Below are 57,671 nucleotides of genomic sequence, written 5' to 3' on the forward strand. Positions count from 1 at the left end.
CTCATGAAATACGGTATTCTGATGTGACAAAACCTGAATCCTGGTCGTTAAAGTGTTTGTTTGCACTCATATTTTAACTGTTAGGACTCAGGTTTTTTTATTTAAAGCAAACTATGGGACAGCAGTGGCCATTGGCTTCCCTTTTGTTGGTTTGGCTTGTATGAGTGCAGAACAATTAAGCCGGAATAGATTCTGCAATGGCTTCACGTGCCCAGACCCGGTTGTGACGAATCGCTTCTTTAAATCCTTCCGCCACATTCTGGAAACTGGCATCGCTAAATACGCCTTCATCTGGTGGTAGACGCAGATGCTCCAGCAACTCGGCTTTATCCCCTAACAGTACCACCGGTTTCAGATGCTTATAGGCTTCAATCACATAATGGCAGGCCACACCATCGCGCTTAAAGGCATCCAGATTGTTGCCATCCAGCACAATCACTGCATCATACAGCACTGAGGGTTCGGCCTGCTGCATCCCATCAGATGGAATCATGTCATCTTCAATGGTGGTGGTTGGGGCAGGGGTGGGCGTCAGAAAATCCAGCATCACATTTTCTTTTAAGGCCCATTGATGAATCGGCTCAATATTGTCGGTGGCGGCATGGGGATGTACCAGTACCGCGATTTTACGGCCTTCAATATTCGGCGGTAAAAATGCCGTCATGGATAACTTGGCTGAGGTTTTTTCCTCGGGTAGATCAGGCGGCAGCTGGCTTTCATCTAGTGCAATGCCGAGTTTATCGGCGACCATTTTGGCCAGATTGGCATCAATATTGGCCAGCATATTGTGCACCACACGCTCACGGATAGGTTTGCGCTGCACTTTACTCAGCTCAAAGACATAGGCATCGACCACGTGTTTCTGTTCAGGCAGGCTCAGGCTTTTGAAATACAGACGCACCTGCGAAAAGTGATCGCTAAAGGATGGACTGCGCTGACGGATTTTATGCCCGTCAATGCGTTCCTGATAGCTTTCAAAACCGCCACCTTTGGCCGCGGGTGGGGTTTCTCGTGGCCAGTCATTGTCAATCGAGTTGGGTTGATACGCCGCCTGACCGCGATGAACCCGGCTTTGATGGATGCCATCGCGCTGGTTATTGTGAAACGGACACACGGCCTGGTTAATCGGCAGCTGATGGAAGTTCGGACCCCCTAAACGGCTGAGCTGGGTATCGGTATAGGAGAAAATCCGCGCCTGCAGCAGTGGGTCATTGGTGAAGTCGATTCCCGGCACAATATGCGCCGGACAGAAGGCGACCTGTTCGGTTTCATCAAAGAAATTGTCAATATTGCGGTTGAGCACCATCCGGCCAATCGGAATGACCGGCACCAGTTCTTCCGGAATCAGCTTGGTCGGATCAAGCAGGTCGAAGTCAAAGCTCATTTCATCTTCCTGCTCCACAATCTGCACGCCCAGTTCCCATTCCGGATAGAAACCGTTCTCGATGGCCTGATACAAATCGCGGCGATGATAATCCGGGTCTTTCCCGGCAATTTTCTGTGCTTCATCCCAGACCAAGGCGGCCATACCCTGTTTCGGGGTCCAGTGGAATTTCACAAACACCGATTTGTTTTCGGCATTAATAAAGCGGTAGGTATGTACGCCAAAGCCCTGCATACTACGGAAGTTTTTTGGAATACCACGGTCGGAAATGGCCCAGATCACCGCATGTGAGCTTTCTGGCACCAGCGAAACAAAGTCCCAGAAGGTGTCATGTGCACTGGCACCGGTTGGAATTTCGGTATCCGGTTCCGGTTTTAAGGCATGCACAAAATCCGGGAATTTCATGCCATCCTGAATAAAGAACACCGGGGCATTGTTGCAGACCATGTCATAAATGCCTTCCTGGGTATAGAACTTGATGGCAAAGCCGCGAATATCGCGTACCGTATCTGCCGAGCCGCGCGGCCCTTGTACGGTCGAGAAGCGTACAAAGACTGGCGTTTTATGTTCTGGGGTAGTTAGAAAATGGGCTTTGGTATATTTTTCATTGCCCGGATAGGCTTCAAAATAACCATGCGCACCGGTGCCACGCGCATGCACAATACGCTCCGGAATCCGTTCATGGTCAAAGTGGGTCATTTTTTCATGAAAAATAAAATCTTCGAGCAGGGTGGCCCCGCGAATGCCAGCTCTGAGGCTGTTCTGGTTATCGGCAATTTTAACGCCCTGATTGGTGGTGAGCGCCTGTTGTGTCGCATCACTGCGATACGGGTCTAATTGAACGGATTTATCATTACTGTTCTGTCGGTTTGCCGCATCTGCGCCGGCCATTTCACTCGGTTGTTGATCTTTTTTCATTGTTGCTGTTCTCCGTAATTAACTTTTATGATGCATTGAGTCGAGCGCCTGCGACAGCGCCGGGAAAAGGGCCTGGCTGTATTGCTGGGTACACCAGCGTCCGGCATCGCTGGCAGATTTATGCGGGGCCAAATAAGGCAATAGCTGCCGGATTTTGTCGTCAAAAGATGAGGCCTGGGCGTATTTGAGCTGAATTTCTTCCAGCTCCAGCTCGGCCATATAATTAAAGTGGTCGCTGGTTTTAAAATGGTCCGACGTGCTTTGCAGCGCAGATGGGGCAGGATGCTGTACTGCGGCATCTCCCAGAATCCAGTCATAAATAAACTGCTGTTCGGTACGGTTAAACAGCCCGAACATCTGGCTTTCCTGCTGATGAATCAGACGCCAGAATTTACTCTGCTCCGGGTCCTGACCTAAACGGATCCAGTCGGTTTCCAGCAGCTGCTGGATAAACCCATCCACGCCTTCGACGGTTTCCAGCCATTGGTTGATGCTGCGGTTGGTAAAAATACATTTATTGTCATGAATGAATTTGCCCATCAGGGCTTTATGCTGGAAAATTTTCTGGATAATGTCGTGCAGATGCAGCCGCTGCAGGATTTTTTCTTCGTTCATGCCTTGCTGGCTTAAGGCATAGCCCAGCTGAATCAGGCGCAGATATTGAGCCTGCTGTTTTTCGTCCGGGGCCAGACTGGCAATGGCATGTAGCACAGGCGTATGCCGTGATGTTGAACGCTGCTGTGGCTGAAAACAGCGGGTGTGAATACCGAGTTCTTTTAGTTCATGCGCAATGATCAGCTGATGCAGCGAGCACAGGTGTTTGCCAATATGAAACCCTAAGGTCAAAGGCATGAAATCGGTAGGGCAGTACGCCAGTGCCAGCTGAATTGCAGCCTGATGAAAATAGCCATCTTCCAGACCGAGTACAAAGTTATCTAGCTGCAGGGTTTCAAGCAGTGCATTGAACTGATACAGCTGATGCTGCTGCGTGTGACCATAGGCCAGAGCTTGCAGATACAGCTGAATCAGCTCGGTATAGCGCCGGTCATCCCAGTGCTGGCTAAAACTGTAGAGCCAGGCTGCCTGCGCACGCTGGGTCGGGGCAATCTTGATCAGAAACTCATAAGCATCGGACAGGCAGTGAAAATATTCGCGTGGCTGTCCCCAGGCACGGCGCTTTAAATAATACTCAAATTCGAGCTGGGCTTGCTGTTCATGCTGGATCATCCAGTGCTCCAGCTGATCCAGCTGGCGAGGGAAATCGGGTAGGGCCAACGGCAGGGTTTCAATTTCATGTTTTAAACTGAACAGGGCTTTTTGTTGTTTGGCGGTGGGAGCAATATCGGCATCTAAATAAAAGGACACCAGATCAAAATAGGTTTCAGGCACATCATTGAGTATGTCTAATAATCTTTGTTTGACGACCGTTGGCATTATTCTGCTCCATGATTTAACCCTAGAAAACAGTAATCTAGTTGGCTGGAAACTTAAGCCTGAGTTGTGTGACTTCATGTAAAGTATGTATATGGGCAATTAACCTATAGGTATAAAAATCAAAGGGTTATATTTTTAGTTTTAAAAAATAAATGAAATGTTACTTTTCAGAAAAAAGCACTGAAAAAGAGCTATGTTTAAATCGGAAGGAATAATTATATTCAGGATGGATATAAATGAATAAATGCTGCCAGTTACTTGCCAAAAAGAAATTAAAAGTCACCTTTATTGAAAGTGCTTCGGCAGGGTATCTGGCCTATCGTTTTTCATTAAATAAAAATTCAGGCGATATTTTAAATGGCAGCTTGGTTTGTTATGACGCCAATTTAAAAGTCAGTATTTTAAAAATTTCAAAGAAATTCCTGGAAAAATACTCTCCTGAATCTGCCGAAGTGACAGAACAGCTGGTTTTAAATGCCAAACAGATCATTGATTCTGATATTTTTGTTGGCTGTACCGGTTTATTAAAACGTGGTGGCTCTGAAACTAAGGAAAAACCGGTCGGAACATTTTTTTACTGTATTTCGTATCAGAATAAACTGCATCATTATCGCTGTGTATTTAATGGCACCAAAAAGAAAAAACTGGAACAGCTGTCGCGGGCAATTAGTCAGAGTATTATTGAAGTAGTCAAGCAAAAATAATAGGAATATATAAATCAAATAGATAACCCAAAATAGAAAATCTGCAGAGATAAAACCCTTAGATATAAAAAAGTTATAGGTCATAATGACCTATAACTCTGAACCGTATTAGAACCAGACTGAGGGCAATCTAGTTTCTATCCCAGGCATCTTTAATCGCGTGCTTGGCCTGTTCCCATTTTAAGCGAGAATCTGCTTTAAACTCTTCCCAGCGCTGTTTCAGGTCGCCTTCAGAACTTTCAAAGTCGCGATCTGTGCCATATTCACTGCGGGCACGTGTACCGAGGTCATAAGCAGAAGATAAGTCCCGATCATAATCAATATCTGGGATATCTCTTTTAAAATCATTGTAGTAAGGACGATCTGCATGGTTGTCACGCCAGTACCCATGTGGATCATTTGCATTGTTGACCATGATCATCTCCTTCGATTATTTATAATAAAAATAAGTGAAAAACAAAAAATGGTTTTACATATCTTCATCATCTAAGAGATTGTTTTGCTGCTGCGCATTCTGGTTATGGCGTTGTTGACCATATTGCTGCGGTTGTTGCTGTTGCTGCTGGCGGTTTTGTTGCTGGCCAGGCTGTTGCTGTTGTTGGCGCAGCTGATCCTGTTGCTGATCATTTTGCTGGCGCTGTTGCTGGTTTTGTTGTTGCTGCTGGTTGCCCTGATGTTGAGGCTGTTGCTGCTGTTGATCTTGCTGGCGTTGCTGATTGCCTTGTTGCTGGTTATTTTGCTGTTGTTGAGGTTGCTGTTGCTGCAGACGGTCTTGTTGCTGCTGCTGATTGCCTTGCTGTTGAGGCTGCTGTTGCTGTTGGTTTGAACCATTGTTTTGATTTTGCATTTGAACACCTCTTTTATAGATATCGACGCTATCGCTAGCGCGCTGAAATCATCTGAGAAAAACAGATAGCTTCTTTTTAACATGAAACATCTCATGAAAAACCCTGGCTCTGTTACATCTTATTTAGTTGTAAGCGGTGATTTTAAGCCGGCATTTTTAATTGGCTGTCCCACATAGGATTTTTAAGAATGTAATCTTTTGTGTAATTACATTTTTCGTGATTTTATATATAACTTTACATTTCTTTATTTTAAGTAGCTGCTAGATAAAATGTGTTTTAAATATATTTTAAGCTTTCAGATTTTTTATTTATTTTATTTAAATAAAAGGAAAATACTCGGATTTATTTGTGCTGGAAAATAGACGGGTAATAAATAAATTGAAGGATCAAAAGGTTGAGACAAAATAAAAAAACCATTACATTGATGCAGTAAGACAAGAAAAAGGATAACAAAGATGCTGGTGGTTGAGGAAATTTACCGCAGTAAAAAGAATGAAAATTCGGTGCATTTTAATCTGAAAATACAGCGCAGCCTGAGCTGGTTTAAAAAAGCCCTGAGTCTGGATCAGGAGCTGGATTTTAAATTTATGAGTTTATGGATTGCCTTTCAGGCCATTTACCGTGAAGATGCGGCCAGTCCATCCGCTGCGCAGTTACAGCAGTTTTTTCAGCTTCTGCACCAGCAGGATGAAACCCGAAAAATTGATTATGTGTTATGGGAAAAATACCAGCAGCAGATTCAGGCCCTGTTGGCACATCCCTATACCCATCCGGAATTCTGGGCCTATCAGCATTTACAGCTCACGCGCGATGAATGGCAGCAGCGCGCTGCCCAAGAGCAGATTGATCTGCAACAGACCTTGCAAAATAAACAGTCAGTCGCTTTGCTGATGGCGGTATTTAAACGCTTTGACAGTCTGCGTCACCAGTTTGCCAGTGGCGGTGCCAACTATAACAGCCTGCTAAACCGTGACATTCTGGCTGGGGCAACCAGTATTTTTGCTGCCTTAATTCCATCCTTTATTCAGATTCTGCTGGAATATCCGGCCAGTATTGATTCGGCCCAGCCACATTATCCGATGGTGCAGGTGTCTTAAACCTGCCTGCACGATTTATACAGTTTTAAGCCAGTTGCTGGCGGCGCAGATGTTGCTGATCTAACCAGGCAAAACAGGCCGAGCAGAGCACCAGGGTTAAACCAACCAGACAGCTCATGCTCCAGCCGCCATGATGCCAGGCGTAAATGCCCAGTGCAGAACCGCAGGCGCCGCCAATAAAATAGCTGGTCATATAGACTGCATTCAGGCGTGATTTGGCATCGGGGCGTAAATGGAAAATCACGTTCTGGTTACTGGTATGCACACTGGCCAGTCCCAGGTTAATTAGGCCAAAACCAATAATATAGCTCCATAAATACTGCGCGCCGAAATACAGGAAACTCCAGCTGACCGCCAATAAAGAGAGGCCGGCCCAGGTGATCAGTTTGCCATGACCCCGGTCGGCAATTTTGCCAATTTTTTTGGTAGAGAGTGCGCCAAATACCCCAATTAAGGTGACTAAACCGACTGCGACATCTGGCAGGCCAAAAGAGGAGCCAAGTAACACCGCAATGGTGGAAAACAGCACGCTCATGGCGGCAAAGGCACTGGCACCAATCAGGGCGCGATAGACCAGCCGTTTTTCCTGGCGGATCAGTTGCAGCATCGAATGCAGGATTTTGCCATAGGCCATGCGCACCGTCGGAATATGTGGCAAGCGTTTTTTCAGAATAATCGCCAGTCCCATCATCAACACGCCACTGATGATATAAATCAGCTGCCAGCCATATAAATTGGACAACAGTCCGGCCAGACTGGTCGACAGTAAAATCCCGACCAGTAAACCACTCATCAGTAGTCCGACCACTTCGCCCATTTTATCCGGCTTGACCGACATGGTGGCAAACGGAATCAGAATCTGCGCGGCCACGGAAAATAGTCCGGTCATGATGGTGCCAATCCAGAGCATTGGCAGATTCACTGAAAAAGCACATAGAAACAGGCCAAACGCGGCCAGAAACATCAGCAGTGGAATGAATTTGGTTTTATTGACGGTATCGCCAACCGGCACAATAAATAACAGCCCCAGCGCATAGGACACCTGGGCAAACGTCACCGTGAGCGCGACTTGGGATTCCGGCACCTGAAAATAAGTATGAATCGAGTTAATCAGCGGCTGGCAATAATAGTTGGCCCCTGCACATAGACCACAAGCCAGCGCCATAAGCCAGAGCAGGGTTTTATCCTGACTAATATCGGGAGAGGTATTCATACAAGGTCCAGTTCAGGTTAATTCATTCAATCGCATCTTCGGCAATACTGAGCATGACGGCCAAAGACCACCATTTGCAACATTCTTTTTGCACGTGCGAGATACATGCGTAGCAGTCCGGAACAGGCTGAGCTGACTGATCATGGATCAGGCCATCAGCTTTTTCTTGGACAGGCTAATCATCATTACCCCAATGATATTGAGGGCGCAACCCAGCCATTGCCAGGCATTTAAATATTCATCTAAAAACAGGGTGGCCAGCACAATGGTCAGAATCGGGCCGATAGAGGCGATCATGGCCGAATGAGCGGCTCCCAGGCGTTCGATACTTTGCATTAATAAAATGGTTGGCAACACCGTGACCAGAATACCCAGTCCAATGCCATAGGCATAGACGCTGCCCGGTAATTGACTCAGCCGTTGTAGTGGCTCCGGTACGGCCAGCAGATAATGCAGTAAGGTGCCGAAACAGGCCACACTTAGCGCCAGGCCGGTAAAATTCCAGCTGCCAAATTTCTGGATCAGCCGCGGCGTCACCAGTAAATAGGCGGCAAAAGCCACCGCACTGGCAAATACCAGACTGGCACCGAGCCAGAAGGAATGGCCATCTGGCATGTTTTGCTGTTCTTGTAACATCACCAGTACCGTTCCACCATAACTGAGCAGCAAGGCTAGTATCGTTTTCAGGCTTAAGCGCTGCTTGTAGATCAGGCTGCTGGCTAGAACGGTTAAGGTGGGATACAGAAACAGGATAATCCGTTCCAGTGAGGCGCTAATAAACATGAGCCCCAGAAAGTCGAGCCAGCTGGCAAAATAATAGCCGAGCAGCCCGGCAGCCACGAGCAGTATCCATTCGCGCAGCTGAATCTGGGTATTGCGATGCCGGTTAAACCAGCAGATCAGCAGGAAAAACGGCAGTGCGCTGGCCATCCGCAGGGTCATTAAGGTGGTGGCATCCACCAGAGGTGAAAGTGCGTAGGCTTGCTTGATAAAAATAGCTTTGGTGCTAAATAAAAAGGCCGCGCATAGTGCAAACAGTGAACCTAACTGCGTTCTGGTCAAGGAAATGGACATATTCAGAGCAATTTAATCAAGAGGGCAGGTGTCACCAGATTTTCATGCGTTGAGTATAAGCTGTCTGCTCGAAGAAATGAATGTGTAAAGATAGGCTTTATTCTCATTTTATGAAAATTTTAAGATGGTTTATTTCAGGCAAAGATCTATTGATGTCTTGCGGGCAATTGTTGCACAAAAATAGTGCAAAATACGCAAATTTAAGCAGTTGCACTGCTTTATTCATCATCAGGCAAAATGATCAATAAAAAAACTTTTAATTTTTTATCGCGCTTTTACCGCCAGATGTATAGGTTAAGGCCAGATCAGCGGGCAGGAAATCATTTAGCCAATCGGTGCATTTGCCGCAGGATTTACTTTTCTGCCCGAACATTGGGCAGTTTTGACCAATTTATCGCGGATTCTTCTGTGATTAAGATGTCATTTCAGCCAATCATGAACTGGATGTTCATTTTTTGCTGCGAAAAAGCCGTTCATTATTGGTATTTATCAGCCTGTTGTAAGCCGGCTCTACACGATAAGATTTGTCAAAACAATCAATTTTAAGGAAAGAAAAAACAGAACAGGACGCAATTCGCTGTAAAAAGTCAGGAGCTGTGCTGAAAATTTATACATATTATTTCCAGATCAGGGCCATGAAGAATATAAAGCCAAACTGATCAATTGTATCTGCCACCCTTCTTTTTATGAATCATCAGTTCAAAATATGGGTATTTATTAAATAAATATTGGGTGGTAATTTAAAAAAGTTCAATTAGAATCCAAAAATTCAACAAGAACATAACCTGAGGGGAAGCATCGTTTTGGCGATGTTTACTTAAGAAAAATTAGCTTGAGGAACGCTCATGCAGATCGGAATCCCAACCGAAACTGTCGTCGGTGAAAATCGTGTCGCTGCAACGCCAGAGACAGTAAAGAAGTTGATCAACGCGGGTCATAGCGTGGTTATTGAACGTGGTGCAGGCTTAAAAGCTGCCTATATCGATAGCGCCTATGAGCACGTGGGTGCCAAAATTACGGATGATGCCTATACCGGCAGTCAAATAATTTTGAAAGTTCGCGCACCGAAAGGTGAGGAAATTCAAAAACTTGCTCCTAACTCTACCGTGGTGGCAATGTTTGACCCATACCGCAATACTGAACTTGACCAATTTGCTGCACAGCAGGTGTCTGCATTTGCCCTGGAATTATTGCCACGAACTTTGTCCCGTGCGCAAAACATGGATGTGCTGTCCTCACAAGCCAACCTGGCCGGTTATAAATCGGTATTGCTGGCTGCAGCTGAATACCAGCGTATGTTCCCGATGCTGATGACCGCAGCAGGGACAGTCAAACCTGCCCGTGTCGTGATCATGGGGGTGGGTGTTGCCGGCTTGCAAGCGATTGCGACCGCAAAACGTCTGGGTGCGGTGGTGGAAGCCACTGACCTGCGTCCAACTGCCAAAGATCAGGTTGAATCTCTGGGCGGGAAATGGCTAGACGTGCCGATGTCTGAAGAAGAACAGCAAAAAGCTGCTGATGCCGCCAAAAACGGCTATGGCTGGATGCCGGGCGAACAGTACATCAAAGATCAGGCCATTATTGTCGATAAAGCCGTTTCCAATGCTGACATCGTGATTACCACAGCGCTGTTACCAGGTCGTGATGCACCGCGTTTAATCAAGGCGGAAACTGTGGCCAAGATGAAACCGGGTTCAGTCATTCTGGATATGGCGGTAGAAACGGGTGGTAACGTTGAAGGTTCTCAATGCGGTGAAACCGTTGTCACTGAAAATGGCGTGAAAATTCTCGGTATTCCAAATATTCCGTCGACGGTCTCTACTGAAGCATCGGCGCTGTATGCACGTAATGTGCTGAATTTTGTGGAAACCCTTTTTGATAGCGAAAAGAACTTTGCCATCAGTCAGGAAGATGAGATTCAAAAAGCCCTACTGGTTACGCACGGCGGCCAAGTGCTGTTGAAACGAGGTTAAGGAGAACAGTCATGGTTGAAACAATTACAATTTTTGTCCTGGCCATTTTCGTAGGTTACTACGTGGTTTGGGGGGTTACACCTGCATTGCATACGCCACTGATGGCAGTAACCAATGCGTTGTCTTCGATCATTATCGTGGGGGCGATGATTCAAACGGTCGGCTTGCCTGTGTTAGGTGTGGATGCCAATGTGCAGTTCCAGAGCATTAACGTGGTGAGCGTACTTGGTGCGATTGCAGTATTCCTGGCCAGTATTAATATTTTCGGTGGCTTCGCAGTGACTGCGCGTATGCTGGAAATGTTTAAACCAAAACAAAAGAAAAAAGAGGGCTAATTGATGGAATTTATTCGAGACTATGCGGATTGGTTCTACCTGATTGGGGCTGTCCTCTTTATTTTAACTTTACGAGGCCTGTCTGGGCCAAAAACGGCGATTGCTGGTAACCGTTACGGCATGATCGCCATGGCGATTGCCGTATTGACTACCTTCTTTGTGGCGGATCATCCGGTTATCTGGATGATTGTGGGGGCGATGATTCTGGGTGCCATTGTCGGGATTGCCCGTGCGCGTACCGTACCGATGACGCAAATGCCAGAAACCGTAGCACTGATGCACTCACTGGTCGGTCTGGCAGCGGTGTTAATTGCAATTGCAGCAATTATTCATAACAACAAGCTGGTTGAACTGGGTCCAGAGCTGTTGGCAGCCAATGGCGTCAGCTTCCATGAAATGAGCAAAGTGCATTTGTTTGAATTGTTCGTGGGCTGTTTTGTTGGTGCGATTACCTTTACTGCATCGGTATTTGCTTACGGTAAACTGGCAGCGAAAAAATGGGCCAAGACCATTTCGGGTGGCTGGGTTAAACCGGTTCAGGCACTGATTTTCATTGCCATGCTGGGCTTTGGGATTCACTTCTTCTTAAGCGGTAGCATGACCTCGTTCTGGGCCATGACCGCACTGGCTTTAGCCTTTGGCTGGGTCTGGATTGCCCCAGTCGGTGGTGGCGACATGCCGGTGGTGGTATCACTGCTCAACTCCTTCTCGGGCTGGGCGGCAGCAGGGATTGGTTTTACCTTGGAAAACAACATGCTGATTGTGGCGGGTTCACTGGTTGGTTCATCAGGTGCAATTCTGTCGTACATCATGTGTAAAGCCATGAACCGTTCAATCATCAACGTTTTGTTTGGTGGTGCGATGGGTGGGGCGGCAGCGCCTACCGCAGGTGCGGGTGAGCAGGTACAGCGTAACTACCGTTCAGGTTCTGCAGATGATGCTGGCTTCTTAATGTCCAATGCGGACAGCGTGGTGATTGTGCCGGGTTATGGTATGGCACAAGGCCGTGCGCAAAATGCGGTGAAAGAACTGGCCAACTTGCTGAAAGAGCAGGGTGTAACGGTGCGTTTTGCGATTCACCCGGTGGCGGGTCGTATGCCAGGTCACATGAACGTCTTGCTTGCTGAAGCCGACGTGCCGTATGAAGACATTCTGGAAATGGACGAGATTAACTCGGACTTCCCGGCAACGGATGTGGTATTGGTGATAGGTGCCAACGACGTAGTCAACCCGGCAGCCAAAGACGATCCAAACTCGCCAATTTACGGTATGCCAATTCTGGAAGCACATAAAGCACGTACCATTATGGTGATCAAGCGCTCAATGGCGACTGGTTATGCAGGTCTGGACAATGACCTGTTCTATAACGACAAGACTATGATGGTCTTCGGTGATGCCAAGAAAGTGGTTGAAGACATGACCAAAGCGATTAACGGTACGGGTCACTAAGACGTCCGATACCCGCGTTCAAAATCCCCCTCGATTGAGGGGGATTTTTTAATATCTGTGACTAAATAGAATCTTTTATTACATACGATTCAATCTTTGGGTTGGGGGGAGATCGAGAAGCACTGCCGAGAGGTTTAAGTTCAGCTATTGGGAAGTGGAAAAATCAGTCGGTGTCTGGATTCAGCTGTGACCAGCTCTTATTTTGACCCAATAAAAAAGCGACCTTCAGGTCGCTTTTTGGGAAATCTTAGTTTACAGATTCAGGTGCTGTACGCCATAAGCTTTCTAGGTCGTAGAACTTACGGGCAGTTGGAAGCATGACATGTACCACCACGATACCCAGATCAATCAAGATCCATTCAGCATCGCGTTCACCTTCCATACCAATCGGGCGGAAGCCTGCTTTACGTGCTTCTTCAGCAACGTTGTCAGCAAGAGATTTAACATGACGGGTTGAGGTGCCGCTAGCAATCACAATAGCATCTGCAACATTGCTGATGCTGCTAACATCAAGCTCAACAATTTCTTTGGCTTTTACATCTTCAAGGGCATCGCGCACAACTTGCAGGCAAGCGTGTACGTCATTGTTTGGGGAAGTCATTGCGAGATCGTGAGAATTAGAAGCGCCGGGCGATGGTTCTAAATTCATAAAGGGTATAATTTCCTGACAATTATTCATTGTCTAATATAGCGGCTTTGAGCCTAAATTTCAAATCTATGACAGTGCCGAATTATTGATATTCGGCAAAGTATTTGTTTTTCCACGCAAAGGAATTTGCTGAATCTTTGCTCGGTCGATATTCCGCCGCCACATAGCCTGCATAGTCACTGTGTTTGAGCCAGTCAAACACTTCCGCAAAGGCAATATCGCCGGTATCCGGTTCATGACGACCCGGGCAGTCGGCAAACTGGATATGGCCAATCTGTTGGATATTCTCGATCAGTCCTTCCAGTACGTTTTCACCCATCATGGCCATGTGATAGCAGTCATACTGCATTTTTAGCGCCGGATGTTGCACCGCTTCAAGCATCTCTTGGGCCTGGGCAATGTTCTGTACTAAAAAGCGCGGCATGTCGGTGCCATTAATCATTTCCATTACCGGCTGGATCTGCTGGCTGCTAAGCATATGGCTGGCCATTTTCAGGTTCTCGGCCAGTGTTCTGAGGCAAGGCAGCAGATCGGCATCCTGGGGCTGTTTACCAGCCAGAATATTGACACTTGGCACTTTGAGTGCAACCGCGTATTCAATGGCCTGTTCAACGGCATGACGAAACTCGATTTCCTTGCCCGGCACACCGGCCAGCCCGTTGCCGCCTTGCATTAAATCTCCGGCCGGAACATTAATCAGGCACAGCGTCAGTTCATGCAAGGTTAGCTGGCTTTGAATCTGCGCAATGCTCAGTTCATACGGAAACTGGATTTCAACATGCTGGAAGCCGTGTTGTCTGGCCAGTGCAAAGCGCTCAAGTAGCGGCACTTCAGTAAAAATCATAGAAAGATTTACGGCAAGTTTCGTCATAAACAATGTCCTGCATTCCCTGTGCAAAGGGTGAAATTAAGTGGTCTGTTCCACCTGTTGAATGACCGTGGATAAATCTGCTTCCGCAAAGCCTTTGGCCTGATGCGCTTGCAGTTGTTGCAAAGCCTGCTGTGCCACCGGAATATGCAGCTGATAATGCGCAGCCAGGGTCAGGGCATTGTTCAGGTCTTTGGACAGGGTCTGGACTTTCCACTGCACCGGTTCAAAGCTATGACTGGCCATGCGCGGGGTTAGAATCTGAAACGGTTTGGAGTCAGCAAATCCACCGGCCAGTGCGGGTGCCAGTAAAGTGGTGTCTACCCCAGCTTGAGCTGCAAGCGCGACAGCTTCGGCAATCAGGGTACTGTTGGCCGCGACAATCAGCTGATTACAGATTTTGGTGGCCTGTCCGGTGCCACTGGCGCCCATACGGGTCACGCGCTGTGAGAGCACATTATAAATCAGGGTTAATTTTTCAATGGTGGCGGCATCACCGCCGGCAAAGATAACCAGGGTGCCTTGTTCTGCGCCCGCTGTGCCGCCCGACACTGGTGAATCAATCCACTTCACCTGCTGACGGGCTGCCTGTTCAGCCAGTGTCAGGGTTTTATCCACAGACAGGCTGGAGAAATCCACAATCACTTGCTTGGCCTGTAAATGCGGCTGAATCTGCTCAAAAACGGCTTGGACTGCATTGTCATCGGCCAGGCAGCTTAAAATTACCGGATATTGACCAATCTTTTCTAGGGCCAGTGCTTCAGCACCCATGTCCAGCAGTTCCTCACAGGCAGCAGCAGTGCGGTTCCAGACCGCGACCCGAAAACCGGCATGAATCAGACGTGCTGCCATGCGTGTGCCCATTAAGCCCATACCCAGAAAGGCGATGGGCGTATTGCGATCAAAACTCATGCTTCTCTTCCCGATCTTGATGCTCTGTGCTTAGTTAAATTGACGCGGTAAAAAACTGGTGTCAGGTTGCTTGTCTTTTTTACGCGCCAGTTGACTGTTTTTGCCAAGCAGTAATTTCAGCTGCCAGATTTTTTCCAGACGTAAGGATTTTTGTGGATTATGTTCCATGGCATCTAGCACCTGTTTGGCCGCAGCCAGCGCATCCGGAGAACGCTGCGCCAGTTCCTGCGCCAGAATCTGGGCATGATCCAGTGGTGTGTCACTTAAGTGGGTGACTAAGCCAATTTCTTTGGCATATTGCGCTTCAAAAATACGGGCGGTGAGGGTCAGTTCTTTGGCCAGGTCCAGGCCAATCAGGCCTTTTAAAGAGCGGCTCAGACCCATATCCGGTACCAGCCCCCAGCGGCTTTCCATAATTGACATCTGGGTTTTAGGATGGGCAATACGAATATCTGCTGCCAGTGCCAGTTGCATCCCGGCTCCAAAACAGTAACCTTCAATCGCAGCAATCACAGGGACGGGCAATTCCTGCCAGATCAGAAAGGCTTTTTGAAACAGGCTCTGGCCGGGTTTGAGTAATTCCCAGGCGGCAAAGGCACGATTTTGCGGATTGTTTAAATCGGCCAGATCAATACCGGCACTAAACACTTCGGCTTCACCGGTCAGAATGACGCAGCGCAAGCTGCGGTCTTTTTTTAGCTGCCTGGCAGTTTTGACCAGCTGTTTTAATAATGCAAAGCTCATGGCATTGCGTTTTTCCGGGCGATTCAGTCGCACAATGGCAATGCCGTTATTTTTTTCTACCTGTACTATGGTCATGGTCTAAACTCTTATTTTTCCTCTGTTGAGCATAGCATGCAGATACGCATGATACATGACAGGGCAGTCACATCCATCTTTCAACACCCTGACTTTAGTCGAGTCAGACTACTGCGTGTGCTTGTTTAGAATCTGCTCGGCGGCATGTTCAACCTGGGCAATCACGGCTTGTAATTCATCAAAGCGTCTTAGCACTTCCTGAATAAAGGCATCATCGGCTTTACGGCGTTCTTTACGCAAGGTCGAAACAAACTGCTCAAAAGAACCGGTAGCTTCCTGCAGGCTTGGGGTGCCGACATAACGGGTGGCGCCATACAGACGATGCAGCACATGCTCCAGTTGCGGGAAATCTTCCAGTTCAATTAGCTGCTGCATTTCATGCAGTTCGGTGGCAAAGCTGTCGAGCAGCATGCGCAGCAGATCCAGCGCCAGATCTTCCTTGTTGGCGGCCAGCATCAGGCTTTGCTGCCAGTCAAGAACCAGCGGATCGAGTGCTTCAATTACCACGGCTTTTTCCACTGCTGGCACCTTGTTAAAGTTTTCAGTGGTCCAGTGGGTCAGAATCTGGATGATCTGTTCAATCTGGATTGGCTTGGTGACGTAATCATCCATGCCGACTTTCAGCAGGTTCTGTTTTTCATCGGCCAGCGCATGCGCGGTCAGGGCGATAATTGGCAGGCGTTTATGCTTGTCGAGGGTGGACTCCAGCGAGCGGATGGCGCGGGTGGTATCAATCCCGGACATCACCGGCATCTGAATATCCATAAACACCAGATCAAACGGTTTGGCATCCTGTTCAATCCGCTCTTGCAGGATATTCAGGGCTTCCTGACCGCTCAGCGCTTTGGTGGTGGTGACATTTAGTTCACCTAACAAGGCTTCTAAAACAATCAGGTTTGGCAAGTGGTCATCTACCGCCAGCACATGCAGCCCCTGTCCATCAAAGACTTCGGTGCCTGTATCTTCAAACGGATTTTCATTGTTTAGTAACTGGATTAGCGCGCCACGGCTTAAAGGCTGATACAGCGGGCGGGTGCGATATTCATTCAGCATGCTTGGATCAAGCGCCATCTGGTAGCCGTAAATGGCCAGATTGCCCTGATAGCGGCTGCGAATTTCTTTCAGTAAGGCTTCGGTGTCACCGCTATGATCGACAATTAACCAGGTGTCTTCTTCCGGTGTAGACAGGTGATTGAGTCGGCTGAATAAGTCCAGAATCGAAGTGGTTTCGGTATGCTGGACCTGATAATTTTCCAGATAGTGACGCAGCACATTGGCGGTTGCCGGATGCGCCAGATAGGACACCACATGCTTGTTGGCAAAGCGTGGGTGCACAATAATTTCATCCTCATCAATGCTGAATACGGCAGTAAACCAGAAGGTCGAGCCTTTTTCAGTCGGTGCGCGTTCCTGGTTGTCTTCAAAGCCAATCTGGCCCCGCATTAAATGTACCAGCTGCTTGGAAATCGCCAGACCCAGACCGGTCCCGCCAAACTGACGGGTCACAGAAGCATCGCCTTGCGAGAAGGATTCAAACAGTTTTTTCCGGTCGGTGCCGCTTAAACCAATACCGCTGTCCTGCACGCTAAAATGAATCATGCTCTGACCGATATCTTCATGTTCAATGCGCGCACGTACAATAATTTCACCATCCGGGGTGAATTTAATGGCATTGGAAATCAGGTTGGTCAGCACCTGCTTAAAGCGCAGGGCATCGCCAATCACATGCTTTGGCACGTTGTCAGCATAATAAAAGGCCATCGCAATCTGCTTCTGCGCGGCCAGCGGCGACAGCATGTCCATTACATCATAAATGGCTTCTTCCAGATCAAAAGGTGCGGTTTCCAGTTCCAGTTTGCCGGCATCAATTTTCGAGAAATCCAGTACATCGTTAATCAGCGCCAGCAGATGCGCCGAGGATTTGCGAATGGTTTGCAGATACAGGTTCTGCTCATTGCTGAGATTACCCTGGCGCAGTAATAAATGGATAAAGCCATCAATACTGTTCAGCGGAGTACGTAATTCATGGCTGATATTGGCCAGGAAGACCGATTTGGACTGGTTGGCTGAAATCGCCTGGTCACGTGCCTGACGGTAAGTAATGTTCTGGACTTCCAAGGTATCTAGGGTGCGGCGCAAGTCATCTTCGGTCTGTTCGGTATGTTCTTTTAGTTCCAGAAAGCTGAAATGCAGACGCTTGACCACATTGGCAATATCACGCTGCAATAAACGCAGCTCGCCGGTACTGTTAATTACCATGTGCTGATCTAGCGTGTCGGCATTCAGGCGTTGCAGTTGCATACGGATTTCGTACATTGGCGCAATCCAGCGGCGCGAATAGAAATTTAGACACAGCAACAGCAGCATCAGGGTCAGCAGGCCGGTGGCAATCAGCACGGTCATGACCCGATAACGGGCAATTTCCAGGGGTTGATTGTCTAGTTCGATTAGCAGCCAGGCATACTGGCTCTGGCTTTCATCAATACGTAAACCATAGACATGGCTGTCTTTATGCTGGATCGGGCCAAAGAAGGCGGCATCGCGCGGAAAACTGGGCCAGCCGGCCTGATCCTGATAGCCCATACTCAGGCGGCTACGACCTTGGGAATCAATAATGGCAGTCCGAAGTAAATGCTTTTCATTGAGCAGGTCCTGCATATAGCTGCGTGCCTGTTCATATTGCCAAGGAAAGGTGTTGAGCTGCTGTAAGGCCACTTCAGATGGCATTTCATAGCGGGTTAAAATCGCAATCGCCATCTGCTTTTGCTGGGCGCGCGCTGCATTCGAGGTTTCGGTCAGAACCAGCCCTGCACCGACCGCCGCCAGCACCATAATGGGCACAAATATCAGGGCAATCAGTTGCCCATAAGCATGATTTAAATGTAGGCGCTTAAATAACTTTTTATTGATATTTGACATGGTTAAAGCAGTTTATTCGTTCTGCCGAGCAGTTTAGCACGCTTTATTTTAAAACTGACTGTGCTTTAAGCACTTTCACGAAAAAGCTGGTGAAAAGAGTGCAGGCGGGTGGTTTTTTTCATACAATATGCGCACCTAGAGAAAGGTGCAAATAATGAGTAATACCACCCCTGATTTCCAAGCCGATGAATTTCTATTAGATCATTATGTGGGCAAAACGCCATTGGTACGCTTGCAGCGTCTTGCAAGTCATACCCAAGCCACGGTGTTGGCCAAATTGGAAGGCAACAATCCGGCAGGTTCAGTCAAAGACCGCCCAGCGTATAACATGATTATGCAGGCGGAAAAGCGCGGTCAGATCAAACCGGGTGATACCTTGATTGAAGCCACCAGCGGAAATACGGGGATTGCACTGGCCATGGTGGCTGCCATGCGTGGTTATCAGATGAAGCTGATCATGCCGAACAACATGAGTCAGGAACGTAAAGATGCCATGCGTGCCTATGGTGCCGAACTGATTGAAGTGACCAAAGAACAGGGCATGGAAGGAGCGCGTGATCTGGCCCTGCAAATGCAGGCCGAAGGCAAAGGTCTGGTACTGAACCAGTTTGGTAATCCGGACAATGTCGAGGCGCATTACCTGACCACCGGACCGGAAATCTGGCAGCAAACTGGCGGTAAAATTACCCACTTTGTCAGCTCGATGGGGACCACCGGCACCATTATGGGGGTATCCAAATATCTGAAAGAAATGAATCCGGATATTCAGATTGTCGGTTTACAGCCTTCAGATGGTTCCAGCATTGCCGGTATTCGCCGCTGGCCAGAAGAATATTTACCGACCATTTTTGACCGCAGTCGTGTCGACCGGATTATTGATATTCCGCAAATTGAAGCCGAGCGGACCATGCGTAAACTGGCGCAAAAAGAAGGTATCAGTGCCGGAACGTCATCGGGTGGTGCGGTCTGGGCTTCACTGAAACTGGCAGAAGAAAACCCGGATGCGATGATTGTCTGCATTATCTGCGACCGGGGTGACCGTTATTTATCGACCGGTTTATTTTCCGTTCAAGATCCTGAATAAACCGCCGTCAAGCTGTAGAGAAAATTATGCGTCTACCTGTGTTGGTATTTGATATTGAAACATGGACCGACCTGAAGTCGGGGGCGCATCTGTATGGTCTGGATTTGCCTGAGGCAGATCTGGAGCCGGCGCTGATGAAGCTGCGCCGTCAGGAATCGGGCATGGATTTTCAGCGTTTGCCGCTGCATGAAATTGTCTGTATTTCCGGTCTGTGGATTGATGAAACCGGCTTAATGACCCTGTTTTCTTTTAGCCGGGAACAGTATACCGAAGCCGAAATCCTGAAAAAATTTCTGTCGATTTTTGACAAGCGTCATCCGACTCTGGTGAGCTGGAACGGTTCGCAGTTTGATTTGCCGGTGATTTTATATCGTGCCATGTATCATGGCCTGTCTGCGCCAAGTCTGTTTGATCAGGGCGAAATTGACACGCAAAAGCGCTATAATAACTACCAGAACCGCTATCATCAGCGGCATATTGACTTGATGGATGTGATGGCCATGTTTAATGGCCGGAATTTCCAGAAACTGGATGATATGGCGCATCTGCTCGGTTTTCCGGGTAAACGCGGTGAAGCCGGTTATCATGTGCCGGAATATATCCGCGCCGGTGAATGGCTCAAACTCACCAGCTATTGTGAAGGTGATGTGCTGAATACCTGGCTGATCTATCTGCGCTGGCTCTTGCTGAAAGGGCAGCTGCAGCTGGATGATCATCGCCTGTGGGTTCAGACCACCATCCAGTATTTATCCAGCCTGCCACAGCATGGCGAGTTCCTCGCAGCCTGGCGCCAGAATGCACAAGCCACATACTTTACTGCTGCAGACTTCCCATCTTCCACACTTTAGGTGCTCATGAAACATCGTCCATCCGCTCGTCTAGCTCAACCCCTGATCCATACCTTTCAGGTTGAGTCGCTGTCCCATGAAGGGCGCGGGATTGCACACTATGGTTCACAGCCTGAACATCCGCAGGATAAACACGGCAAGAAGGTGTTTATTCAGGGTGCCTTGCCGGGTGAAACAGTCAAAGCACGGATTCATCATGTCACCAAACGGTTAGAAGAAGCCGACTGTATCGAACTGTTATCTGCACCTGCCGAGATGCGGGTCGAGCCGCCGTGTCCGTATTTTGGTGTCTGTGGCGGCTGCAATATGCAGCATATCCAGCTGGATGAGCAGATTCGTTTAAAACAGGATGTACTCAAGTCGCACCTGCAGCATTTTGCCGGCATTCAACCGGATGAATGGCTGACACCGTTACGTTCAACCCGGGAGGATTATCGCCGCCGTGCCCGGATCGGGGTGCGTTATTTCCCGAATAAAGACAAACTGGTGGTCGGTTTCCGGGAACGCCAGAGCAACCGGCTGACCTCAATTGACCGCTGTCTGATTCTGGACCGTGAACTCGGTTCAATCACCCGCCTGAAACAACTACTCCAAAGTCTAAAAGGCAAAGCCGACATTGGTCATGTAGAATTGGCAATGGGTGACACGGAAATTGCCCTGTTGGTCCGGCATACGGAAAAATTATCTGAGTCAGATGTCAACCAACTGCTCAAATTTGCGTTACAGAAACAATGGCAACTGTATCTGCAGCCTGCGGGACCAGACAGTGTGCAACGTGTAGATCAACCTGATCAGGCCATGCGTCTGCATTATGCACTGCCGGAATTTGAGCTGAAATTTGCTTTCCATCCGCTGGATTTTACCCAAGTAAATTCCACCGTGAATCCGCAAATGGTCAAGCTGGCATGTGATTTGCTTCAGTTGCAGGCAGGTGAGCGTGTGCTGGATCTGTTTTGTGGATTAGGCAATTTCTCTTTACCTTTGGCGCGCTGTGTCGGCGAAAACGGTACGGTGGTTGGCGTGGAAGGTTCAGATGAAATGGTGCATCGTGGTGCGGAAAATGCCCAGCTGAACGGGTTAACTCAGGTGAAATTCTTTTCACAAGATTTAACAAAAGATTTTTCGCATCATTCTTGGGCAAATCAAGGATTTGATGCATTATTGATTGACCCTCCGCGCTCCGGTGCCGAGGAAGTCATGCATTATGTGCCCAAATTTGGTGCGGCAAGAATCGTTTATGTGTCATGTAATCCGGCTACACTTGCAAGGGATGCGGGGATGCTGGTGCAACAGGGCTATCGTTTAAGCAAAGCCGGGGTGATGGATATGTTTAGCCATACCGGTCATGTAGAATCGATTGCCTTATTTGAGCAAGAAAAATCAATAAACGATTTATAGAAAATGAAGTATATAGAGGTAGGAGTAGGGTATGGTCACAGTACGTGAACAACTTCCTGGACGATTAAACGAATTGTCTGAGGAAACGACTGTAGAACATGCCGAGCAAGCACGACAGGATCTGGCAGAATGGCTGGACCGGGTTCGTGACATCTTAGATGGGGCAGCATTAGCAAAACTCGAAGAAGTTGCCACCTATACGTTACAAAAAGAGCTGGAAACGACAGTCAAGCACCGGTCCAATACCTTGTATACCGGAATTGAAATGGCCGATATTCTGGCGCATTTGCATGTCGATGAAGATACTTTGTCGGCTGCCATGCTGTACCGCAGTGTGCGTGAAGGGGTGATGACCCTGGAAGAGGTGCGTGAGCATTTCGGTGACAGCGTACATACCCTGGTCAAAGGCACCCTGTCGATGGGTAAGCTGTCCGAGCTGATTGAAAAGAATAAACGGCTGGAAGATCACTTCAATAACAACCAGCGCGAGCATCTGACCGGCATTTATAAAATGCTGATTTCAGTCACTGAAGATGTGCGTGTGGTGCTGATCAAGCTGGCCGAGCGTACCTATGCCTTACGTGAACTGACCACTGCGTCCAAAGAGCGTCAGGAACGGGTCGCGCGTGAAATTCTGACCATTTACTCGCCGCTGGCGCACCGTCTGGGCATCGCCCAGTTAAAATGGGAGCTGGAAGATCTGGCTTTCCGTTATCTGGCGCCGGACCGTTATAAAGAAATTGCGTCTTTACTGAATGAAAAACGGCTGGAACGTGAGCAATATATCCAGTTTGTAATTGATAAGCTCAAGAGTGAACTGGCGGCGCATGGCATTGAGTCGGAAATTACCGGCCGGGTTAAACACATTTATTCGATTTATCGAAAAATGAAGAGTAAAGACCTGAGCTTCGACCAGCTCTATGACATTCGTGCGGTGCGGGTACTGGTCAAAACCATTCCGGAATGTTATCACTCGCTCGGTATCGTACATCAGCTGTGGCGGCATATTCCGCATCAGTTTGATGACTACATTACCAATCCGAAAGCCAATGGTTATCGCTCGCTACATACTGCAGTGATTGCTGAAAACAAGTCGCTGGAAGTGCAAATCCGTACCATGGAAATGCATGAAGAAGCGGAACTTGGCGTGTGTTCGCACTTTAACTATAAAGAAGGCAGCAAAACCACCGATCATTCCTTCAACCATCGTTTGCATTCTTTGCGTGCGGTGCTGGAGCATTATCAGGAGCGTAATGATGCCAGTGCGCATAAGTCCGATGATGAAACTGAAAACTTCGAGCAGCTGCAAGAGTTTGAAGATTTTGAAAAGATTTATGTGTTTAGCCGCGATGGGGATATTAAAGAATTACCGCGTGGCTCGACCGTGCTGGACTTTGCCTACCATGTGCATACCGAGGTTGGTAACAAGTGTTATGCCGCGCGGGTCAATCAGCGTTATGTGCCGCTGACCTATACCTTAAAAACCGGTGAACAGGTCGAAATTCTGACCAAGAAAGACCGTGAACCAAACCGTGACTGGCTGGTGAACTCACTTGGTTATATCAAGACTGCGCGGGCGCGTGACAAGTTACGCCACTGGTTCAGACAGCAGGACCGCAGCAAGAATCTGGAAATTGGCCGTGATATTCTGAATAAGGAATTGTCGCGTCTGGCGATTCACCCGAAAAGTATCGACTTGAATGATTACTGCAATCACTTTAATGTCAAACTCGGTGAAGACATTCTGATTGGTCTGGTCAATGGTGAAATCAGCCTGCATGCGCTGATTAACCAGGTTAACCGGCATATGCATCTGGATCAGGATGAACCGGAACTGGTATTAAAACCGACCCTGAATCCGCGAGCCAGCCATACCTTGTCGGCGCATGGTATTCTGATTGATGGTCTGGATAACGTTGAGCTGCATATTGCCCAGTGCTGCCAGCCGGTACATGGTGAATCCATTGCCGGCTATATCACCCTGAATCGCGGTGTCAGCATCCATAAGGTGGCCTGTCCGGATTATGTACGCATGATCAGCCAAGAGCCGGAACGTGCGGTCGAAGCCGACTGGGAAATGCAGCCAACCCGTGGTCAAAGCGTGCAGATTGTAGTGGAAGCCTATGATCGCCGTGGTCTGCTGAAAGATCTGACTCAGGTGATTTTCTCCGATCAGATTAATATTCGTCAGGTGAATACCATTTCCGAAAATGATGGTATTGCCAATATGAAGCTGTTAATTGAAGTCAAAGGTCTGGCGCAACTGTCACGTCTGCTGGCACGTTTGGAGCAGCAGCCGGGGATTATCAGCGCACGTCGTTTGGTACAGGGCAATTAAACTTTCTTTCTTATCTTTGAAAAAACCAGTGATCTTGATCGCTGGTTTTTGTTTATGCAGGAAATGCGTCCACACATGAGCGCACAGATTATTCTAGAATTGGCCCGTCTGGCACAGATTGCACCGCAGCAGCCGGCGCTGGAGCGTAAAGCGTACATCCAGCAGCAGAAGCAGGCCATTTATGCTTTTCGTAACCAGCGCCTATCGGCCTATTTAAACGCGCCAATCTGCTCGGATGATTTTGCCCGTACTGCGTATGGCAAGCCGTTTTTACCTGCGTATCCGCAGCTGGCCTTGAATCATAGCCACAGCCGTCAGCATTATGCGCTGGCCTATAGCGAGCAGCTACAAGATGTTGGGGTGGATGTTGAAGATCTGGATCGCAAGGTGCGCTTTGAAAGTCTGGCCAGGCATATGTTTCATCCGGCTGAATGGGAATTGTGGCAGGCTTATGACCAGGAGACAGATTACTGGTTTAAGGTCTGGACCACCAAAGAGGCTGTTCTGAAAGCGTCAGGGCTGGGTATTCGCATGAGTCTGAATCAGCTGAATAGCGGGGTTCATCCGCATCAGCAGGGTGGGTTTTGTCATCATGAGGGCCTGGGTACATTTGCCTATCAGCATCTGAAGATTGGTGGCTGTATGCTGACCGTGGCCTGGCGTTCTGAACGCTCCTGCAAGGGATTTCAGTTTCCCAAGCTGCAACTGATCCGCCATTAAAAAAGCCCATCCGGAGATGGGCTTTTATGGGTACAGGAAGGAAAAGAATTAAGGAATTTCTTCCTCTTCAAATTCCGGCTTCACCTGCACAATAAAGTCTTGACGGTTCAGACCACGCCACAGTGCAAAGGCGGTACCAATATAAATCGAAGAATAGGTTCCGACAAAGACACCGACAAACATGGCAATCGAGAACCATTTCAGGCCATCACCACCCATCAGCATCATCGCCACCACCACCAGTAACAGCGTCATCGAGGTGTGGATGGTACGACGTAAGGTTTCGGTTAAGGCAATATTGACCACTTCCAGCGGCGAAGCGCCACGAATTTTACGGAAGTTTTCACGAATACGGTCCGAGACCACAATGTTATCGTTGAGCGAGAAGCCGATAATTGCCAGCAGGGCTGCCAATACGGTCAGGTCAAACGGCCATTGCATCATCGCAAAAATACCCACCGTCACGATAATATCGTGGAACAGGGACAGTACCGCACCCATCGCCAGTTTGAACTCGAAGCGGATGGTGACATAAATCAGCATCAGGATCAGCGCCAGTGCCACGGCACCTGCAGAACGCACATATAGCTCGTTACCGACCTGACCGCCGACCACATCGACCTTGGTCACATCGGCGCTGTTGCCCGGCAATTGTGCCGCTGCGGTAATGGTCTGGGTCAGGTCTTCGACTTCAATCTCGTCCTGCACCGGCATACGCACCATCAGGTCACGTTCAGAACCCAGGGTCTGTACCACCGGATCACGGAAACCGGCCTGCGTCAGGGCAGAAGAGACATCGCTGGCTCTCACCGGATTGCTGTAGTTCAGCTCTGCGGCAATACCGCCGGTAAAGTCCAGACCCAGATTTAAGCCTTTGGTGGCAATAAAGAAGATGCTGGCCACGGTTAAAATGATCGAAAGCAATGCCGCCGGCAACGCAATCTTCATAAACGGAATGACGCGCTCATCATCCGGACGGCCGTATTTTTTCGGATTCAGTTGAGTATTCTCAGTCATCATCGATCTCCTTAAATGCTCAACTTTTTCAGGTTACGGCGTTTGCCATAAATGATCTGTACAATCGCACGGGTTACGGTAATGGCCGTAAACATCGAGCAGACAATACCAATCATTAGGGTCACGGCGAAGCCTTTAATCGGACCGGTACCAATCGCGAACAGAATGAACGCCACCAGGAAGGTGGTTAAGTTCGAGTCGAAAATGGTGTTATAGGCCCGGTCATAACCGGCTACGATGGCCTGTTTGGGTGAGGCCCCCCATTTGATCTCTTCCCGTATCCGCTCACAGATCAGGACGTTGGCATCGACCGCCATACCAATGGTAATCACGATACCGGCAATACCTGGCAAGGTTAAAGAAGCACCAATCCATGACATCACTGTCAGGATCATCGCCAGGTTAAATACCAGCGCGAAGTTGGCAATCACACCAAACAGACGGAAGAACACCACCATCCAGATCGCAACCAGAATAAAACCGATCTGGGTCGAGGTTACGCCCTTGTCGATATTTTCCTGACCCAGACTAGGACCAATCACACGTTCTTCAACGAAGTACATTGGCGCAGCCAGGGCACCGGCACGTAACATCAGTGCCAGTTCAGCCGCTTCTTGCGGTGAATCCAGACCGGTAATCCGGAACTGTGAACCTAATACCGCCTGAATGGTTGCGGCGTTAATCACGACTGATTCGGTGTATGGGGTACGCACTTCAGTCTGGACGCCGGTTTCCGGATCAGTTACATAGCTGATGCGCTGCTTGTTCTCAATGAACAGTACCGCCATACGTTTGCCGACCGCATTACGGGTCGCGTCTGCCATCAGCTTGCCGCCTGCAGAGTCGAGGGTAATGTTTACCTCGGCGCCGCCAGTATCCTGACTAAAGCCACTCGATGCATTCTGTACGCGCTCACCGGTTAAAATACGGCTACGGTTCAGCAGCAACTGACGGCCACTGTCGAGTGATTCAAAGGCAAAGGCTTCAGTGCCCGGTGGTAAGGTCTGACTGCTGAGCTGACCGGTATACGGGTCAATGTGCTGATCATTCAGGTCAGAGACCAGACGGAATTCCAGGTTCGCAGTACGACCCAGAACACGCTTGGCTTCAGCGGTATCCTGTACACCCGGCAATTCCACCACAATACGGTTGCTGCCTTGGGTTTGGACCAGCGCTTCGGCCACACCTAACTCGTTAATACGGTTACGTAGCGTGGTCAAGTTCTGGTTCACGGCATAGGATTCAATTTCCTGCTTGCGCGTGTCGGTATAGGTCAGGCGCAACATGGCACCATCTGTGGTGGCCAGTGCCTGCTGGTTAAACTCGTTACCGTTACGGCGCAAGAAGTCCATTACGGCTGAGCGGTCATCATTGTTAGCGAACTGCACGGTAATGGTGTTGTTATTCAAAGACAGGCTGTTGAATTTCAGCTTGTTGTCGCGCAGTTGGCGACGCAGGTCAGTCGCAGAGGTTTCCAAGCGCTGGCTGATGGCCTTGTCCATATCCACTTCCAGCAGGAAGTGAACACCACCACGCAAGTCCAGACCCAGTTTCATTGGCTTGGCGCCAATTTTCTGTAGCCATTCAGGAGTGGTTGGCGCCAGGTTGAGGGCCACGACATAATCATCACCCAAGCCCTGACGTAATGCATCTTTGGCTTTAAGCTGTGCTTCGCTTGAGTCCAGACGCAACAGGGCTGCGTTATTGGTAAAGCTGTTGTCATGGCTGGCAATATTTTCTGATTTTAGAATTTGCTCTGCTTTTTGTACGATGCTTTGGTCAATTTGGGTACCGGCTTTGGCCCCAGAAATCTGAACCGCAGGTTCATCTGGATACAAACTTGGCAGGGCATATAATGTACTCACCACTAGAACCACAAGGATGAGTAGATATTTCCATGCTGGGTAACGCATTTAATTTTCTTCTTAAAATGAAAAAGTCGTGCGGGCGCACGACTAATTTTTGATTAAAGGTTGTTTAATGTGCCTTCAGGCAGAACTGAAATCACACTGGCACGCTGAATTTTTACTTCTACGCCGCGGTTCAGTTCAACCACTGCAAAATCACCTTCAAGTTTGGTGATTTTACCCATCAGGCCACCAGCAAACACCACTTCACTGCCTACGCCCAGGCTGTCGATCAGGGCACGGTGTTCTTTGGCACGTTTTGATTGCGGGCGCCAAATCAGGAAGTAGAAAATTGCAATAAATACTGCAATCATCAAAAGGTTAGCAACCATACTTGGTTGTTGTGCAGCTTCACCTGCTGCGTGAGCAGTAGAAATAAAAAGGCTCATTTCATTTTCCTAAACTAAAAACTGGAATCAATAACATTGATAATAAATTGACTTGTTCTGCAATTTACCCTGTCTTTTTCTTCAGCGCAAATACTGAAAAGATTAATCTTGCGGACAAGGCGGCACATCCAGACCGCGACGGGCATAAAAGTCCTGTACAAAGTCATCAAAAGTGCCATTGTCCAAGGCATTACGGATATCTTGGGTAAAGCGTTGGTAATAGCGCAGGTTGTGGATGGTACCGAGCATTGAACCGAGCATCTCGCCGCATTTTTCCAGATGGAACAGGTAGGCGCGGGTAAAGTTCTTGCAGGTATAACAGTCACAGTGCGGATCGAGCGGGCTCTGGTCATGACGGTATTTGCTGTTACGAATCCGTACCAGACCATCGGTCACGAAATAATGACCATTACGGGCATTCCGGGTTGGCATTACGCAGTCAAACATATCCACCCCGCGGCGAATACCTTCCACAATATCTTCCGGTTTGCCGACACCCATCAGGTAACGTGGTTTATCTTCCGGCATTTTGTTCGGCAGATAATCCAGTACCTTGATCATTTCTTCTTTTGGTTCACCGACTGACAGACCGCCAATGGCATAACCATCAAAACCGACTTCTAGCAGACCATTTAAAGACTCATCACGTAAATCTTCATACATCCCGCCCTGAATAATCCCGAACAGGGCATTTTTATTTTCAAGGACATTGTGATGATGTTCTTTACAGCGTTTGGCCCAGCGTAACGACAGCTGTAAAGATTTCTGTGCTTCTTCATGGGTCGCTGGATACGGCGTACATTCATCAAAAATCATGACGATGTCTGAGTTCAGAACCTTCTGGATTTCCATGGAAATTTCTGGAGAAAGGAATACTTTGGAGCCGTCAATTGGTGAACGGAAAGTAACGCCTTCTTCTTTAATCTTGCGCATGGCACCCAGACTAAAGACCTGGAAACCGCCAGAATCGGTCAGAATCGGCTTGTCCCATTTCATGAATTCGTGCAGGCCACCATGTTCTTTAATGACATCCAGACCTGGACGCAAATACAGATGGAAGGTGTTGCCTAAAATAATTTGTGCTTGAATGTCTTCAATATCACGCGGGAGCATGCCTTTAACGGTGCCATAGGTGCCGACAGGCATAAACACAGGGGTTTCCACCACACCATGTTCAAGAGTTAAACGACCACGACGGGCGCGACCCGATTGGCCTAATTTTTCAAACTTCATACAGATTCCAAATCAAGGCGAAAAAACAGTTCGCTGATTGTTTGCGCTAAAAGTTCATCATTTTCCTAGATTCTGCTGTGAATTGCTAGTTTTGATGCGTTTTCTTGGGTAAATATTGTGGAGGAAAATCATGGCAATTACATGGCATAAAACTGCTGAATCCGTTGCTGAATTTCATCTTTCGGGAGGGCAAACAGGCCCTGTTCATTACTGTCCATGGCGGCAATCGAGTGAATCAGACGCTGGATATACAGATTGCTGTCAATAAATCCCGGTTCCAGCGTCAGCAAATAGGCGGCGTGGGCTATTTCCAGATAATCATAGGGTTCAATTTCCAGCAGCTGCGCCAGATCAATCAGCAGGTCTTTATCAATCTGTTGCAGTTTTATCGCCGGTGGATGGGATGAAGCATCCAGCAGAGCAGGGCGCTGTTGATGGGCCAGAAATTCTGCCAGTAAGGGGCTCTGCGTATTCAGCAGCCGTGCAGAGTCCGCTGTCATTTGTGGCTGTTTGGCCACCTGCATAAAAAACACCATTGAACTCAGGTCCAATCCATAGGCATTCGACAAGGCGTGTCGGGCTTGCTGAAACATATTCAGCAAAACCTGTAGATGGTTCTGTTGCTCGGAGTCACGCTGCTGGGCCAGTGGATGCCCAAAGATATGGCGCTTCTGGAAATAGTCTGTGAACAGGCGTTTAAACTGATTCAAATGCTGCTGATGTGGCTGGCTGCGATAGCGCCATTTCTGGACTGACCATTTGTCATGGTCTGACAGGTACTGAGCCGGATCTTCCTGCTCGCTAAACAGGCTGCGCCGGGTGGAAATGGCCAGATATTCAAAACCCAGATATTCATTCAGCACCAAGGCGCAGGCATAAATATGGTCCTGTTCATACTGCTCATAGAGTTGAAAAAACTCGTGAATGAGCGCCGCTTGAAAGCTCTGCAGATGTTCTAACATGGTCGGGACTAACTTTTTTATTTTTAATCATGCTGTGGTAATGCCTGAGCTGTTATTGATATTTTGCTCAGTGTTCTGATTGTGACAAAGCACAGCCAAATGTCAACCGGATGTCATCTGCGTGGGAGAAATCTCGCTGTAATCATGACAGGCGGTTTGACATTGAATCAAGAGGTCATCTTGGTTTTAAAAATTCGGGCGATACTCAAAGCCTTGCTGCATGCTTGGATCACGGAACGGGCGAATGGCTTTTTTGCCCAAAGTTAAGGTGTTAATGATGTTGTTTGGGAAAATCTGAATCTGGTTATTAAACAGCTCGACATTGCGGTTAAAAATGGTAATCGCAGCACCGACATTTTCATTCTGTTCTTCAATTTCGTGCATCATTTTTAAATAGATGTCATTGGCTTTCAGCTCAGGATAGTTCTCGACCACCACGTTTAGGTTGTGCAGCAGCTCTTTACTCAAACGCTCAATATGTTGCAGCTGGGCGCTGTCGGTACTGTCCAGTTTCAGGTTTAACACGTTCTGGCGCAGTTCAGTCACTTTGGCCAGCGTGCCCTGTTCAAAACTGGAATATTGCTCCACCACTGGAATCAGCTGTTCCAGAATCTTGACTTTCTGGCGCTCATAACTGGTGACATCAGCCCAGGCACGAATACTGGCATTGTGATAACGCACAATATTGTTGCGAATCAGAATCCCGATAATCAGCACGGCCAGAATAATAGCCAGAAAAATCATCAATCCCATAGAAATCTCCCCACGTCCAAATTTATAAAAGCTGCAGCAAATGGCGTTGTAATTGTTCTAGATACGGTAATTTAAATGTACGCAGATGTCCACGTAAAGCCGAAATATCCTGAATGGTTTTATAGTTGCTGCTGGCCTGAAACAGGTTCTGGCTACCTACATAGCACAGGATTTTCTGTTCAGGATGAAACAGCAGATCGCCGGGCTGCGCGTTCAGGAAATTGGCCAGTTTCAGCACCACCGCCGGAGTCAGCTGCCGGGCCATCTGGTGGGTATCGGTGCCATAGATGTTTAACTGCCGGTTAATCTGAATATCACTGGTATGCCACGGCTGGGTATAGGGGTAGGCAAAGCTTTTGCGCTGCGAGCTGAGCGCCAGTCCCTGTAACTCGACCCCAAAGACAATGGCACCCCACAGGAATTTTTCAATTTCTTTGAGCCGCATTTTGTTGCCATTCTGGTCTTGGACCTGAATTTCAGAGACATAGCGGTATTCAAACAGCATCACCTGATGGGTCTGGCCCTGTTCATCCTGCCAGTGGGTCAGAGCATAGCGGCGAATGTCATTGCTGAGATTGCCTTGCTGGAACAGCGGAAACAGCTGTTTGATTTGCGCAATAAAACGGACCGGCTGGAAGATGATCTGTTCATGCCGGGGAATGCTGTTAAAGGCCAACTGATACTTGAGCGCCAGTGCCTGTTGCTCCAGTTCCTGAATGGCATTGGTGATTGGGCGGCTGGATTCATAACAGAGAAACGCACCAAAGATCAAAAGGCCTCCCAGCAGCAGACACAGCTGCAAGGCCCAGTGCGCCGGGGCCAGCCAGAACAGCAGGATCAGTATCAGGCCGATGATGCCAAGCAAAATTGGCAGCTTGTTTTCAAAACGCAGGCTGATCGGGGCATTCCAGGGATGCAGCCGGTCAAGCAGTTCCTGCTGGGATTTGGCTTGTGCACCAATTTCCCAGAGCCGGGCGAGATTATTCCACACCAGCTGATTCTTCTTGCGGCGAATATGAATGCTGTGCTGAATATTCTCGATTGGCATGGGACAGTGCTCTAGCTGTGGGCCTGATCAATCAGCATGGCATCGCCATAACTGAAAAAGCGGTAACGCTGAGCCACCGCATGTTGATAGGCACGCATGATATTTTCACGACTCGACAGGGCTGACACCAGCATCAGCAGGGTTGATTCAGGCAAGTGGAAATTGGTGATCAAACGATCCACCACTTTAAATTTATAGCCCGGATAAATGAAAATCTGGGTATCACCGGTCCAGGCGGCCAGTGTGCCGCCATGTGCCTGTGCTGCACTTTCGACCGCACGGGTGGCTGTGGTACCAACTGAAATGACTTTATTGCCACGTGCTTTGGCCTGCTGGATCATCTCCACAGCGGCGGCTGGTACATCACACCATTCGCTGTGCATGATATGGTTTTCAATATCAGTGGTGCGTACCGGCAGGAAGGTTCCAGCGCCCACGTGCAAGGTTACAAAGGTTTTTTGAATGCCTTTGGCTTCAAGCTTGGCCAGCAGTTCGGCATCAAAATGCAGGCTGGCAGTCGGGGCGGCAACACTGGCCAGTTTGGTTGGATCATTAAATACAGTTTGATAGCGTTCGGTATCAATCGCTTCTGCTTCACGGTTAAAGTACGGCGGAATGGGCAGGGCGCCGTAGCGATCCAGCACCTCTAGAATGGGCTGGGAAAACTCGACAATAAACAGGTTCTCATGCCGGCCTTGTACCGTGACTTTCACTTCATCTGGACCAATGAAGAGTTCAGCACCGGCTTTTGGAGAATTGCTGGCTTTAATATGACAATGCGCAATAAACTGATCTTGCATGCGTTCGACCAGCACTTCCACAGCACCACCGGTAGCACGTTTCCCTCTCAGGCGAGCTTTCATGACTTTGGTGTCATTTAAGACCAGCACATCGCCAGCTTCAAGTAAGTCGACAAGATCGGTAAATTGATGGTCTTGATACTGACCTTCGGCATTGACATGCAGCAGGCGTGAGGCGCTGCGCTGTTCCAGCGGGTAACGGGCAATCAGTTCATCAGGGAGATCGAAATTAAAATCAGAAAGTTGCATGGTTAAATAAATGCGCAAAACAATAACAGGATTGGGCGTAGTATATGCGTTTTTTGGTTTTATCGCTGAAATTGCCTAATTATAAGACAAAAAAAATCGGGTTGATTTATTTTTAAACAAATATGGGAGGCGAGCGTTGACAAGCGGGTGAAACAGTTTATTATACGCATCAACACCTTCCCGAGGTGGTGAAATTGGTAGACGCGGCGGACTCAAAATCCGCTGTCAGAGATGACGTGTCGGTTCGAGTCCGACCCTCGGGACCAGTTACCTAAAAAGGCTCTAAGCACATTAAGACTTAGAGCCTTTTTTTATTGTTTAAAATAAATAATCTGCGTTAACCATTCGTTCAAAACTCAATGACTTCATTAGCCTGATTTCAGGTGGTCATTCTGGCAAATAAGTCCCTAAATGAGTACCTGATTTTCCCTTGTTTTTCATGGTGAAATCAGATGGCTAAAATTACAAAACCTCCGACCCTCGGGACCACAGATTCTAAAGAACCCCAAGCATATTCAGACTTGGGGTTTTTTATTGCCTGAAAAATAAGAAGAATCAGATTATTCTAAAAAATGTTCGGGTGTCGTAACGTGGAAAGGATGAATAATCAAGATACCTATCAAGATATAAGTAAATAGCTCCACCTTTTACGGCATCACTGAATGGTTAAATTCATCCCTGATCGCTTGTTAATCTAATGGTATTAAACATAAAAAACCGGCGCCTTAGCACCGGTTTTTTTATGAGCTGACTAACAAAGGTCAGTCAAATTCAATTTAAGCTTGTAATGAAGCCAGCGTTGCATTCAAGGTTTCGCTTGGACGCATCACGGCATTTACTTTCGTTTGATCTACCGCGTAGTAACCGCCGATATCTACTGATTTGCCTTGGACTTCTGCAAGTTCAGCCACGATTTTCTCTTCATTTGCAGCTAAAGCTTGTGCAAGTGGAGCAAATTTCGCTTTCAGTTCAGCATCTTCGTCTTGTGCAGCAAGTTCTTCTGCCCAGAATTTTGCCAGGTAGAAGTGGCTGCCACGGTTGTCCAGCTCGCCAGTACGACGTGATGGAGACTTGTCGTTGTCCAGCAGCTTGCCTGTTGCAGCATCTAAAGTCTTCGCCAGAAGTTTCGCTTTCGCGTTGTCTTCTTTAATGCCAAGCTCTTCTAGAGATACCGCCAGTGCCAGGAACTCACCTAAAGAATCCCAACGTAAGTGGTTTTCTTCAACCAGCTGTTGTACGTGTTTCGGCGCAGAACCACCAGCACCTGTTTCGTACATACCGCCACCAGCCATTAACGGCACGATTGACAGCATCTTCGCAGATGTACCTAGTTCCATAATCGGGAACAGGTCAGTCAGGTAGTCACGTAAGATGTTACCGGTTACAGAAATGGTATCCAGGCCACGAGCAACGCGCTCAAGCGTATAACGCATTGCACGGACTTGTGACATGATCTGGATGTCTAAACCGTCTGTATCGTGATCTTTCAGGTATTTTTGTACTTTCTTGATCAGTTCATTTTCGTGTGGACGGTACGGGTCTAACCAGAAGATAGCTGGCATACCAGAGTTACGTGCACGTGTAACAGCCAGTTTCACCCAGTCGCGGATTGGTGCATCTTTCACCTGACACATACGCCAGATGTCGCCTTCTTCCACGTTTTGAGACATCAACACTTCACCTGTTTCCAGATCCGTGATGTTGGCAACACCCGCTTCAGGAATTTCGAAAGTCTTGTCGTGTGAACCGTATTCTTCCGCTTTTTGCGCCATCAGACCAACGTTAGGCACAGTACCCATGGTACGTGGGTCGAAGTTACCATTCCATTTACAGAAGTTGATCATTTCCTGGTAAATACGCGCGAAAGTCGATTCTGGCATTACTGCTTTACAGTCGTAAGGCTTGCCGTCAGCACCCCACATTTTACCGCCAGAACGGATCATTGCTGGCATAGATGCGTCAACAATTACGTCGTTCGGAGAGTGGAAGTTAGTGATGCCTTTTGCAGAATCCACCATCGCCAGTGCAGGACGGTGTTCTTGACACGCGTGCAGGTCTTCGATGATTTCTTCACGTAAAGAAGTTGGCAGGGTTTCGATCTTCTCGTAAAGACCGGCCATACCATTATTGACATTAATGCCTAACTCGTCGAACAGTTTGCCATGTTTTTCGAAAGCATCTTTGTAGTAAATTTTCACACAGTGACCGAATACGATCGGGTGTGAAACTTTCATCATGGTCGCTTTTACGTGTAAAGAGAACAGGATGCCGGCTTCTTTACAGTCATCCAATTCTTTTTCATAGAAGTCGCAAAGCGCTTTTTTGCTCATGAACATCGAGTCGATGATTTCACCGTCTTGCAGCGCAACTTTTGGCTTCAGAACAATGGTTTCACCTGACTTGGTGATCAGTTCCATTTTCACGTTACGCGCGCGGTCTAAAGTCATGGACTTTTCGCCATGGTAGAAGTCGCCTTCGTCCATGTGAGAAACGTGAGTTTGTGACCACTGTTTCCACTCGCTCATTGAGTGCGGGTTTTTCTTCGCGTAGTTCTTTACTGCAGTTGGTGCGCGACGGTCAGAGTTACCTTCACGTAATACCGGGTTTACTGCAGAGCCCAGGCATTTGCCATAACGGGTCTTGATTGCCTTTTCTTCCTCAGTGGTCGGGTTTTCAGGGTAATCAGGAACCGCATAGCCTTTAGACTGAAGTTCTTTGATACATGCAGTCAACTGAGCAACAGAAGCACTGATGTTTGGAAGTTTGATGATGTTCGTATCTGGATCTTGTGTAAGACGACCTAGCTCTGCGAGGTTGTCAGTGACCTTTTGCTCGTCGGTGAGGTAGTCAGAAAATTCTGCGAGCACGCGTGCGGCCACGGAGATGTCACTTTTAACGATCTCTACGCCGGCCGGCTTAGTAAAGGTCTCAATAATCGGCAGCAGCGAATAAGTCGCCAGTAATGGCGCCTCGTCAGTCAGTGTGTAAATGATGGTTGACTTTCCACCAGCCATATATAGCCCCTTGCGTTGATTGAGTTTTGAGGGGGTGAAAGTGATGAATCAGCCCCTGCGAACCGGTTTGCTTAAGTAAAACCTTGAGAGTATCGACCCTCAAGCCTTTTCAGTCAACGTAATATCCGTGATAACGACATTTCGCTGAAAAATGATGCATTTTAATTCGTGATATTTGTGCCTGATTTGAATCCACACTTGCCTGTTTGGGGAAGAAAAACACTCAAAGAGCCGCCTTTTTTCCTTCAAACTCGATCATTCCATCCAGCACATCTGCGTATTAGATTTGAATGATTAACCTGATTTTTTCAATACCAATAAGACAGATTGATCATGTGATGACGATTCACTGATCAGGCGGATATATTATCGTCCAAAAACATGAACAGAATATGTAAAACTAAAGTAACGTGCTGATCCCGTCGTCCGGTGAAAATTAACCCGGAAATTCTCTTAAAAATCCGATGAGTTTAAAGAAATCATACTTATTACCACACTGAAAAAAAAGTGTATAAAAATGTGCCAATTTATTTTTAACCAAAATCAGTTAAAGTAGTTTGCTGTTTAAAAAGAGATAAACAAAAAGTAGGGAATTTATTTAATAAGTGTAATTGGAATATACCTTTTGTTAAAATTTTTTCAGGTTACAAATTAATGAGGGAGTTTGGTTTATTCTTTTGGGTTTGGTGTTATATTCTCTGTTAAAGTTTGTTAACCGGGCTGAGCAATCGGCTTTAAAAATGGCCTAAATATTCTATAAGAATGGATCTCGGATGAGCAGATATGAAGTTGCAGTTGCTTGAAATAGGTTCAGAAACTGAACAGCTGAGTGCATGCAGGTTGTCTCTGTTATTGGGGGTATTTACTGCCACCAATCAGATTGAGCGTTTTTTATCCTCTGCCCGTAAAATTTTAAGGGTAGAGCGTTCCGCGCTGGCCTTCGAGGGCGAACCCTATTTATGGTATGCCCATCAGGACTGTTTTAAAGCCTTTATTGCACCCGATCATATCCAGATTGTCGAACTGTTTGATGGCCAAGACTGCATTCATACAGAGCATCCTCACTATATACAACTGGTTGAGCGTCTTGGCTCTTTAGGCGTAGAAGCAAAACGCTTTATGGCCTTTGATCTGAAAATGTCCGATGGTCGCTCGATTGGACAGATTCTGTTTTTCGACCAGAACGAGCAGCCTTTTTCGCTACAGGCGATTGAAATTCTCAGTGATCTGGCAACTAACCTGGTGAATTATCTGGAGTTAAAAGCCGAGCATGCTGAACTAAAAGAAATGTATGAGCAGCAGGCCGCGCTGAATTTTAGTAAAACCAAGTTTTTCCAGATTATTGCGCATGACTTAAGAGCGCCGTTTCATGGCTTGCTCGGTTTTTCCGAAGTTCTGGCACAAGAACGCGAAACGCTAGATGATTCCAGTGTGCAGAATATTGCCGACTATTTATATGATACTGCGCAATCGACCTATAACCTGCTGGAAAGCCTGTTGAATTGGGCCATGGCAGAGGGCGGCCGCTTTATCTATCATCCAATTAACTTCAAGCTGCAACAGTCGTCGAAAATTGTCTGCGATGTGCTGAACAGTCTGGCGGTGAAAAAGAATATTCAGCTGATTAACCAGATTGATGATGATATTAAAGTCTATGCCGACATTAATATGATTACTTCGGTTATCCAGAACCTGGTGTCGAATGCGCTGAAATTCACCCCGACAGATGGTACCGGCAAGGTAACTTTACGCGCCGAACAGGCAGACGATGGCGTGCACATCTATATTCAGGATACCGGTCTGGGCATGAGCCAGTCGCAAATGGAGCAGCTATTCCAGGCTGCGGTCACGGCCAGTAGCAAAGGTACAGCCGGTGAAAAAGGTACTGGTTTGGGCTTGGTACTGTGTAAGCGTTTTGTTGACCTGAACAAAGGTGAAATTGTAGTGGAGTCTAATGAAGGCGAGGGAACCACCTTTATTGTGACCTTGCCGCAGGCCACCAGCGCGCATCAGGCTTTAATGCCGGAAGATATACAGTTCGAAAAAGTAAAAATGTAGAAAACGCAATTTTCTTTTCCTCTCTAGCCAGACTCCTGATATAACTAGAAAAAACAGTCAGCTTTGGGTGTGTGAATGAATACGGAACAATTGCGCAAAACCTTAGGTGCCAGCCAATATGCAGAACAGGTATTGGCCAAGCACCAACCCCTCTTAGAACAAGATTATGCAGTTGACCGGTTTTTAACCCCTTTAAGCACCCAGCAGATTCAGCACACCGTGCAAACGACCTTGCAGGATATTCAGGATGAAACCGAGTGGATGCGTAGTCTGCGGATTTTACGTGCCCGGCTGATGTTTCGCTGGATCTGGCAAGATGCCAACCAGTTAACCGATGTGGTCACCCTGACCCGTGAACTGTCCGATTTCGCCGATGTCTGTGTAACAGCAGCCAAAGAATTTGCCCGGGCTCCCTTGGTGGCCAAGCATGGCGAGCCGGTAGGCTATAACGGCAAGGTGCAGGACCTGATCGTAATTGCCATGGGTAAACATGGCGCGCAGGAACTGAATTTATCCAGCGATATTGACCTGATTTTTGCCTTCGATGAGCAGGGCGAAACCAACGGCCGTAAATGTATTGATGTGCAGCAGTTCTGTATTTTATGGGGACAGAAGCTGATTTATCTGCTCGACCATATCACCGCCGATGGCTTTGTGTTCCGGGTTGATATGCGTTTGCGTCCCTGGGGCGATGGTTCGGCCCTAGCGATTAGCCATGTGGCGCTGGAAAAATATTTAAGCCAGCACGGCCGTGAATGGGAACGCTATGCCTGGATCAAGGCACGCATTGTCACCGGAGGCAAAGAAGGGGATGAACTGCTGGAGATGACCCGGCCGTTCGTATTCCGCAAATATGTTGATTACACTGCCTTTGAAGCCATGCGTGAAATGAAGGCCATGATTGAGCGCGAAGTGCAGCGTCGTCATCTGGAAGATGATATTAAACTCGGCGCTGGCGGGATTCGTGAAGTTGAGTTTATTGTGCAGGTGTTTCAACTGATTTATGGCGGGTCCAAGCTGGAGCTACAAGACCGGCAATGTCTGGTCAGCCTGAATCATCTGGATGAAGCTGAATTGCTGGACAGCAAAGCCGTGGCCGAGCTGGAAGATGCCTATTTATTTCTGCGCCGGGTTGAACATGCGATTCAGGCGCTGAATGACCAGCAAACCCAGTCCTTACCGACCGAGCCAGAATTGCGTCAGCGTTTGATCAGCACTTTAGGTTTTGCGAGCTGGCCAGATTTTATGGCTTTTCTAGATGAAAAACGCGCCAAGGTCATCTATCAGTTTGAGCATTTAATTAAAGAAAAAGAACCAGACTCGCTGGTCGAAAGCTTTAGCCAGTTGGAACAGCGCCTGAATGAGGTGCTGGATGATCAGGCTAAAAATCTGGTGCATGAATTCTGGTATGGACATGCGCTGAAAAAATTACCGGCCAAAGCGGTGCAGCGTCTGAAAACCTTCTGGCCGCATCTGGTTGAAGCGGTGTTGCAGTCAGATATGCCACAAGTCGCGCTGGTACGGCTGATGCCACTGGTGGAATCGGTGATGCGCCGTACCGTGTATCTGGTGATGCTGATTGAAAGCAAGGGCGCACTACAACGTCTGGTGAAAATGGCCACTGTCAGTCCATGGATTTGTGAAGAGCTGACCCATTATCCGGTGCTGCTGGATGAATTCCTGTCGATGGATTTTGAATTGCCGAAACGTCAGGATCTGGAAGATTCCTTGCGTCAGCAATTGCTGCGGATTGAAGTCGATCAGGTCGAAGACCAGATGCGGGTACTGCGCCTGTTTAAAAAATCCAATGTACTGGCAGTGGCAGCCAGTGATGTGCTGGCCGAAAGTCCGCTGATGAAAGTTTCCGATGCGCTCACCGATATTGCCGAAGTGTCAGTCAATGCTGCTTTGCATCTGGCTTATCAGATTACCGCGAAAAAACATGGTTTCCCGCTGGATGCTGAAGGCCAGCGCTGTACGCTGGATCATATGGCTTTTACCGTGATTGGTTATGGCAAGGTAGGCGGGATTGAGCTCGGTTATGGCTCAGATCTGGATCTGGTCTTTATTCATTATATGGATGAACAGGCCGATACCGACGGGCTTAAACCCATCAGCGGTTTTGAGTTTGCGATGCGGGTGGGGCAAAAGTTTGTGTCATTGATGACCACCCAGACTTTAGATGGCCGCGTTTATGAAGTCGATACTCGTTTACGACCCTCTGGTGAAGCGGGATTACTGGTCACCAGCCTGAAAGCGTTTGAGCATTATCAGCTAAAAAGTGCCTGGCTGTGGGAGCATCAGGCATTGGTGCGCGCGCGCAGTATTGCCGGTGAACGCTGCCTTCGGGACAAGTTTGAACAGCTACGCTGCCGGATTTTGACCCAGCCGCGTGAACAGGCGCATGTGCGTGCCGAAGTGCTGAAAATGCGCCAGAAGATGAAAGACCATCTCGGTTCATCAAATGAGCAAAAAAAAGATGGAATTTTTCATTTAAAACAGGATGCAGGTGGTATCGTTGATATCGAATTTATGGCACAGTATGCGGTGTTAGCGTGGAGTGGGACGAATAAAGATCTCGCCCATTACTCCGACAATGTACGAATCCTTGAGGATGCCGCAAAGACAGGTTGCTTATCCAGCAACGATGCGACTGCTCTGATTCAAGCTTATCTCCGTGAACGCGCAGAGAGCCACCGCTTAGCCCTTGCAAATCAATCCATGCAAGTGTCTGCAAGCGACTGGCACGATACCCGAATGACCGTTTGCAAGTTATGGCAAAGACTGATTGATCCAGCTGCAGCATTTGCGCTGGAGAGTGAATAATTGTGAAAAATTGGAGTTTATGGCATGAATTTGGCTGATCGTGATGGTTTTATTTGGCAAGATGGACAACTGGTTGACTGGCGTGAGGCCAAAACTCACGTGTTGACCCATACCCTGCATTACAGCATGGGTGTGTTTGAAGGTGTCCGTGCCTATGAAACCCCGAATGGAACGGCTATTTTCCGTCTAAAAGAGCACACAAAGCGTTTGTTAAATTCTGCAAAAATTTATCAAATGAAAGTGCCGTTTGATCAGGCAACTTTAGAGCAAGCACAAATTGATGTGGTGCGTGAAAATAAACTGGCATCTTGCTATTTACGTCCAATCATCTTTATTGGTTCTGAAAAACTCGGTATTGCGGCAACAGATAACACTATTCATGCCGTGGTTGCAGCGTGGAGCTGGGGTGCTTACTTGGGTGAAGAAGCAATGGCGAAGGGTATTCGCGTAAAAACCTCATCATTTACCCACCATCATCCAAACGTGACCATGTGTAAAGCCAAAGCGTCTGGTAACTATACGCTGTCGATTCTGGCCCATCAGGAAGTGGCGCATTCAGGTTATGACGAAGCCATGCTGCTGGATCCACAAGGTTATGTGTGCCAAGGTTCGGGCGAAAACGTATTCCTGGTTAAAGATGGTGTGATTCATACCCCAGATATCGCTGGTGGTGCGCTGGATGGGATTACCCGTCAATCCATCATTACCATTGCTAAAGACTTGGGTTATGACGTGGTTGAGCGCCGTATTACCCGTGACGAATTCTATATTGCCGATGAAGCCTTCTTTACGGGTACGGCTGCAGAAGTAACGCCTATCCGTGAATACGATGACCGTCAGATTGGTGAAGGTGTCCGTGGTCCAATCACCACGCAAATCCAGAAAGCCTACTTTGATGCAGTGCAGGGCAAAGATCCGAAATATGCACACTGGTTAACTTATGTAAAATAAGTGCAAACTGTAAAAAAGGACTCAGCTGAGTCCTTTTTTATTGGCTGGGAAAATGTTCTTAATCATCCATACCAAAAATATCGCGGCTATAGACTTTCTCCAGCACATCCGCCAGTTCATCGGACTGGCGATTGGCAACAATCACATCGCTATAGTGTTTAAATTCATTCAGATCCTGCATAACTTTGGAGTGAAAGAATTCATCTTCCTGCAAGGTCGGCTCGTAAATCACCACTTCCACGCCACGGCCTTTGATGCGTTTCATCACGCCCTGAATGGCCGATGCCCTAAAGTTATCTGAACCACTTTTCATGACCAGACGGTAAATACCGACCACTTTCGGGTTGCGTTGCAGGACGGACTGGGCAATAAAATCTTTACGGGTGGCATTGGCATCGACAATGGCCTGAATTAAATTGCTCGGTACATTGTGATAGTTGGCCAGCAGCTGCTTGGTGTCCTTGGGTAGGCAGTAGCCGCCGTAGCCAAAGGACGGATTGTTATAATATTTGCCAATCCGCTGATCCAGACAAACCCCATCAATAATCTGTCGGGTATCCAGCTGAAACAGCTGTGCATAGGTGTCCAGTTCATTGAAATAGGCCACGCGCATAGCCAGATAGGTGTTGGCAAACAGCTTGATGGCTTCGGCTTCGGTGGAACCGGTAAAAAGTACCGGGCAGTCTTTTTTGATGGCGCCTTCGAGTAGCATATCGGCAAACAGTCGGGCACGCTCTGACTGCTCTCCGACAATAATCCGTGATGGATACAGGTTGTCATGCAGGGCTTTGCCTTCACGCAAAAATTCCGGTGAAAAAATAATATTTCCACTACGATATTTCTGTTTGATTTTTTCGGTAAACCCGACCGGAACGGTGGATTTGATGATCATGGTGGTGCAGGGATTAATTGACAGTACATCCTGAATCACGCTTTCGACACTGTCGGTATTAAAATAATTGGTCTGTGGATCGTAATCGGTCGGCGTGGCGATAATCACATAATCGGCATCCTGATAGGCATCGGCCTGATGCAGGGTGGCTTTAAAATTCAGGTCTTTATTTTTCAGGAAGTCGCTAATTTCAGGGTCTTGCAGGGGAGAAATGCCATAATTCAGCAGTTCGACTTTTTCAGGAATGATATCGAGCGCCACCACTTCATGCTGCTGTGCAAAAATCATGGCATTGGAAAGGCCAACATAGCCGGTACCGACAATACTAATTTTCATAATCTATTGTTGTTCTGCGATGAGTTCTAATCTGCATCTTGAATGTGCAAGTTCGATGACGCTTTTCTGACAGTTATTTTGCAGTGGCTTTTCTTTGCAGCCATTCTGCTAATTTGTAACTCTGTGATATGATGGCGCCATTGCTCAGGTGGATCATGCGGCATGGCTTTACATGAAACAGAGATGAACTCTCAATCTTCTTTAATGCAGGAACAGAATGTTGTTCTGTGCATGAAATGGGGAACCAAATACGGTTCGGAATACGTTAACCGTTTGTACAATATGGTCAAACGCCATACCACAGTCGACTTTAAAATGGTCTGCCTGACTGACCGTACTGAAGGCATTAATCCGGAAGTGGAATGTTTTCCGATCCCGCCGCTGGCTTTGCCAGAAGGTGCGCCTGAGCGTGGCTGGAACAAGCTGTCGACGTTTGAGCCAGATTTATATGGCTTGACAGGCAATGCGCTATTCCTGGATTTAGATGTGGTCATTGTCGACAATATCGATGCATTTTTTACCCATCCGGGTGATTTTCTGATTATTCATGACTGGAAACGTCCATGGCGAATTACCGGCAACAGTTCGGTCTATCGTTTTAAACTTGGTGCTTTTCCGGGATTATTGCCGTATTTCCGTGAGCATTTTGATGAGATCCGTCAGAAATTCCGTAATGAGCAGGCGTATTTGTCTTGGTATGTCGATCAGGAGAAAAAATTAAGCTACTGGCCAGAGAGCTGGTGTAAAAGCTATAAATATCATTGTCTGCAAAAGATTCCGATGGCCTATTTTAAGCCGCCAGTGAAACCGGAAGGTGCCAAAATTATTATTTTCCATGGGGAAATTAATCCACCAGATGCAATTCATGGCGGTGGGGGAAAATGGTATCGCTATGTATTACCAAGTCAGTGGATTAAAGATGCGTGGCAATAAGCCCGCGGCGTAAAATTGGAAGTGATGAATGCCGCCAAGAAAAAAAAGTAAATTTGAACAATGGTTCTCGTTTAGTCGACATCAGCGCCGTTTTGGCGCTGGTCAAGTTTATGCACAGTTTGATGGTGTAGATCTTGACGCTTTGAAACAACAAATCATTGAAGGTGATGAAACGCGCTATACGCATGGTTCAGCCAAAGATTTGCAACAACATATTGAACAGTTAAAAGACGAATTTGTTGGGCAGCCAGCTCTTAATCACTATCATGCCAGTCTAATTGTGCTCATTCGTCGTGAAGTCGATACCGCAGCCAACTATGCTAAGTTCAAAGCTTTATGGCTTGCGGAGCGTGATTTTTTATTAAGTTCTCTGAATACACGCTGGTTAGTTTCAGCTTGTGATACGTTCATTGATTTAGATGATGATTCAGTTCTAAAAGCGATTTTGATGAATGCAGTTGTGTTAATTAACACTTTAAAACTTCAAGAAACAGAGCGTTTCTTATGCGATCATCAGATGCAAGAAAACGCAGATCATCGTGCACATTTACAACAGCAACGATATGCTTTATTTGACGGTACATCAGCTTTTGTAGTCGGCACTGATGATACTTTGCGTAATATGAGATGGCGTCTAAATGATGTCTGTGGTGCGCATATTCTGGGTCAAATTGTATTGGAAATTTTTGATCGTTTACAACAAAAGCCTAATGAAAATGTCTACTTAAGATTTAAAGAAAGACATACACGTGAAAAAACACGCTGGTGGTAATGATGGACATTTTAATTATTAATTTAGAGCGTTCTGTTGACCGAAGAATCTTTCAACAAGAACAATTTAAAAAAATTGGCTTACCTGTTCAGTTTTTAGCTGCAGTTACCACAGATGATATTAGTGACACTCAATTTGAGGCAGAAGCATTCGGATGGGAAAGACCCTTAAAACGTGTTGAATTAGCATGTTTTTTGAGTCATAAAAAAGCATGGCGTTATGTTCAAGAATCAAATAAGCCTGCACTTATTATTGAAGATGATGCAGTTGTAGTGAAGGATCTTGCCTTAATTTTAAGTGAACTAGAAAACTCAACAGTGAATTTTTCACCTGATTTAGTCAATTTAGAGGTGAGGAGCCGTAAAAAAATTGTTGGTCAACAACCTATTTATCAGATTACAAGTACCAATTATGATGTCTTGGAACTTTTTCAGGAGCGAACAGGTACGGGAGGATATGTTTTATATCCGAGTGGGGCTCGTAAATTGCTTGAAAAAGCCAAAAAGAATGCTGCTGCAACAGCGGATGCATTTATTTTTAGTACGTATGAGCTAAATGCTTTTCAAGTTGAACCAGCTGCGTTAATTCAAGAAGATCAAATGGTTGCTTATGGTTTGGCTGATAAAGAAAAATTCGAATCTACAATAGGTCGCTCAGAGCACTTTAAACCTGTCTATAAATCCTTAGCAGAAAAAAGAAAGTTTAGGCAACGCAGATGGTTAGGGCAGTGGAATATGGCATGTCGCTATCTGCAGGTGATGTTCAAATCAGAAAAACGTTTTATTCGGCTAGACCAGTCAAAATTTCAACAGGATTGAGTAGTCATGAAAAAGAAAGTAGTGCTAGCAATTTTCACATTGCAGGGTAATGGCGCCGAACGTTTTGCCTTAACTTTAGCTAAAGGCATCAATGATGCCGGTCATGAAGCACATTTGGTCTATTTTAAAGATATTATTGATTTACCCATTCCAGATGGTGTAAAGACACATTTTTTCAACTACCAGAAGTTTCGTGCCATTCCCAAATTTATGCGAGCAGGTTTTGCTGCCAAGGCATTTGATCGCTTTGTTCGCAAGCATATTGGTGAGCCAGATCTGGTTTTATCAAATTTATATCCTGTCGATTTTATTCTCTCCCGTAGTCAATTACCAAATGTACATATGGTGATTCATAACACCACCAGTTTGGAATATGGTGAGCGTTTAACCCCAGAGTTTAAAGAGCAACTAGCTAGAGTCTATTTGGCGAAACCTTGTGTGGCAGTGAGTCAGGGTGTGGAACAAGATTTTCGTCAGATATTTGGTGAACAAAGTCAAATCACCACAATTTATAATCCAATTGATGTTGAAGCAGTTCAGCTAGCCGCTAAAGCATTTAAACCAGATGTACCTGAACGTTATTTGGTGAACGTTGGTAAATTTAAACAACAAAAACGACATGATGTTTTGATTCGTGCCTATGCCAAGGCTCCTATTGATTTACCTTTACTTTTGGTTGGTACAGGAGAGTTGATGGCTGAAAATGAGCGACTTGCTCAAGAGCTGGGTGTGGCAGATCGTGTACATTTCGTTGGCTTTCAAAAGAACCCATATCCTTATATTGAGCAGGCAACTGCAATGGTGGTTTCATCTGATTTTGAAGGTTTTAGCATTGCAATTTTGGAAGCACTAGCACTAGGTACACCTGTGATTAGTACAGATTGTCCTTCTGGGCCACGTGAAGTGCTATCTGAGACGTGCTTAGTGCCAGTACAAGATGTAGAGGCACTAGCAGAGAAATTAAGATTATTGGCGCAAGGTGAATTTCAGCCTAAAGCGCATATAGAAGAACAATTCCGAATAAAAGCAGCGGTAGCTGCATATTTAAATTTGAGTGTAGAGAAAAAATGAGTGCAAGCCATCCTTATGTGCTTTCGATTATTATTCCCGTCTATGGCGTTGAAGACTATATAGAAGCCTGTATTGCATCGTTATTACCTCAGCTGAAGGACAATGTAGAGTGTGTTGTCGTAGATGATGGTTGTAAGGATCGTTCAATTGAAATATTGAGAGCTTACTTGGCAGAGCATGAGTATCTAGGGAATATTCGTATTATAAGTCAAGAGAACCAAGGCTTGAGTATGGCACGTAACAATGGCTATGCTGTTTCACAAGGTCAGTATATTACGTTCTTAGATTCTGATGATTTTGTAGCTTCTGACTATATCGCAAAGATTTTGACAGCTATCAAGCAAGAACCTGAAGCAGAGTTAATTCATTTTAATGCTGAAATGGAAGATAGTTCTTATACGCTTCGTCCTTTAGTATTAGCACCACAAACGGGGAAAGTGCTTACGGATGCAGACTATCTAAAAAATATGTTTCACCGTAATAAATGGTATGCATGGCTTAGGGTGTATAAGCGTGAATTACTGGAAAACTTTAGTTTCCCTAAAGGTTATTTATATGAAGATATGCTTTCTATTCCATTTTTGTATCGTGAAGGCATGTTAATTTATGAGTTGGCTGAACCATTGCTGACTTATAGATATCGTCCTAGCAGTATTACCAATTGTCAGGTTAATCCAAAGCAGTTAAGCAGTTTAGAATATGGTGTGAGTTTGTATCGTGAGCAGCGAGATGCAGCTCATTTTCAAGAGGTCTATATTCATTTAATTATGGGCTTATTTGAAAACTATTTGAAACTGGGCTTTCAGAACTATATGCAATTTTTACAGCGTATGTTGCAAGATTTGTATTATTTAAATGATAAAGTTCAGCATATTCACTGGAAGAAGCGCTTAATGTTACAGCGACCAAAGCTGTTTTATTGGTATAAAAACTGGCTAGGCTTAAGACGCTATTTTTAGCGTTATTTATGAAATTTTAGTTTGATTAAAGACTTAAAATATTACCTACATGAGCATTTATCCTATGCTCATGTTGCTTAGAAAATTGTCTGTTCTCATAAGATAATGGGTAATTTTTTAGATGGGTGATATTTAAATATCACCCTATGAAAGGAACTTCTAAAATCATATAGGCAGATTATGATTGACTTTTATACAGATTAAATCCACCTTCAACCTTCCTAAACCTCTTATACCCCCACAAATACTGTTCTGGAGCGACATTAATCATGCGCTCCATTTCTTTATTAAGCGTATCGACTGAAAGCTGTAAGTCTTTGGCATTAATTTCTGCCGATAAAGTCTGCACATGCAGCTCAAAGCCACTTAAATCTTCACGGCGTAAACAGCTTAAACCAATCACTGAACACTGGGTCTTGGCTGCTAGTTTAGAGAGCAAGGTAGAGGAAAGTGCATTCTGACCAAAGAAAGGTGAATAAATACCACCCGACTCTTTAGGCACATGATCTGGTAAAATTGCGGCAAATCCACCTTGTTTTAAATGCTTAAATAAGGCACGTACGCCTGTTTCATCGGTGGGTACCAGTGTGGCATTAAGACGCTGCCGTGCTTCCAGCATAAACCGGTCTACATCCGGATTTTTGCTCGGTTTATACATAATGACCGGTGCCGTATGTAAATTCACCCAGGCATTCATCAATTCCCAGGTGCCAAAATGTGGCACCACTGCCAAGGTCCCATTCGGGTTTTGCAGGGCGTCTAAAAAAATATCTTCCCCATGCACGACCTTGATCTGTTCAAGGGCAAACTCCGGTGCAGAACCCCAAATCTTGACCGATTCTGCATAGGTCATACATTGGCTTTTTAGGCTGCGCTTTGTGAGCTGCTCCCGTTCTGATTCAGATAACTCCGGATAAGCAGACTTTAAATTAATTTCTGTCACACGTCGGGCGGAGGAGTTGCTCACATACAGCAACCAGCCCACAGATCGGGCGGTGACCTGAATCAAGCGCAGGGGGAGTTTGGAGAAATTTTTAAGAAGGGAATACATGAATCAAGCAAGAGTCCGCGCAATTATGGTCGATCTGCATTGCCTTTTAAGACCATATAAATCAGTCCGACAAAAATCAGCAGGGCGCCGATAATACTACTCAGGCTGAAATACACAATACGGTCATTGGTATCAAGCGCAAACAGGTTATTCGCCAAGATATAACGCATGAACAGCCATTGTACAATCGAAAAGACAATAAGCATGATGCCACGGTTACGTACTGCAGGACGCATTGCCATCGCTGAATCACCTAAGAATGAAAACTGCAGTTATTATGCCATTGCTCGGCAGTGATCTCAATGTAATAAAAAAGCCCCGCAAGTGCAGGGCTTCTTTAGAATGACAAGCTATTATTCTTGAGATTCCGCTTTTGGTTTTTCACGTAAGCGAATACCCAAATCGCGCAGTTGAGTCGCTTCAACAGGTGCTGGTGCTTGAGTCAATGGACATTCAGCAGTCTTGGTTTTCGGGAAGGCAATCACATCACGAATAGACGCACCGCCAGTCATCAGCATCACTAAACGGTCCAGACCGAATGCTAAACCACCGTGTGGAGGTGCACCGTAACGTAAAGCATTCAGTAAGAAGCTGAATTTTTCTTCAGCTTCTTCTTCACCAATACCTAAAGCTTCAAAGATGGCTTTTTGCATTTCCAGGTTGTGAATACGCAGTGAACCACCACCGATTTCAGTGCCGTTCAATACCATATCGTAAGCGACAGACAGCGCAGCACCCGGGTTGTTCTTCACGTCTTCAACGCTTGATTTTGGCAGCGTGAATGGGTGATGCACAGAAGTCCATTTGCCATCATCAGTTTCTTCGAACATTGGGAAGTCAACTACCCAAAGCGGAGCCCATTCGCACGTTGAAAGATTCATGTCATGACCAATCTTGACACGAAGCGCGCCCATCGCATCGTTTACAACTTTGGCTTTATCTGCACCGAAGAAGACGATGTCACCATTTTCAGCACCAACGCGTTTTAAGAGATCCAGCACGATTGGCTCGATGAATTTCACGATTGGCGATTGCAGGCCTTCGATACCTTTTTCAAGTTCGTTCACCTTGATATACGCCAGACCTTTGGCACCGTAGATGCCCACGAATTTGGTGTATTCATCAATTGCACTACGTGGCAGTGAGCCAGCACCCGGAACGCGAAGTGCCACAATACGGCCTTTCGGATCTTTGGCAGGGCCAGCGAATACCTTGAACTCAACGTCTTGCATTAAATCTGCAACATCAATCAGTTTCAACGGAATACGCAGGTCCGGTTTGTCCGATGCATAGTCACGCATCGCATCGGCATAGGTCATACGCGGGAATTTGTCGAATTCAACGTTTAGAAGCTCTTTGAACATCTTCACGGTCAAACGTTCCATCAGATCCATGATGTCATCATCGCTCATGAACGATGTTTCAACGTCGATCTGGGTAAATTCTGGCTGACGGTCCGCACGTAAGTCTTCGTCACGGAAACATTTGGCGATTTGGTAATAACGGTCAATACCACCTACCATCAATAACTGTTTGAACAGCTGTGGTGATTGTGGCAGTGCGTAGAAGCTACCGTTAGACACACGACTTGGAACCAGGTAGTCACGTGCACCTTCAGGCGTTGCACGAGTCAAAATTGGAGTTTCAACGTCTAGGAAACCGTTGTCTTCGAAGTAGTTACGAATCAAGTTGGTCAGTTTAGAACGGAAACGTAAGCGCTCTAACATTTCTGGACGACGGATGTCCAGGAAGCGGTATTTCAGACGGATTTCTTCAGAAATATTGGTGTTTTCATCATTCAGTGGGAATGGCGGCGTTTCAGATTGAGCCAGCACTTCAATTTCTTTGCCCAATACTTCAATCTGGCCACTGACCATATTGGCATTTTCAGTACCCGCATAACGGCGGCGTACACGGCCTGTAATTTTTAATACGAATTCAGAACGAGCTTTATCTGCTGTGGCAAATGCTTCTGGGGTATCCGGGTCGATAACCACTTGTACCAGACCGTCACGGTCACGCATATCCAGGAAGATCACCCCACCGTGGTCACGGCGACGATGTACCCAACCACACAAGGTTACGGTTTGGTCGATTTGAGCTTCGGTTAAAGAACCGCAGTAATGAGTTCGCATCATAGCGTAAAAAATCCAACTATATGGGTTAATGACAGCGCATACGTAAACAGCGTACCGCTTGAAGTAAATGTTGGATTATGCCTCTTTGCAGGTTTTGTCACAAGAACTAGCGTGAAAAACCCGGCAATTTCCTGTTATTTCGAGTTAACCGAACTCATGATTGCGGTCCAGAATCTGGAATAAAATACAGCCCGTGGTTAAAATGATTAAGGCACCCTGACTAAACTCATTAAAAGCCCGGCCCAGAAAATAATAACGATGGCTATACCAGAGTTCATCACTGAAATAGCGGGCATAATCCCAGACCGAATAAGCACCTAGCAAAATAGCCAGGCCAATCAGGATGGCTGCCGCTTGTTTGACCCGTCGGCTCACTGGCCAATGCTGACGATAGCGCTGATAATAACGCCAGCACATCCACAGCAAAAACGGCAGGGCCAGAAGCGAACTGCCAATCTGCAAGATAAAATGTAGTGGATAGGTCTGGGAGAACCAGGACACCGGCTGGTTTAAAAAATCATGAAAGGCGAAAGTGCGAAAGTCGACGTGAGTTAAACCATCCCAAATTAAATGGGTAGCATTGCCCAGCAATAGTCCCAGCACCATCGCAAGTAAAAAACCAAGGGCCGACTTGAACGAATCCAGATTGAGCTCATGTTGTATGCCTAGCGCCCGATACAGCACCGGACGATAAATCAGATACCACGCCGCACAAAAAGCCAGACCCAGCCATAAATTTGGATGAACAATTGAACTCCATAAATGATTCAAGCCGCCCTGATCGGTGGTAAATAATCGGCTTAAATCGGGCAGCATACAGCCAATGGCAAGGGCTGCAACGGGAAGACGATGGCCTGTCAGCTGGGCAATGGGTGGTGCTAAAACCGCATGAGATAAGGTAAAGGGCATACAGGCGTAGACAATAAAAACAGAAAAATCCGCGAGGCCCTATAGCTTAACCAAGCAAAGATGAATTTTATGTTTTTTATTGCAAAACAGTTGAAATGTTATATTATAACATTATTCAAATTTGTTACTCTGAGCCTGAGTCATGTCCTTCCATAAGAATTTAATAACACTGTCTATTTTTGCTGTTGTGGCCCCTGCGGTTTTTGCAGATGAGGCGAATCTATTCAATGCACAGCAACTTGAAACCATCCAGCTAAAAGCCCATCCTCTGGTTCAGACTGCAGCAGACTTTGCGGTAGCAGATCAGGTGGTGGAACAGAAAGTATTGGCGGAACGCCCAACAACCATTGGTGATGCACTGGCTGATGAACTGGGTGTATATTCAAATCAGTACGGCACAGGTTCAAGCCGTCCCGTGATTCGTGGTCAAGATGGCCCGCGTGTCAGAGTCTTACAACACGCATCTGAAACTGCCGATGTATCGACTTTATCTCCAGACCATACGGTTACGGTAGATCCAATTCTGGCAAAACAGGTTGAAGTGATTCGTGGTCCATCGACTTTACTCTATGGTGCTGGTACCGTCGGTGGTTTGGTCAATGTAACCGATCAGAAAATTCCAACCCAAATCCCAGCAGATGGCTTAGAGGGCACCGTCGGCGTGCGCTATAACTCGGGTAGCGATGAGAAGCTGGCCAGTGCGGGGGTAACAGCAGCAATTGGTGACAACTTTGCCTTACGTGTAGAAGGCTCCAAACGTAAAGCAAATAACTATATTACGCCGGATTACTGGGTAGAACATCATAATGATGAAGCTGGCCATGAAGATCATGATCATGGACATGATGCTGAAGAAGAACATGAAACACATTTTGATAAAGCCCGTCGTGTAGACAATACCTTTGCAGAAGGGCAAACCGTGAATATTGGCGGCTCATGGATTCATGACCGTGGTTTTGTCGGGGTGTCTTATAGTAATCGTCAGGATAAATATGGGTTGCCAGGGCATAGCCATGAATATCATGGTTGTGTATTGCACGATGATCACTTTCATGGTTGCCCGACACCTAATTCAAATACTGTTGAAGAACATGCACATGGTGGCCCATGGGTGGACTTAGAATCACACCGTTATGATTTGCGTACCGAACTTGATCAGCCCTTTGCAGGCTTTGACAAGTTACGTGCCCATGCCAGCTATACCGATTATGAACATGACGAGCTGGAAGAAAGTGAAGTTATCAGTAATTTTAAAAGCAAAGGCTATGATGCCCGTTTAGAGTTGGTTCATAAACCAGTCGCGGGTTGGGAAGGGGTCTTTGGTACCCAATATAGCCAACAGAAAATTAATCTTGCGGGTGGTGCGGAAGAACATGATGGGCATTCTCATAGTGGCGTGCTGATGGCAGACACCAAGACCGAAAAATATAGCCTGTTCGGTTTAGAACATAAGCAGTTTGGTGATGTGCATGTGGAATTGGGTGCACGTGTAGAACATCAAAAAATTGATGTAGATTCAACTCAAAAAGACTATTCGGATACCGGTGTGTCAGGTTCAGCAGCAGCCAATTGGGAATTTGCTCCAAACTATAAGCTTTCTGTGGTTGGCTCGCATCAGCAACGTTTACCACTGGCACAAGAGTTGTATGCGGACGGTATTCACTTTGCCACCAATACCTATGAGCGTGGAAATGAGGATCTGGATGTTGAGAAGTCAAATAACCTTGAGTTAGGTCTGCATTATGAAGGTGCGAAACTCGACTATCATGTGCATGTTTATCACAACTGGTTTGATAACTATATTTATGGCTCAACAACCGACAGCGAAGGAACATTCCGTCTAGTTGATTATAAACAAGACAAAGCCCGTTTCTACGGTACAGAAGCGCAGTTAGGCTATGCCATTAACGATGCTTATAAAGTCAGCCTGTTTGGTGACTATGTGCGTGGCAAAATTGATGGTGAAAACGCACCGCGTGTACCCGCAGGCCGTTTAGGTACCAAAGTAGAAGCCGATTTTGCTGATGGCTGGTCAGGTCTGGCAGAGTACTATCATGTCTTTAAACAGGACCAGATTGCCAGCTATGAACAGGAAACCCAAGGCTATAACATGGTCAATGTCGGTCTGGCGTATGCAGGTGCCATGGCGAATAACCAGGACTACCGCGTGTTCTTTAAAGCCAATAACCTGCTGGATGATCAGGTTTATTCACACACCTCATTCCTGTCCAACATTCCGCAAGTGGGCCGTAATTTTACCGTTGGTTTAGAATATAACTTCTAAGCAAAACTTAAATTTATTGCCAAAATCAAGAGGATGTCACGGAAATCCTCTTGAAAAAAGCTTGAAGAAAACCTAGCCTGAGCTGATTGGGTTAGGTTTTTTCTTATGCGTATCTTTCAACGAATTCACAATAAACTGAACTGGTCACCACGGCGTTATCTGGGCGTGATGATGGGCCTGCTGGCGTTAAGCTATTTATCCTCGGCACTGTATCATACCTATAAGCCCTTACCGGATGGTTTGAATTATGCGGGACCGCTACGTCATGCCGAAGTCAAATTTCTGGCCGATCAGACCTATCTGGATGCACAGGGCCAGCAGCATTATGATCATCAGATTTTTAATGAAATGCTGCGCCTGATTGATGAAGCACAAAGTTTAATTGTGCTGGATATGTTCCTGTTTAATCCGCAAACCGGGGCATCACAGGCCCAGCATCAACCGCTCAGCCAGCAATTGACCGATGCACTGATTCAAAAACGCCGTACCCAGCCGGATATTGAAATCAAGCTGATTACCGATCCGATTAACTCGGTTTATGGCGGGCTTGCGCCAGAGCATTATCGGCAACTGCGCCAGGCCGGAATTGATGTGATCGAAACCAATTTAACCCCGCTACGCGCTTCCAATCCGATGTGGTCCGGGTTCTGGTACATCTGCTGTCAGGGCATCCGCAATAATCCGGATGCCGGCTGGCTGGCCAATCCGTTTGGCGAGGGCAAAATCACCCTGCGCAGTTATTCCGAGCTGCTGAATTTTAAGGCCAATCACCGTAAAACCATTGTGGTTGATACCCCGGACGGCTGGGAAGCTCTGGTGACCTCAATGAATCCGCATGATGCCAGTTCCCATCACTCCAATGTGGCGCTGGTGGTCAAAGGCAATACCGCGGTAGATATTCTGAAAACCGAGCAGTCGGTGGCGCTCATGTCCGGCAGCAATATTCCCGGGGTGATTGTCGGTGAGTTTCAGGCCGCTGCTACTGAACCGCAGGTGCAGGTGCTGACTGAAAAAGCCATTTATGATGCGACTTTAAACCTGATTAATAGCGCCAAAGCCAATGAACAGGTCGATCTGGTGATGTTCTATCTGTCCGAGCGCCAGATTATCAAAAGCCTGCTTGCAGCCCATGAGCGTGGGGTGAAATTGCGGGTGTTGCTGGATGCTAATAAAGATGCGTTTGGTCTGGAAAAGAATGGCGTACCGAACCGGCCAGTGGCAGCAGAATTACATCAGGCCGGCATTCCACTGCGCTGGTGTAATACCCAAGGCGAGCAATGTCATAGCAAAATGCTGATCAAGCGCAATGCCCAGCAACAGGAGATGATTTTAGGTTCGGCCAATTTCACCGCGCGGAATTTAAAAAATTATAATCTGGAAACCAATTTACGCGTGTTAGGCCCGGCTCAAGCTCAGGTGTTTCAAGATGCTCAGCAGTATTTTGATACCGCCTGGTCAAACTTAAATGGCCGTCAGATGAGTGTGGATTATGCCCAGTATGCCGATGAATCGACGCTGAAATATGGGCTGTATCGTTTGATGGAATGGAGTGGCTGGTCGACGTTCTAATCTCCCTTATTCCACGCTTCTGTTTGGGAGCCGTGGCTTCTGCTTATAAGAGAGCTGGAAGAATGAGTTTTCTTCCACCTTTGTAAGAGAAGGTTAGGGATATACGCTTTTCCTTAACCTTCTAGGAGAGAGTCAGGAAGAGGTCAGTACTAAGGTTTAACGCTTAGTTTTTCCCCAGATTCGGTGGTACCAGTTCATCCAGATCTTTATCAGACAGCTCATCCAGCTCGCTCAGGTCGGTTTTAATTTTCCACTGGCTTTCATCTTCAACCGGATTCGGCAAACGCGCTTCCAGCCAGTCGCAGACCACATCGGGCGGGAAATCGGCATGATTACACTGGATCACCCAAGACAGGAAATCTTTGGCTTCACCATTCATATAAGGTGGTGGCGATACCGGTAAAAACTGCGTTGGCAAACGTTCATTCTTGGAAATATAGTTCAGCACATGACCCAGTTCCTGTACGGTTTGCCAGGCCAGTGGGTGTGCTACATTAATCTGAAATTTAAACCACCATGCCTGAGCACCATCTGTGCCATAGGCATCGATCAAGTTTTTTTGAACACTGGGTACTTTGCAGAAATATTCATAAAGACGATCAAAACTTAAATCAGACACAAGCATGAACCTAGTATGAAAAAAAGCGAGTGTAGCATAAAAGTAGGCCATTATTTTCACTGAGAAATACGGCCGATCTACCGCCATTCATCTAAAAAACTTGTATAAAGCATGCATGTTCATTTTTTATCCTTAATCCTGTTTTATAGTAAAATCAATAGGCTGATGTTTGGGAGTCGGGTAGTGAAAAGAATACAAGCAGGTTTATGGTTAGGCATTGGATTGTCTGCCATCTCGACATTATCGCTGGCCGATACCAATCGCTGGGCCAGTTATCAGGGTGTGGAGCGAAAATCGCATGCGCAGCATTATCCACAGCATCGCCCGTCTTATCCGCAGCACAGGCCACCACAATATTATCCGCCCCGTCCGCAATGGGGCCATCAACCGGTACGTCCGGGCATCAGTATTCAATATCAGGCGCCCACCACCATTTACCAGAATTCGCAAAGTTATAGCTGGGTCAATGGTGACCCGAATGTGGCCCGGATTGAAAGCAGCACGCAGACCATCATTACTGACTGGCGCCGTTTAGGTTTGCCGGCTCCGCCAAATGGCAGCTACTGGATTTATGAAAATGGTCGTTATATTTTGGTGCCAAACCGTTAGATCATCCGGAGCGCTCCAGCGCTAAGGAAAACTATTTGAACCAAACTGATGATCCGGTGAATCTTCACTCAAAAATCAGCGCGCCGTAGTGGTATCCAGGCGCGCTTTTTGTTCTTCAGATTTGAATGATGGATGTGATTTGGGTGTTTAGGCCAGTTCATCATCTTCCGGGCGTGGGGTCTTGCCTTGTGGCAACGGTTTTTCACTGTGTTTATCCCGAATTACCGATGGATAATTCCAGGAGGCAAAACGTACCACCAGAATCGCAAAGGCTAGAATCAGAATCGAACCGGTAATAATTACTAGGTCAATATCCGCTTTATGGTCGTGCTGGATATCGGAAATCAGCAGCCGGGTCAGGGCGGTAATGGCAATATAAATCAGGAAGCGTACTGGCATGTGGTTGGTTTTAAAGTAAATACCCACCATGGCACCGAGCTCCAAATAAATGAACAGCAGTAAAATATCATCAATCGTGGCATATTGTTTGACGGTCAGAATATCGACCACAGTATGGCCG

48 protein-coding genes and 1 tRNA gene (1 of these 49 running past the window's edge) are annotated in these 57,671 nt (G+C 46.9%); 22 read left to right on the top strand and 27 right to left on the bottom strand.

Features of this window, described 5'->3' with window-relative positions; all coding sequences use genetic code 11:
- Positions 1-175 precede the first annotated feature (175 nt).
- Both katE and FTU86_RS09230 read right to left on the bottom strand, forming a co-directional pair.
- The gene (gene katE, locus FTU86_RS09225; RefSeq protein ID WP_016658604.1) at positions 176-2,302 is read right to left on the bottom strand and encodes a catalase HPII; all 2,127 of its coding nucleotides are present in this window, start codon (positions 2,300-2,302) and stop codon (positions 176-178) included.
- An 18-nt stretch (positions 2,303-2,320) separates the two neighbouring features.
- Positions 2,321-3,736, bottom strand: coding sequence for a hypothetical protein (locus FTU86_RS09230; protein WP_180048499.1), 1,416 nt, complete (start codon positions 3,734-3,736; stop codon positions 2,321-2,323).
- Between the two features lie 236 nt (positions 3,737-3,972).
- Between FTU86_RS09230 and FTU86_RS09235 the strand changes: the two genes are divergently transcribed.
- Positions 3,973-4,440 (top strand): CinA family protein, encoded by a 468-nt coding sequence (locus FTU86_RS09235; protein WP_104472036.1) that lies wholly within the window; start codon positions 3,973-3,975, stop codon positions 4,438-4,440.
- Positions 4,441-4,570: 130 nt separating this feature from the next.
- On the opposite strand, the gene FTU86_RS09240 is transcribed toward FTU86_RS09235, so the two are convergent.
- A complete protein-coding gene (locus tag FTU86_RS09240; protein ID WP_005180111.1) occupies positions 4,571-4,855 on the bottom strand; it encodes a hypothetical protein in 285 nt (94 codons plus the stop codon).
- 54 nt (positions 4,856-4,909) lie between these two features.
- Positions 4,910-5,287 carry a hypothetical protein gene (locus tag FTU86_RS09245; protein ID WP_005180110.1) on the bottom strand — a complete coding sequence of 126 codons (378 nt, stop codon included), beginning with the start codon at positions 5,285-5,287 and terminating at the stop codon, positions 4,910-4,912.
- Between the two features lie 456 nt (positions 5,288-5,743).
- Between FTU86_RS09245 and FTU86_RS09250 the strand changes: the two genes are divergently transcribed.
- Complete coding sequence (locus FTU86_RS09250) at positions 5,744-6,385, top strand: hypothetical protein (RefSeq protein ID WP_005180108.1); 642 nt, start codon at positions 5,744-5,746, stop codon at positions 6,383-6,385.
- Positions 6,386-6,410: 25 nt separating this feature from the next.
- On the opposite strand, the gene FTU86_RS09255 is transcribed toward FTU86_RS09250, so the two are convergent.
- Together FTU86_RS09255 and FTU86_RS09260 are read right to left on the bottom strand one after the other, a co-directional pair.
- Complete coding sequence (locus FTU86_RS09255; protein WP_075167480.1) at positions 6,411-7,598, bottom strand: MFS transporter; 1,188 nt, start codon at positions 7,596-7,598, stop codon at positions 6,411-6,413.
- Between the two features lie 147 nt (positions 7,599-7,745).
- Positions 7,746-8,672, bottom strand: coding sequence for a DMT family transporter (locus tag FTU86_RS09260; RefSeq protein WP_005180104.1), 927 nt, complete (start codon positions 8,670-8,672; stop codon positions 7,746-7,748).
- Positions 8,673-9,517: 845 nt separating this feature from the next.
- On the opposite strand from FTU86_RS09260, the gene FTU86_RS09265 reads away from it, so the two are divergent.
- From FTU86_RS09265 to FTU86_RS09275, 3 genes are read left to right on the top strand one after another with little or no spacing between them, the layout of a single operon-like run.
- Complete coding sequence (locus FTU86_RS09265; protein WP_075174856.1) at positions 9,518-10,645, top strand: Re/Si-specific NAD(P)(+) transhydrogenase subunit alpha; 1,128 nt, start codon at positions 9,518-9,520, stop codon at positions 10,643-10,645.
- A gap of 11 nt (positions 10,646-10,656) precedes the next feature.
- Positions 10,657-10,980: a proton-translocating transhydrogenase family protein gene (locus tag FTU86_RS09270; protein ID WP_005180100.1), complete on the top strand. Its 324-nt coding sequence runs from the start codon at positions 10,657-10,659 to the stop codon at positions 10,978-10,980.
- A gap of 3 nt (positions 10,981-10,983) precedes the next feature.
- A complete protein-coding gene (locus tag FTU86_RS09275) occupies positions 10,984-12,429 on the top strand; it encodes an NAD(P)(+) transhydrogenase (Re/Si-specific) subunit beta (protein ID WP_005180098.1) in 1,446 nt (481 codons plus the stop codon).
- A gap of 247 nt (positions 12,430-12,676) precedes the next feature.
- Here the strand turns inward: FTU86_RS09275 and rsfS are convergent, their stop codons facing one another.
- The 5 genes from rsfS to FTU86_RS09300 all read right to left on the bottom strand — a co-directional run bounded on the left by rsfS (position 12,677) and on the right by FTU86_RS09300 (position 18,596).
- Positions 12,677-13,078, bottom strand: a complete 402-nt coding sequence (gene rsfS / locus FTU86_RS09280) for a ribosome silencing factor (protein WP_005180097.1) — start codon at positions 13,076-13,078, stop codon at positions 12,677-12,679.
- A gap of 82 nt (positions 13,079-13,160) precedes the next feature.
- Complete coding sequence (locus tag FTU86_RS09285; protein WP_075167476.1) at positions 13,161-13,949, bottom strand: hydroxypyruvate isomerase family protein; 789 nt, start codon at positions 13,947-13,949, stop codon at positions 13,161-13,163.
- Between the two features lie 36 nt (positions 13,950-13,985).
- A complete protein-coding gene (locus FTU86_RS09290; protein ID WP_180036986.1) occupies positions 13,986-14,858 on the bottom strand; it encodes an NAD(P)-dependent oxidoreductase in 873 nt (290 codons plus the stop codon).
- Between the two features lie 30 nt (positions 14,859-14,888).
- Entirely contained in the window at positions 14,889-15,677 is a 789-nt protein-coding gene (locus tag FTU86_RS09295; protein ID WP_016658615.1) for a crotonase/enoyl-CoA hydratase family protein, read from the bottom strand.
- A 108-nt stretch (positions 15,678-15,785) separates the two neighbouring features.
- Complete coding sequence (locus tag FTU86_RS09300; protein WP_160240985.1) at positions 15,786-18,596, bottom strand: ATP-binding protein; 2,811 nt, start codon at positions 18,594-18,596, stop codon at positions 15,786-15,788.
- Between the two features lie 154 nt (positions 18,597-18,750).
- Here FTU86_RS09300 and cysM point away from each other — a divergent pair, with 154 nt between their 5' ends.
- From cysM to FTU86_RS09325, 5 genes are all read left to right on the top strand, one after another.
- Positions 18,751-19,680 (top strand): cysteine synthase CysM, encoded by a 930-nt coding sequence (cysM, locus tag FTU86_RS09305; RefSeq protein WP_168384219.1) that lies wholly within the window; start codon positions 18,751-18,753, stop codon positions 19,678-19,680.
- Positions 19,681-19,706: 26 nt separating this feature from the next.
- Positions 19,707-20,528: a 3'-5' exonuclease gene (locus FTU86_RS09310; RefSeq protein WP_168384220.1), complete on the top strand. Its 822-nt coding sequence runs from the start codon at positions 19,707-19,709 to the stop codon at positions 20,526-20,528.
- 6 nt (positions 20,529-20,534) lie between these two features.
- Positions 20,535-21,926, top strand: coding sequence for a 23S rRNA (uracil(1939)-C(5))-methyltransferase RlmD (rlmD, locus tag FTU86_RS09315; protein WP_180048498.1), 1,392 nt, complete (start codon positions 20,535-20,537; stop codon positions 21,924-21,926).
- Between the two features lie 31 nt (positions 21,927-21,957).
- Positions 21,958-24,264, top strand: a complete 2,307-nt coding sequence (locus FTU86_RS09320; protein WP_045796610.1) for a bifunctional (p)ppGpp synthetase/guanosine-3',5'-bis(diphosphate) 3'-pyrophosphohydrolase — start codon at positions 21,958-21,960, stop codon at positions 24,262-24,264.
- 75 nt (positions 24,265-24,339) lie between these two features.
- Positions 24,340-24,984, top strand: coding sequence for a 4'-phosphopantetheinyl transferase superfamily protein (locus FTU86_RS09325; protein WP_252726188.1), 645 nt, complete (start codon positions 24,340-24,342; stop codon positions 24,982-24,984).
- 48 nt (positions 24,985-25,032) lie between these two features.
- Here the strand turns inward: FTU86_RS09325 and secF are convergent, their stop codons facing one another.
- The 8 genes from secF to queA all read right to left on the bottom strand — a co-directional run bounded on the left by secF (position 25,033) and on the right by queA (position 33,342).
- Positions 25,033-26,004, bottom strand: coding sequence for a protein translocase subunit SecF (gene secF, locus FTU86_RS09330; RefSeq protein WP_180048496.1), 972 nt, complete (start codon positions 26,002-26,004; stop codon positions 25,033-25,035).
- 8 nt (positions 26,005-26,012) lie between these two features.
- Complete coding sequence (gene secD, locus FTU86_RS09335; RefSeq protein WP_180048495.1) at positions 26,013-27,914, bottom strand: protein translocase subunit SecD; 1,902 nt, start codon at positions 27,912-27,914, stop codon at positions 26,013-26,015.
- A 53-nt stretch (positions 27,915-27,967) separates the two neighbouring features.
- Positions 27,968-28,297, bottom strand: coding sequence for a preprotein translocase subunit YajC (gene yajC, locus FTU86_RS09340; RefSeq protein ID WP_005180065.1), 330 nt, complete (start codon positions 28,295-28,297; stop codon positions 27,968-27,970).
- Between the two features lie 102 nt (positions 28,298-28,399).
- Positions 28,400-29,530 (bottom strand): tRNA guanosine(34) transglycosylase Tgt, encoded by a 1,131-nt coding sequence (tgt, locus tag FTU86_RS09345; protein ID WP_045796613.1) that lies wholly within the window; start codon positions 29,528-29,530, stop codon positions 28,400-28,402.
- A 137-nt stretch (positions 29,531-29,667) separates the two neighbouring features.
- Complete coding sequence (locus tag FTU86_RS09350; protein ID WP_180048494.1) at positions 29,668-30,492, bottom strand: DUF4303 domain-containing protein; 825 nt, start codon at positions 30,490-30,492, stop codon at positions 29,668-29,670.
- Positions 30,493-30,678: 186 nt separating this feature from the next.
- The gene (locus FTU86_RS09355) at positions 30,679-31,245 is read right to left on the bottom strand and encodes a LemA family protein (RefSeq protein ID WP_104472048.1); all 567 of its coding nucleotides are present in this window, start codon (positions 31,243-31,245) and stop codon (positions 30,679-30,681) included.
- Positions 31,246-31,267: 22 nt separating this feature from the next.
- Entirely contained in the window at positions 31,268-32,293 is a 1,026-nt protein-coding gene (locus FTU86_RS09360; RefSeq protein WP_104487901.1) for a hypothetical protein, read from the bottom strand.
- Positions 32,294-32,304: 11 nt separating this feature from the next.
- Positions 32,305-33,342: a tRNA preQ1(34) S-adenosylmethionine ribosyltransferase-isomerase QueA gene (gene queA, locus FTU86_RS09365; RefSeq protein ID WP_180048493.1), complete on the bottom strand. Its 1,038-nt coding sequence runs from the start codon at positions 33,340-33,342 to the stop codon at positions 32,305-32,307.
- Positions 33,343-33,521: 179 nt separating this feature from the next.
- Between queA and FTU86_RS09370 the strand changes: the two genes are divergently transcribed.
- Positions 33,522-33,608 (top strand) — tRNA-Leu (locus tag FTU86_RS09370).
- 510 nt (positions 33,609-34,118) lie between these two features.
- On the opposite strand, the gene FTU86_RS09375 is transcribed toward FTU86_RS09370, so the two are convergent.
- Positions 34,119-36,356, bottom strand: coding sequence for an NADP-dependent isocitrate dehydrogenase (locus FTU86_RS09375; protein WP_180006611.1), 2,238 nt, complete (start codon positions 36,354-36,356; stop codon positions 34,119-34,121).
- Between the two features lie 783 nt (positions 36,357-37,139).
- Between FTU86_RS09375 and FTU86_RS09380 the strand changes: the two genes are divergently transcribed.
- The 3 genes from FTU86_RS09380 to FTU86_RS09390 all read left to right on the top strand — a co-directional run bounded on the left by FTU86_RS09380 (position 37,140) and on the right by FTU86_RS09390 (position 42,191).
- Complete coding sequence (locus FTU86_RS09380) at positions 37,140-38,414, top strand: GAF domain-containing sensor histidine kinase (protein WP_180048492.1); 1,275 nt, start codon at positions 37,140-37,142, stop codon at positions 38,412-38,414.
- 75 nt (positions 38,415-38,489) lie between these two features.
- Entirely contained in the window at positions 38,490-41,240 is a 2,751-nt protein-coding gene (gene glnE / locus FTU86_RS09385) for a bifunctional [glutamate--ammonia ligase]-adenylyl-L-tyrosine phosphorylase/[glutamate--ammonia-ligase] adenylyltransferase (protein ID WP_180006612.1), read from the top strand.
- Positions 41,241-41,264: 24 nt separating this feature from the next.
- On the top strand, positions 41,265-42,191 hold the full coding sequence (locus FTU86_RS09390) for a branched-chain amino acid transaminase (RefSeq protein ID WP_005180046.1): 927 nt from the start codon (positions 41,265-41,267) through the stop codon (positions 42,189-42,191).
- 58 nt (positions 42,192-42,249) lie between these two features.
- On the opposite strand, the gene FTU86_RS09395 is transcribed toward FTU86_RS09390, so the two are convergent.
- Positions 42,250-43,419 (bottom strand): nucleotide sugar dehydrogenase, encoded by a 1,170-nt coding sequence (locus tag FTU86_RS09395; RefSeq protein ID WP_104498923.1) that lies wholly within the window; start codon positions 43,417-43,419, stop codon positions 42,250-42,252.
- 162 nt (positions 43,420-43,581) lie between these two features.
- Here FTU86_RS09395 and FTU86_RS09400 point away from each other — a divergent pair, with 162 nt between their 5' ends.
- From FTU86_RS09400 to FTU86_RS09420, 5 genes are read left to right on the top strand one after another with little or no spacing between them, the layout of a single operon-like run.
- Positions 43,582-44,352: a glycosyltransferase gene (locus tag FTU86_RS09400; RefSeq protein WP_228154394.1), complete on the top strand. Its 771-nt coding sequence runs from the start codon at positions 43,582-43,584 to the stop codon at positions 44,350-44,352.
- A 28-nt stretch (positions 44,353-44,380) separates the two neighbouring features.
- On the top strand, positions 44,381-45,124 hold the full coding sequence (locus FTU86_RS09405; protein ID WP_168399043.1) for a hypothetical protein: 744 nt from the start codon (positions 44,381-44,383) through the stop codon (positions 45,122-45,124).
- Between the two features lie 2 nt (positions 45,125-45,126).
- A complete protein-coding gene (locus tag FTU86_RS09410; RefSeq protein ID WP_225876374.1) occupies positions 45,127-45,942 on the top strand; it encodes a glycosyltransferase family 25 protein in 816 nt (271 codons plus the stop codon).
- A gap of 6 nt (positions 45,943-45,948) precedes the next feature.
- A complete protein-coding gene (locus FTU86_RS09415) occupies positions 45,949-47,013 on the top strand; it encodes a glycosyltransferase (protein WP_104510306.1) in 1,065 nt (354 codons plus the stop codon).
- Entirely contained in the window at positions 47,010-47,972 is a 963-nt protein-coding gene (locus FTU86_RS09420; RefSeq protein WP_104510308.1) for a glycosyltransferase, read from the top strand. Before FTU86_RS09415 ends, FTU86_RS09420 begins: the two co-directional genes overlap by 4 nt.
- A gap of 178 nt (positions 47,973-48,150) precedes the next feature.
- Here the strand turns inward: FTU86_RS09420 and FTU86_RS09425 are convergent, their stop codons facing one another.
- From FTU86_RS09425 to FTU86_RS09440, 4 genes are all read right to left on the bottom strand, one after another.
- A complete protein-coding gene (locus FTU86_RS09425) occupies positions 48,151-49,023 on the bottom strand; it encodes a lysophospholipid acyltransferase family protein (RefSeq protein ID WP_104510309.1) in 873 nt (290 codons plus the stop codon).
- 23 nt (positions 49,024-49,046) lie between these two features.
- Positions 49,047-49,265, bottom strand: a complete 219-nt coding sequence (locus tag FTU86_RS09430; RefSeq protein WP_005180031.1) for a hypothetical protein — start codon at positions 49,263-49,265, stop codon at positions 49,047-49,049.
- Positions 49,266-49,376: 111 nt separating this feature from the next.
- Positions 49,377-51,161, bottom strand: a complete 1,785-nt coding sequence (gene aspS / locus FTU86_RS09435; RefSeq protein ID WP_104473612.1) for an aspartate--tRNA ligase — start codon at positions 51,159-51,161, stop codon at positions 49,377-49,379.
- A gap of 144 nt (positions 51,162-51,305) precedes the next feature.
- Positions 51,306-52,070: a DUF4184 family protein gene (locus FTU86_RS09440; protein ID WP_168384234.1), complete on the bottom strand. Its 765-nt coding sequence runs from the start codon at positions 52,068-52,070 to the stop codon at positions 51,306-51,308.
- A gap of 142 nt (positions 52,071-52,212) precedes the next feature.
- Between FTU86_RS09440 and znuD the strand changes: the two genes are divergently transcribed.
- Both znuD and FTU86_RS09450 read left to right on the top strand, forming a co-directional pair.
- Positions 52,213-54,354, top strand: a complete 2,142-nt coding sequence (gene znuD, locus FTU86_RS09445) for a zinc piracy TonB-dependent receptor ZnuD (RefSeq protein WP_180006618.1) — start codon at positions 52,213-52,215, stop codon at positions 54,352-54,354.
- 105 nt (positions 54,355-54,459) lie between these two features.
- Positions 54,460-55,923 carry a phospholipase D family protein gene (locus tag FTU86_RS09450; RefSeq protein WP_180006619.1) on the top strand — a complete coding sequence of 488 codons (1,464 nt, stop codon included), beginning with the start codon at positions 54,460-54,462 and terminating at the stop codon, positions 55,921-55,923.
- A gap of 163 nt (positions 55,924-56,086) precedes the next feature.
- On the opposite strand, the gene FTU86_RS09455 is transcribed toward FTU86_RS09450, so the two are convergent.
- Entirely contained in the window at positions 56,087-56,542 is a 456-nt protein-coding gene (locus FTU86_RS09455) for a hypothetical protein (RefSeq protein WP_180006620.1), read from the bottom strand.
- Positions 56,543-56,725: 183 nt separating this feature from the next.
- Here FTU86_RS09455 and FTU86_RS09460 point away from each other — a divergent pair, with 183 nt between their 5' ends.
- Positions 56,726-57,151, top strand: a complete 426-nt coding sequence (locus tag FTU86_RS09460) for an RcnB family protein (RefSeq protein ID WP_005180017.1) — start codon at positions 56,726-56,728, stop codon at positions 57,149-57,151.
- Positions 57,152-57,298: 147 nt separating this feature from the next.
- Here FTU86_RS09460 and FTU86_RS09465 read toward each other — a convergent pair whose 3' ends face one another.
- Positions 57,299-57,671, bottom strand: the 3' portion of a protein-coding gene (locus tag FTU86_RS09465) for a phosphate-starvation-inducible protein PsiE (RefSeq protein ID WP_180006621.1). The gene runs 125 nt beyond the window's last position; only the last 373 of its 498 coding nucleotides appear in the window; its start codon lies off the right edge, out of view; the stop codon is at positions 57,299-57,301.

This window comes from Acinetobacter sp. YH12155, assembly GCF_013418255.1.
GTDB lineage: Bacteria > Pseudomonadota > Gammaproteobacteria > Pseudomonadales > Moraxellaceae > Acinetobacter > Acinetobacter indicus.

Bases quoted from the DNA above. Each gene is read 5' to 3' on its own strand.
- yajC (WP_005180065.1), bottom strand. From the start codon at position 28,297: ATGAGCCTTTTTATTTCTACTGCTCACGCAGCAGGTGAAGCTGCACAA.
- FTU86_RS09390 (WP_005180046.1), top strand. From the start codon at position 41,265: ATGAATTTGGCTGATCGTGATGGTTTTATTTGGCAAGATGGACAACTG.
- FTU86_RS09235 (WP_104472036.1), top strand. From the start codon at position 3,973: ATGAATAAATGCTGCCAGTTACTTGCCAAAAAGAAATTAAAAGTCACC.
- rlmD (WP_180048498.1), top strand. From the start codon at position 20,535: ATGAAACATCGTCCATCCGCTCGTCTAGCTCAACCCCTGATCCATACC.
- FTU86_RS09240 (WP_005180111.1), bottom strand. From the start codon at position 4,855: ATGGTCAACAATGCAAATGATCCACATGGGTACTGGCGTGACAACCAT.
- secD (WP_180048495.1), bottom strand. From the start codon at position 27,914: ATGCGTTACCCAGCATGGAAATATCTACTCATCCTTGTGGTTCTAGTG.
- FTU86_RS09440 (WP_168384234.1), bottom strand. From the start codon at position 52,070: ATGCCCTTTACCTTATCTCATGCGGTTTTAGCACCACCCATTGCCCAG.
- FTU86_RS09425 (WP_104510309.1), bottom strand. From the start codon at position 49,023: ATGTATTCCCTTCTTAAAAATTTCTCCAAACTCCCCCTGCGCTTGATT.
- tgt (WP_045796613.1), bottom strand. From the start codon at position 29,530: ATGAAGTTTGAAAAATTAGGCCAATCGGGTCGCGCCCGTCGTGGTCGT.
- FTU86_RS09410 (WP_225876374.1), top strand. From the start codon at position 45,127: ATGGACATTTTAATTATTAATTTAGAGCGTTCTGTTGACCGAAGAATC.
- FTU86_RS09300 (WP_160240985.1), bottom strand. From the start codon at position 18,596: ATGTCAAATATCAATAAAAAGTTATTTAAGCGCCTACATTTAAATCAT.
- FTU86_RS09255 (WP_075167480.1), bottom strand. From the start codon at position 7,598: ATGAATACCTCTCCCGATATTAGTCAGGATAAAACCCTGCTCTGGCTT.
- FTU86_RS09405 (WP_168399043.1), top strand. From the start codon at position 44,381: ATGCCGCCAAGAAAAAAAAGTAAATTTGAACAATGGTTCTCGTTTAGT.
- queA (WP_180048493.1), bottom strand. From the start codon at position 33,342: ATGCAACTTTCTGATTTTAATTTCGATCTCCCTGATGAACTGATTGCC.
- FTU86_RS09245 (WP_005180110.1), bottom strand. From the start codon at position 5,287: ATGCAAAATCAAAACAATGGTTCAAACCAACAGCAACAGCAGCCTCAA.
- FTU86_RS09420 (WP_104510308.1), top strand. From the start codon at position 47,010: ATGAGTGCAAGCCATCCTTATGTGCTTTCGATTATTATTCCCGTCTAT.
- FTU86_RS09320 (WP_045796610.1), top strand. From the start codon at position 21,958: ATGGTCACAGTACGTGAACAACTTCCTGGACGATTAAACGAATTGTCT.
- FTU86_RS09375 (WP_180006611.1), bottom strand. From the start codon at position 36,356: ATGGCTGGTGGAAAGTCAACCATCATTTACACACTGACTGACGAGGCG.
- FTU86_RS09355 (WP_104472048.1), bottom strand. From the start codon at position 31,245: ATGGGATTGATGATTTTTCTGGCTATTATTCTGGCCGTGCTGATTATC.
- FTU86_RS09350 (WP_180048494.1), bottom strand. From the start codon at position 30,492: ATGTTAGAACATCTGCAGAGCTTTCAAGCGGCGCTCATTCACGAGTTT.
- FTU86_RS09275 (WP_005180098.1), top strand. From the start codon at position 10,984: ATGGAATTTATTCGAGACTATGCGGATTGGTTCTACCTGATTGGGGCT.
- FTU86_RS09400 (WP_228154394.1), top strand. From the start codon at position 43,582: ATGGCTTTACATGAAACAGAGATGAACTCTCAATCTTCTTTAATGCAG.
- FTU86_RS09360 (WP_104487901.1), bottom strand. From the start codon at position 32,293: ATGCCAATCGAGAATATTCAGCACAGCATTCATATTCGCCGCAAGAAG.
- znuD (WP_180006618.1), top strand. From the start codon at position 52,213: ATGTCCTTCCATAAGAATTTAATAACACTGTCTATTTTTGCTGTTGTG.
- FTU86_RS09270 (WP_005180100.1), top strand. From the start codon at position 10,657: ATGGTTGAAACAATTACAATTTTTGTCCTGGCCATTTTCGTAGGTTAC.
- FTU86_RS09230 (WP_180048499.1), bottom strand. From the start codon at position 3,736: ATGCCAACGGTCGTCAAACAAAGATTATTAGACATACTCAATGATGTG.
- rsfS (WP_005180097.1), bottom strand. From the start codon at position 13,078: ATGAATTTAGAACCATCGCCCGGCGCTTCTAATTCTCACGATCTCGCA.
- FTU86_RS09395 (WP_104498923.1), bottom strand. From the start codon at position 43,419: ATGAAAATTAGTATTGTCGGTACCGGCTATGTTGGCCTTTCCAATGCC.
- secF (WP_180048496.1), bottom strand. From the start codon at position 26,004: ATGATGACTGAGAATACTCAACTGAATCCGAAAAAATACGGCCGTCCG.
- FTU86_RS09265 (WP_075174856.1), top strand. From the start codon at position 9,518: ATGCAGATCGGAATCCCAACCGAAACTGTCGTCGGTGAAAATCGTGTC.
- FTU86_RS09285 (WP_075167476.1), bottom strand. From the start codon at position 13,949: ATGACGAAACTTGCCGTAAATCTTTCTATGATTTTTACTGAAGTGCCG.
- FTU86_RS09260 (WP_005180104.1), bottom strand. From the start codon at position 8,672: ATGTCCATTTCCTTGACCAGAACGCAGTTAGGTTCACTGTTTGCACTA.
- cysM (WP_168384219.1), top strand. From the start codon at position 18,751: ATGAGTAATACCACCCCTGATTTCCAAGCCGATGAATTTCTATTAGAT.
- FTU86_RS09310 (WP_168384220.1), top strand. From the start codon at position 19,707: ATGCGTCTACCTGTGTTGGTATTTGATATTGAAACATGGACCGACCTG.
- FTU86_RS09325 (WP_252726188.1), top strand. From the start codon at position 24,340: ATGAGCGCACAGATTATTCTAGAATTGGCCCGTCTGGCACAGATTGCA.
- katE (WP_016658604.1), bottom strand. From the start codon at position 2,302: ATGAAAAAAGATCAACAACCGAGTGAAATGGCCGGCGCAGATGCGGCA.
- FTU86_RS09430 (WP_005180031.1), bottom strand. From the start codon at position 49,265: ATGGCAATGCGTCCTGCAGTACGTAACCGTGGCATCATGCTTATTGTC.
- FTU86_RS09415 (WP_104510306.1), top strand. From the start codon at position 45,949: ATGAAAAAGAAAGTAGTGCTAGCAATTTTCACATTGCAGGGTAATGGC.
- FTU86_RS09250 (WP_005180108.1), top strand. From the start codon at position 5,744: ATGCTGGTGGTTGAGGAAATTTACCGCAGTAAAAAGAATGAAAATTCG.
- FTU86_RS09295 (WP_016658615.1), bottom strand. From the start codon at position 15,677: ATGACCATAGTACAGGTAGAAAAAAATAACGGCATTGCCATTGTGCGA.
- FTU86_RS09380 (WP_180048492.1), top strand. From the start codon at position 37,140: ATGAAGTTGCAGTTGCTTGAAATAGGTTCAGAAACTGAACAGCTGAGT.
- FTU86_RS09290 (WP_180036986.1), bottom strand. From the start codon at position 14,858: ATGAGTTTTGATCGCAATACGCCCATCGCCTTTCTGGGTATGGGCTTA.
- FTU86_RS09450 (WP_180006619.1), top strand. From the start codon at position 54,460: ATGCGTATCTTTCAACGAATTCACAATAAACTGAACTGGTCACCACGG.
- aspS (WP_104473612.1), bottom strand. From the start codon at position 51,161: ATGATGCGAACTCATTACTGCGGTTCTTTAACCGAAGCTCAAATCGAC.
- glnE (WP_180006612.1), top strand. From the start codon at position 38,490: ATGAATACGGAACAATTGCGCAAAACCTTAGGTGCCAGCCAATATGCA.